The following is a 57,304-nucleotide window of genomic DNA, read 5'->3' on the forward strand; positions in this document are numbered from 1 at the left end:
GCAGGGCATACACGTTGCCCAGGCCATGATCGCCGAGGCCCAGGAGGCAGACGCCCTGGCGCCCGGCAACCCCGAAACGCTGGCGATGGTGTGCTTCGTCAGCCTCCACGGCACCGCCCTTCTGGCAGCCGGCGGGCACCTGGACGGAAATTCCGTAGAGGACGTAGTCACCGCTACGACAGATACCTTGTGGGCAGGAATGGCCGCTGGAGTCCCGGCAGCACAGCCCCAGCTCCACTAAGCCGCGAAGCCAGAAATCACTTCCCTGACGGCCGAACTCAGCTGGAAGTTGCGGCACCCCACTCCGCCGGGCTCGGCGGCCTGCGGCACGTACCCAAAGCCGAGTTCGTACACAGGGTCCGCGAACCCCAGAGACGCGCTGGCGCCGTCGTGCCCGAACGCGCGGTAACTGCCAAACGGCATCCGTGAGTGGGACTTCATGAAGACGGTGCCGAAGCAGCCGGTCTCGCCAAAGACGCGGTCAATCCCGAAGACCTGCTCAGCGGTCACAGTCCTGATGGTCTCCTCCGTCAGCAGCGGCGGCATGGCAGCTTCGCCTTCCAACCCGGTCAACGCGGCCGCATAGATCCTTGCCATGCCTTCGGCGCTGGCAACTCCGGCCACAGAGCTCATGCCGGCCGCCCGGACATCGCGGATGTTGGGCAGATCCAGGATGTCGCCCACAGCTGCGTTTGCGGCCAGGCCGAAGTGGCTGGCCGGATCCACCCAAGGCCACGAGGGATCGGCCGCCCAGCGGAACGGTGCAAAACGGCCCTCTTCCGAATCGGGCAGGCCCAGGTAGAACTGCGCAGCTGTTACTGCGCGGATGCGTTGCTCGAAAACGTCCTGCAGAGTGGAGCCCGTAATGCGACGGCACAGCTCTTCCATGAAGATGCCAATGGCCAGCGCGTGATATCCGAACGCGGCGCCGGGCTTCCACAGCGGCGGCAGTTGGGCGAGCTTGGCTGCTGCGAGCTCGGAGTTGTTGACCTCATGGAGGGTCAGGCCGCCTTCCACGCCAAGGAGCCCGGCCTGATGCGAAAGAAGCTGGGCAACCGTCACGGAAGACTTGCCCTCAGCGCCGAACTCGGGCCAATACTTGACAACTTCCGCCTCAAGATCCAACTGGCCGTCCTGAACCAACAGCGCCACGACCAGCCCGGCCATGCCTTTTGAACACGAAAAGACTCCCGTGACGGAATCTGCCCGCGCATGTGGACCGCCGCTGAGGTCCAGCACTTTGACGCCGCGATGGTAAGCAGCAACTTGCGCCGAGTATTCCGGATCCTGTTCGAGGAAACGGCCGAAGAGCTCGGCGACGGGTTCAAAACCTGGGGCGATCAGCTGTGACTGCATCCAGACAGCCTACGCGGCGGCGGGTTCAGGCCCGGGGAGTTTTCCACACCCAAGGCTCTCCGGGGAGCTCCTGTGGGCGGAAGTGCACCAAGGCCTCTTCCAGTGTTCCGGCAGGGAGCCGAATGGACTCGAGGATCAGGTCACGCACCTTCCCGGGAGGGATTCCGACGGCGGCGAGGTCGCCCAGCGTGACGGCACCGTCGCGCTTTGCCAGCCTGACGCCGTCGTGGTTCACCACCAGCGGCACGTGGGCATATTTCGGTACCGACAACCCGAGGAGCTGCGCCAAATACGCTTGCCTTGGCGTGGACCGGAGGAGGTCATCGCCTCGCACCACCTGGTCGATTCCCTGGGCTGCATCGTCAACAACCACCGCGAGGTTGTAGGCCGTGACGCCGTCATTTCTCCGCAGGACAAAGTCGTCCACAACACCCACATATTGGCCGTGCAACTGGTCCTCAACACTCCACTCCGAAACCTCGGAGAGCAGGCGGATGGATGCCGGGCGCGTCGCATGCCGGATCTCGCGCTCAGCCTTCGAAAGCTTCCGGCACGTCCCCGGATAGGCGCCCTGCGGCGCATGCGGCGCGGACGGCGCTTCCTGAATCTCCCGGCGCGTGCAAAAGCATTCGTACGTCCGGCCCTCGGCGGTGAGGCGTTCAATCGCCGCGTCGTACAGCGCGCCGCGCTCGGTTTGGCGCACGACGGCGTCGTCCCAACTCACGCCGACAGCCTGAAGATCGCGGAGCTGCTCCGCCTCAGCGCCGGACCGTATACGGTCCAAATCCTCGACGCGCAGCAGGAATTTCCGGCCGCTGGACTTCGCGAACAACCAGGCAAGAACCGCGGTGCGGAGGTTGCCAACATGCAGTTCGCCGGAAGGGCTCGGGGCGAAGCGGCCAGCTGAAGTCATGATCCAAGCCTATGCGGCTGGGCTGAAGAGACCGGCGACGGGAGCTGAGAAACCACAAGAGCCCCTCAGCTACCGCAACGATCCGGTAGCTCAGGGGCTCTTGCTGTGGCGCCCGGGTGAAGGGGCGGGTGCAGAATGACAATGCTGTGAACAAGAGTCAATCAGCGGCTGTTTCCTTGCGGGAAACCTGGACAGTGCTCCGGGTGATGTTCCGGAGTCCTGGTGCCTGCGGGTTTCGGCGGTAGCCTCGTCCTGCTTCGTTGTCACCATTTGAGCAGGAGACATACAGTTGGTGCAACGGACATCACAATCATTGGTCGATCTGACCAGTCTGGTGCGAAAACTTAGTCAGGGAGTGGTCACTTTGCAGGAACTCGACGCCACGGACCGCCGGATCCTCGCTGCTTTGGACGAGGATCCCCGCGTGCCCATCATGGTGCTGGCCCAGAAGCTGCACCTCGCTCGCGGAACAGTTCAGTCGCGCCTGGAACGAATGACGGCGTCCGGAGCCCTGCGCCCCAACAGCAGCCGCGTCCTGCCCTCGGCCTTGGGGCGTGGAGTGGCTGCAGCCGTCAGCGCCGAACTGGACCAAAGCCACCTGAACGAGGCAATTGCGGCCCTGCGGGAAATCCCCGAAGTCCTGGAATGCCACGCCCCTGCCGGCGATACCGACCTCATCATCAGGGTGGTGGCCAAGAGCCCGGACGATCTTTACCGGGTGTCCGAAGAGATTCGCCTGTGCCCGGGGATTGTGCGCACATCAACCAGCATGTTCCTCCGGGAAGTGATTCCGTACCGGACCACTGGCTTGCTCAAGGAGTAGGGCCCTAGACCGGCGGTCCGATGTTGGTCTTCAGGTTTTTCATCACCAGCGTTGATGTAAGGCGTTCGACGGCGGGAAGCGCCGCGAGTTCCTCGTCATAGAAGCGCTGGTATGCGGGAAGGTCCGCCGCGATGACCTTGAGCAGGTAATCCGGGGAGCCGAAAAGCCGCTGGGCTTCAACGATGTTGGGGCTTGACGTGACCCGCTCTTCGAACTCCGCCATGATGGTGCGCTCCACCTGCTTGAGGGTGACGAAAACAATCGCCTCGAATCCCAAACCCAGTGCGGCAGGATCGATGTCCGCGCGGTAACCACGGATGACCCCTGAGGTCTCCAAATCGCGGAGCCGGCGGTGGCATGGAGCAACAGTCAAACCCACCTTTGAAGCCAGGGCCGTAGCGGTCATTCGGCCATCTTCCTTGAGGTGACGCAAAATACTTCTGTCTATACCGTCAATCACGCAATAATCTTACCCATTGCCATGCTTTCCCGGCTAAAAATAGGAGCATTTATGGGCCGTTTTTCCCTAGAGTTTTCCTACCAACTAGCCCTGGAGAGAAAACGTGAACCCCCAGCTGTTCCTGGCCTTCATGATCGTCGCCGTGAGTTTGGCGTGCACGCCCGGCGTCGACTGGGCTTATTCCATTTCGGCCGGGCTGAAGCAGCGCAGCTTCGTCCCGGCGGTGGCTGGCCTGTGCAGCGGCTACGTCATTCACACATTGCTGATGGTGGCCGGGCTGGCGACACTCCTGGCAGGAGTTCCCGGACTTCTTGGGTGGCTGACCATTGCCGGAGCCGCCTATCTGCTGTGGCTGGGCGTGGCTACCATCCGCTCGTGGCGAGGTGCGAGCTTCAGTGCGGGAGACGGCGTCGTACAGTCCGGCAACCAGCTCCGCACGTTCCTCCAGGGCGTAGGCACCAGCGGCATCAACCCCAAAGGCCTGCTCTTTTTCGTGGCGCTGGTGCCGCAGTTCGTCAGCCCCGAGGCAGCACTGCCTGTTCCCATCCAGTCAGGCCTGCTGGGCCTTACCTTCGTGGCCCTTGCCGCGGTGGTGTACACGGCGGTGGCGTTGACCTCCAGGAAGCTTCTCGCTTCCCGGCCCGGCGCCGCCGGTGTGGTGACGCTGGTCAGCGGGATCATCATGATCGGGCTGGGGACAGTGCTGTTATCGGAGCAACTTGTACCGCTGATTCCGGGAATCCAGGCGGTCAGCTAGCCAGCAGTTCATCCAGCCGCTCGTATCCCTCGATCACGCCATAATCCATACCCGTTGCCACGGCCATGTCGCGTGCTTCAACGGACGGGTAGACCTCGTGGGCTGACATTCGCGTCCGGCCATCGATTTCCTCGAAGGTGGTGGTGCTGATGACCACCTGGTTGGGCGCACCCTCGAATTCGATGGTCTGGATGATCAATGCATCGGTTTCGACCGTGTGGAACACGCCGCGGAAGCCGTACATCCCGCTGTCATCGCCGTTTTCGTAGCGCCAACTGCCTCCAGTGGTGGCGTTGTACTCGGTAATTTTGGTTACCGTGCTGCGCGGACCCAGCCATTTGGCCAGCAGATCCGGATCAACATGGGCTTTGAACACTGCGCTGACCGGGGCATCAAATTCGCGGACTGTATCCACGAACGGAACGCCATCTGCAGCGGTAATGGTTGTTGGATTGCTCATTGCAGTTCCTCTTTCCTTGTTTGTTCCTCATGTGGGGTGCCGCCATCCGGGGTGCCGCCTGCCAGCAACTGATCCAGCTGCCGGAAGCGGGACTCGGCCATCAGCCGGTATTGGTCGATCCAGGCGGTCAGTCGCTCCAAGGCTGCCGCATCCAAATGGACCGGCCTGCGCTGGGCGTCGCGGGAGCGGGTTACCAGGCCTGCGTGTTCCAGAACCTGGATGTGCTTTGAGACGGCTTGCTTGGTAATGGCGAATGGCTCCGCGAGCTCGTTGACCGTGGCGTCTCCCCGGGACAGCCGGGCCACCATGGCCCGCCTCACCGGGTCCGCCAAGGCCATGAAGGCCCTGTCCAGAGGGTCAGGGCTCCGAGCTTCATCTTCCATTGCTGCATCAACCTCTCAAACCAACCCATTATCAACCAGATCATTGATCAACTGTTTGGTTGATTAAGAGAATACGCCTCCACGCCCAAGGTCACAAGAGTTTTTTACTCCCCGCCCAGTTGCCTGAAATCGTTCTCCCACAGGCGCCGCATTTCGGCATCCTTCCGGATGACCTCCAAGGTCTCCAGCTCGGCAGGCGGGGCCGGACGCTTGGAACGCGGAGTCAATGTGCGCCTGCCCTGGTCAAGTGCCAGCAAAGCCCGGTCAGTGAGGGCATCGTTCTTCAGCGCCAGATTGGTCTTCCTACGCCGAAGGACTTCCCTCAACGCAACCTGGGCGGACTCAAAGTCGCCCCGGGCCCGCTGCGACCTTGCACGGATCAACAACAGCGCCGCAGAGAGGTCGTCCGTGTTCAGCAACCCCTCGGTCCACAGCACCACATCGCGGTGGCGCCCCAACGAATACGCTGCCGTGCAGCGCGCCAACGCAGAAGGCAACGACGGCGGCAACGTCACCACCGCTTCCAGCGCCGCCTCGGTCATACCCATTTCCCGCAAGCAGTGGGACAACGCCAAAAACACGGATTCCTCGCTGAACAACACCGGAACCTCAATGCGTTCGGCCACTTCAACCTTGGTGACCACCTGCCCAAGGTACATAGCCGAGAACTGGCTGGCGTCGTCGTCGATCCTTGTTGTTAAACCGCGCTGCAACAGCTCCGACGCCCTCAAAAACCCGCCATGCTTGTACGCGAGTAAGCCAGCCATCACGTGACACAAGCCGGCCCAGCCCGGGTTCATACGGCCGAAGGCAAGGAGCCGGTCCGGCTCCGTGGACGTAAAAACGGCCTCGTGCATGGCCTTCGCAGTCTTGGAGGACAGCATCTTCAACCGCGGAATGTTGCCGGTAACAGTCAATCGCGCGTGGTCCCGGCCAGTGAGGACGCCGGACAGGACGTCATTCACGCCGTCGGTGAGCCCCCGCACCGGCGTGCGGACATAGCCCTCGCGAAAAGGAGTGAGGTCCCGGGTGTCATGGAAGATGGTGGGCATGCGTCCGTGGGGAGCTTGGCTCATAAAACCATGCTAACCGCCGCTGAACTGGGCCCATCCCCTGCTATCAGAGGCATTTCAGGAGTATTATGGCGGCGTCGGCAAGGTTTTGCGACACCCCTTGCCGCAGGTCGGCTCTCCATGAGAAGAGCCGGGTAACAGCGTGAAAGGGAGGACTTGATGACCACCGCTTCGCACCCCGCCGAACACCACCACATGATGGGGTTGACGCTTCGCAACACCGCCATGGGCGTTGGCATTGTTTTTCTGCTGGTGGGTGTCCTGGGCTTCATCCCGGGAATCACCACCAATTACGGCGCCATGACCTTTGCGGGACATGAATCCGGCGCCATGCTGCTTGGAGTATTCCAAGTGTCCGTGCTCCACAACATCGTTCACCTGCTGTTTGGCGTGGCCGGCTTGGCCATGGCAAGGAACGCCCGTATGGCCCGCCTGTTCCTCCTGGGCGGCGGCGCCGTATACATCGTTCTTTGGATCTATGGCCTGGTCATCAACCAGGAAACAGGCGCCAACTTTGTGCCATTCAACACCGCTGACAACTGGCTGCACCTGATCCTCGGCGTTGCCATGATCGGCCTCGGTGCATGGCTCGGCAGGGATGCCATGGACGAGCCACGGACGGCTCGAAGGAATCTGTAGCCTTCACGCCCGTCTCGTGAACAACGACGGCGACCGCCTCCTCTGAGGGGACGGCCGCCGTTTCTTGTGCCCATGCAGCGCCGGGCCTGGGCGCCTTGGGCGCCCGGTGCCGGGTTGGCCGGGTCGGTGCCGGGTTGGCCGTGAGCTAACCGAGCAGCCGGTGCTCGTAAGCGAACGACACGAGCTGAAGACGCGTCCCGACGCCCAACTTCGTGAGGACACTGCGCAGATGCGTCTTGACGGTTGCTTCGGACACGAACAGGCTTTCGGCCATAGCACTGTTGCTCAGCCCCTTGGCCGCCAACAAGAAGACATCCCGTTCCCGAACAGACAACGGCTCCAGTGCCGAAAGATCCGGACCCGCAACAGGGATTGTCCGTGCCGCGTGCTGAAACAGGTCATGCACTGATCCGGGTGCGATGACCGAGTACCCGGAGTGGACTGTCCTGATTGCCGCCAACAGAAACTCGGGCTCTGCACTTTTGAGCAAGTATCCGCTTGCTCCCGCCTGGACTGCCTCCACCACAGCTTGGTCGCGGTTGAAGGTGGTCAAGGCGATGATCTTCGGTTTTTCAACACCGTCCCGCACGGCCGCATCCCGGATTTGCCTGGTGGCAGTTACTCCATCCATGACGGGCATCCGGAGATCCATCAAGATGACCTCAGGCGGCTGTGCTGCCGCGAGCGCAACCGCCTGGCCGCCGTCGTCCGCTTCCCACGCCATCAACAAGTCCGGCTGACTTTCCACGAGCATCCTGATACCCGCCCGGAACAAGGGCTGGTCATCAACCAGCGCCACGGAAATGGGCGCTGAAGAACCAGCCAAGGTCCACCGCCCCTGCTGCCGGGGTCCGTTCTCCCAAGTCCACCAAATTCCCGGAAGGCTGGCGGCTGACCTCCACGCTCCCGGTGGTTATTCCGTAGGGAAGAAATGCGGTCACCCGGAACTGCTCGCCATCAGGTCCCACCGTTAGCCAACCACCAGCCAGATGTGCACGCTCACGCATGCCAGGTATGCCTCGCCCACCGCGCTCCCGGGCCAGCCCGGCGTCCGTTTCCCCCAATGGAACGGACGCCGGAAGCTCCGAGGAAACATGAAGTGTCAGCCCAGGGCCGCTCCAATCCAAGTGCACCCGGACGGCAGTGCCCCGGCCCCCATGTTTCAGTGCGTTGGTGAGGCACTCCTGGACAATCCTGAATACTGCGAGTTGCTGACCCGCTCCCACGTCAACGGGAGCACCGCTTTCGCTGTGCTCAATCTCCAGGCTGCCCTGCCGCATTCGTTCCATGAGCGGTTCAATATCGCTGATCCGGGGTTGAGGCGTCACCATGCCGTCCTCCCGGACGCCTTCGATGACACGTTGCGCATCAACCAACGCATGCCTGGCAGATACTGCAATATTCTCCAGGGCATTAAGAACGGGTTTCGGCTGACCGCTGCTCATATACCTCGTACCGTCCGCTTGCGCCGCGATGACGGCCAGGGAATGGGCAAGGACATCATGCAGGTCCCGGGCGATCCTGGTCCGTTCCTGTTCCACGATCAGTTCGATTTCTGTTTCCTTCAGGCTGGCTTGGGTGAGTACCTGTGCCTTGGACAACGCCCGGCGGTCTTCGTAAAGGGCCACGAGGATGCCCAGGGTGCCGCAAGCGGCAGCAACGAGCAGCAGGAGAGGGAACAGCTGCCACCAATACTCGCGCAACACAACGCTGTCCCCCAAGTACAACGGTCTGAACCAGCCAATCCCGTTCCCATAACGTGCGGAAATCATCATGTACGTCATGACGGCCATGAACAGCAGATTGGAACTTGCTGCAATGAGTCTCTGCTTCTTGTTGCCGGTCCACATAATGAAGCCCAGCGAAATGAAGGACCCCAGGTAGATGGCCCAATGGTTAGCCAACATAGCGGGGACGACGTGCACAAGCTGCCCGATCAGCAAGGCTGCCGTCAGCGCCAAGGAAAGGTACGGTTTCCACGTCGCAGTTGCGATCACTGCCGTCATCACGAGCAGAGGTATGAACCCCGGCCAGTAGAACCCGGGCCAAGGCCCCATCCGGCCCGCTTCCCCCACGCACCACAGCACACAGAAGATCGCGGCCGCCCCAGTGGCACCCCATTGGCGGGCAACTCTCAGTGTTCGTTCCATGCCAGCCAGACTATCCACGGCTGACATCGGAATCGGGCGATAAGCCTGCGGCATGGGTGATCTCCACCTCGAAGCCAGCAGATTCATCCTTGAGGGTCCCCCGATGACGCCCAGATGCCACTTAGTGACAACGGTGACGCCGCGGTTAGTCCTCAATCGAAAGCTCGACGGCGGTATGCGGCTCAGCGCGGCGCGCGGCCACCCAGCCGTGTGGTGACCTTGGCTGCGGCTGCGGCGCAGGCTTCACCGAGGCTGTTCAGGGTGTCCTGCGAAACACGGAATTTCGGCGCCGGAATGAGGACGGACGCAACGATGTCGCCGCGATGATCGTAAACGGGCGAGGCCACCCCCACTTCCTCAATGGACGTCTCCCCGAAGTTCACTGCCCAGCCGCGCTTCATGGACTCCCCCACCCGGGCAAGATAAGCCTCAATAGCGTCCTCGTCCAGACCGGGAAGGGTGATGGAACCGCTGCGCAACAACTGACGCACACGGTCCTCGTTCTCCGAGCCAAGGAACACCTGCACCGAGGAGCTCAAGGCTTCGTTGTACCTGGCACCCAGGGGAGCGAGGTGCTTGACCTGGTGACGGCTGGGGATCTGTTCCACACACATGGACTCGCTGCCGTTCCACACCATGAGCGCGCTGGTCTCCCCTGTCCGCTCAGTAAGTTCGCGCAGCACCGGGTAGGCCACGCGGCGCTCTTCGAGTTCCGCCAGGAGGGGGCCCGCCATGGCGATCATCCCCAAGCCCAAGCGGAACCTGCGCGAATCGACGTCGCGCTCTACAAGGTTTTCCTGTTCCAGCGTCGCCAGGATGCGGCTGACCGTGCTCTTGTGCAGGCCGATCCGCCCCGCGATTTCAGTGACTCCCAAAAGAGGTTCATCGGCTGTGAAGCTCCTCAACACGGCAATGGCGTTGACGATGACCGAGGTGTTTTTGCTGTCGCCGTTGCCGTTGCCGGTATCTGGAGTTTCGCTGGATTCAGTGGGAGTCATGGGTTCACTATATTTCGCCGGGACACGGGATTTCGTTGGGGAAGGGACCAGTTGGGGAAGGGACCAACGGCCGGTGGACACCACGCTGTGCCCACCGGCCGGACCACTAGGCTCCGATGATGTTGTACTCGGGACCGAACGGGAACTTGGTGATGTTCTCCGCACCGTCCTCACCCACCACCAGGATGTCGTGCTCGCGGTAACCGCCGGCTCCCGGCTGCCCGTCCAGCACGGTGATCATCGGTTCCATGGAAACCACCATGCCCGGCTCCAGCACGGTGTCGATGTCCTCGCGCAGTTCCAGGCCGGCTTCGCGTCCGTAGTAGTGGCTCAGCACACCGAAGGAGTGGCCGTATCCGAACGTGCGGTTGGCCAGCAAGCCGTGGCTGACGTAGATCTCGTTGAGCTCCGCGGCTATGTCCTTGCAGACGGCTCCGGGTTTGATGAGCTCAAGGCCGCGCTTGTGGACCTCCACGTTGATGTTCCACAGTTCCAAGGAGCGGGCATCCGGTTCGCCGTAGAACAGGGTCCGCTCCAGCGCCGTGTAGTAGCCGCTGGTCATGGGGAAACAGTTCAGGGACAGGATGTCGTGTTCCTGGATCTTCCGGGTGGTGCCCCAGTTGTGGGCGCCGTCGGTATTGATGCCCGACTGGAACCACACCCACGTGTCGCGGATTTCCGAGTCCGGGAACGTGCGGGCGATCTCGTGAACCATGGCTTCGGTGCCGATCAACGCAACCTCGTACTCGGTGATGCCTGCCGTGATGGCGTTGCGGATGGCCTCACCGCCCAAGTCGCCGATGCGGGCGCCGTGCTTGATAACCGCGATCTCCTCGTCCGACTTGATCATGCGCTGACGCATCGCCGCCTGCGCGACGTCAACCAGCGTTGCACCGGAGAAGGCTGCCTGGATCTTGTTGCGGTTGTCCAGGGGCAGCGAGTCATCTTCGACGCCGATGCGGCGCGGGTTGATGCCGCGGGTCCGCAGGACTTCCTGGATGGCGTGGATGTAGTTGTCCCGGCGCCAGTCCGTGTACACCAGATTGTCGCCGTAGCTGCGGCGCCAAGGCATACCGGCGTCGATGTTTGCCGTAATGGTCACCGTGTCATCCTTGGTGACCACCATGCCGTAGGAGCGGCCGAAGTAGGTGAAGAGGAAATCGGAGTAGTACTTGATGGAGTGGTAGCTGGTGAGGATCACGGCGTCGAGGTCCTTCTCGGCCATGATCCGGCGGAGGCCGGCGAGGCGGCGCTCGAACTCGGCGTCGGAGAAGGTCAGCGAAACTTTGTCGCCATTGTTGAGGACCTTGGTGCGCTCGAGCTTGGCCACATGGTTGACGGACTCGTTCTGGGTGATGGTCATGGTGGTTCCTTTCAATGGGTGGGTTGTACTAGTCCTGCAGCAGAGGCTTCTTGGAAGTCTCGGCGGCGAACAGGACTGCGATGAGGGAAACTACGGCGGCGGCCACGAGGTACCAGCCGGGTGCCAGCTTGCTGGCGGTCATACCGATCAGGAGGGTGGCCATGAACGGCGCGGTGCCGCCGAACAAGGCATTCGAGAGGTTGAAGCTGACGGCGAAGCCCGTGTACCGGACCTTCGTTGGGAAGAGTTCGGCGAGGAAACTGGGCAGTGTGCCGTCGTTGAGGGTGAGCATTCCGCCCAGAAGGATCTGAACCAGGACGATCACCAGGAAGTTGCGAGTGTCCAAGAGCATGAACGCCGGCACTGTCAGCAGTATGAAGAGGACCGACGCCGTGATGAGCATGCGTTTGCGGCCAAACTTGTCCGAGGCAATGCCCGTCAGGAAGATGAATCCGATGTAGCTTGCCAGGGCAATGGTGGTGGCCAGGAACGACTCCGTGGCACCGAAGCCCAACTCCTCCGACAAATACGTGGGCATGTAACTGAGGATCACGTAGAAGCCCACCGCGTTGAGCAGCACCGCACCCGTGGCGATGATGAGCTGCTTCCGGTACGTCCTGAACATGGCCAGCGCGGGAGCCTTGACGCCGTCGTCCTTCTCGGCCAGTTCCCGGAAAGCCGGGGTGTCCTCCAGCTTTGTTCGGATGTACCGGCCAATCAGGCCCATGGGCGCCGCCAGCAGGAAGGGCAGCCGCCAGCCCCACTCGTTGAGCTGCTCGGCCGTCAGGACTGAACTCAGCAGAGCGGCCAGCAGGGAGCCCAGCAGCAGTCCCGCTGCGGTACTGGCAGGCACGACGGCGGCATAGAGTCCGCGCCGGTTCGCGGTCGCATATTCCACCAGGAAGGCGGACGCCCCTGCGTACTCGCCGGCCGCGGAGAAACCTTGGACGACCCTTACGAGCAGGAGCAGAATCGGCGCCATCACGCCGATGGTGGCGTAGCCCGGTATCAGTGCGATGCAGAACGTGGCCACTGACATCAGCACGATCGAGAGGGAGAGCGCCTGCTTCCGTCCGAGGCGATCACCGATGTGGCCCCAGATGAACCCACCAAGCGGCCTCACGAAGAAGCTGATGGCGAAGACACCGAACGTTGCCAGGAGGGCTGTCTGCCGGTCTGACTCCGGAAAGAAAACTGTAGATATGACGCCGGCCAGATATCCGTAAACGGCGTAGTCGAACCACTCAACAAAGTTGCCGATGAAGCTGGCAGTGACCACTCGCCGTCGAGTGTCCTTGCTGACCGTGTGGTTGGGACTGGGGTTGTGGTTGTGGCTGGCGCCGGCAGCAGGTGCTGTGCCTTGCTCGGCTGCCACAGAGGATTCATTGCTCATGTGTCCACCAAAATCATTGGGGTTGCATTCAACGCAACGCTGTTGCACCAGAGTATGTGTGACTGACGCCACGGTCAAGGGGTGTTGTTGGAGATCCTAGAAGTCACTCATGCCGAACTGCCCCGTCGGCCCCAAATGAATCTTGTTGCAACTATCACATCAGCGTTGCATCAGATTCACCCCTCCCCCATCCAACGCTCTCTCACATCCCGAGCCCTTCAACCACCCCCTCTCTCACATCCCGAGCCCTTCAACCACCCCCTCTCTCACATCCCGAGCCCTTCAACCACCCCCTCTCTCGCCGGCTTACAGAAAGCTGGCCGCCACCAGGCATCGGCAGCCTCAATGCCACAACCCAAGTGCGCACACGGGCGAATGGGGCAGCACCCTATAGGCGCGAAAAAGGGAGGTGGGTTGGGCTCAAGCTGGAGGGATGTGAGAGAGCGTCGGGAGGGTGTGGGGTTATCCGGCAGCGCGCGTCTAAGGGAGGAACGACCGAGCGCGCCGAGGATGGACCCCACGACCAACGGGATGTGAGAGAGGGACCGGCCACAGCACCCGGGACGTGAGAGAGGGGCCGGCCTAAGCGCCCGGGACGTGAGAGAGCGTCGGGATGGGGTGGGGTTATCCGGAAGCGCGCGTCTAAGGGAGGAACGACCAAGCGCGCCGAGGATGGACCCCACGACCAAGGGGATGTGAGAGAGGGGCCGGCCTAAGCACCCGGGACGTGAGAGAGCGTCGGGATGGTGTGGGGTTATCCGGCAGCGCGCGTCTAAGGGAGGAACGACCGAGCGCGCCGAGGATGGACCCCACGACCAAGGGGATGTGAGAGAGGGACCGGCCCAAGCACCCGGGACGTGAGTGAGGGACCGGCTTAAGCACCCGGGACGTGAGAGAGGATCGGGAGGGGGCTAGAGGACCTTGCGGATGGTTTCTTCGAAGCTCACCACGTGGTGCAGGGCGAGCTGGGCGGCAAGGTCTTCGTCGCCGTCGGCAATGGCGGTGAGGAGGTCCGCGTGTTCGGAGATGTGCCCGGATACTGAGGGCATCTTCTCGAGCATGTGGCACCAGATGCGGGTGGCGAGGTTGTCGTACCGGATGAGGACGTCCTCGAGGTGAGCGTTGGCGGAGGCTTTGTAGATGAGCCTGTGGACCTGGATGTCGTAGCGCATGAGTTCCTGGGAGGAATTGTCCTGTCCCTCAAGATCACGGATGGCAGCTGCGACGGAGCGGAGTTCGGAACGCATTGCGGGGCTGGCCATGCGGGCGGCTTTGCGGGAGGCTAATGGTTCCAGGAGCTCGCGGATTTCGGAGACTTCGGCGAGTTGGGTGATGTCCACGCCGGTGGCAAAGGTGCCGCGGCGGGGGTAGGACACCACGAGGTGATCGCTTTCGAGCCGCTTGATGGCTTCGCGGACGGGCGTGCGTCCAATGCCGAGTTCCAGGGCGATCTGCCCGTCGTTGATGGGATCACCGGGCTTGATGTCCAGCATGATGAGCCTGTCGCGCAGCAGTAAATAGGCGTTCTCCGCGAGGGACGTACCCTGCGGGGCTGATTCCAGTGCTTCCAGTGCGGCGCTCATTGCTCTCTCCCCGTTGTCTCAACCACGGTCCCACGGATGAGTTTCCCAGACCTGTTGACGACTATGTGATCTCCAACATACTATGGCAATAGTTCTAATATATCAGTTGCCTAACAGTCGGCCACTAGACAAGCTTTTGAAGGAGAACACCATGGTTGAACCGCTGATCCGCCCGCTCGCACAGGCGGACCCGGAGGTCGATCAGGCGATCGCCCAGGAACTCATCCGCCAGCAGTCCACGCTGGAAATGATCGCCTCTGAGAACTTCGCTCCCACGGCCGTCATGGAGGCTCAAGGATCGGTTCTGACCAACAAGTACGCCGAGGGCTACCCGGGCAAGCGCTACTACGGCGGCTGCGAGCACGTTGATGTGATCGAACAGCTCGCCATTGACCGTCTGAAGGCCCTGTTCGGCGCAGAGTTCGCCAACGTCCAGCCGCACTCCGGCGCCCAGGCCAACGCCTCGGCCATGCACGCATTGATCACCCCGGGCGAAACCATCATGGGCCTGAACCTCGCCCACGGCGGGCACCTGACCCACGGCATGCGCATCAACTTCTCCGGCAAGCTGTACAAGGTTGTTCCCTACGGCGTCCGCGAGGACACCCACACCGTGGACATGGCCGAAGTTGAGCGCCTGGCACTGGAGAGCAAGCCGCAGCTGATCGTGGCCGGCTGGTCCGCGTACTCCCGCCAGCTGGACTTCGCAGAATTCCGCCGCATTGCAGACCTTGTGGGCGCCTACCTCATGGTGGACATGGCCCACTTCGCCGGCCTCGTAGCTGCAGGGCTCCACCCCAGCCCGGTCCCGCACGCGCACATTGTCACCAGCACAACCCACAAAACCCTCGGCGGCCCCCGCGGCGGCGTGATCCTCACCAACGACCCCGAGATCGCCAAGAAGGTCAACTCCGCAGTCTTCCCCGGCCAGCAGGGTGGTCCGCTGGAACACGTCATTGCCGCCAAGGCCGTGGCTTTCAAGATGGCAGCCGAGCCCGAGTTCCAGGAACGCCAGGTCCGCGTCCTTGAAGGCTCCAAGATCCTGGCCGAGCGTCTCCTCCAGGACGACGTAGCAGCAGCCGGCATCTCGGTGGTCAGCGGAGGAACCGACGTCCACTTGGTCCTCGCCGACCTCCGCCACTCGATCCTCAACGGCCAGCAGGCCGAGGACACCCTGCACCGGATCGGCATCACGGTCAACCGCAACGCCGTCCCGTTCGACCCCCGCCCCCCGATGGTTTCGTCCGGACTGCGGATCGGCACGCCGGCCCTCGCCGCCCGCGGCTTCAAGGCTGAGGACTTCAGCGAAGTCTCGGACATCATCGCGACGGCGTTGATCGCCGCAGCGAACAGCGGAACCAAAGCAGGCGCTGAAGCAGATGCCACCGAATGTGACGTGACCCTGGACGAGACCACCGCCGTCGAGCTCCGCCGCCGCGTAACCACGCTGGCAGAGAAGTTCCCGCTTTACCCCCACCTGTCCAACAACGGCAATGGAGCCGGAACCGCAACCGAAGCAGAACTGATTGGAGCAGCCCAGTGAGTGCAGATCACCTCCCCGAGCACCCGGACTTCCTCTGGCGCAACCCGGAACCGAAGAAAAGCTACGACGCCGTGATTGTGGGCGGCGGCGGGCACGGCCTGGCCACCGCATACTTCCTGGCGAAGAACCACGGCATGACCAACATCGCCATCCTGGAAAAGGGTTGGCTGGCCGGTGGAAACATGGCCCGCAACACCACCATCATCCGTTCCAACTACCTTTGGGACGAGAGCGCGGCCATCTACGAGCACGCCCTCAAGCTCTGGGAAATCCTCCCCGAAGAGCTGGAGTACGACTTCCTGTTCAGCCAGCGCGGCGTCATGAACCTGGCCCACACCCTGGGCGATGTCCGTGAAAGCGTTCGCCGTGTTGGCGCCAACCGGCTCAACGGCGTGGACGCTGAGTGGCTGGACCCGGAGCAGGTCAAGGAACTCTGCCCCATCCTGAACATCAGCGACAACATCCGCTACCCCGTCATGGGTGCCACGTACCAGCCGCGTGCAGGCATCGCCAAGCACGACCACGTGGCATGGGCCTTCGCCCGCAAGTGCGACGAACTGGGCGTGGACATCATCCAGAACTGTGAAGTCACCGGCTTCATCAAGGATGGCAACCGGGTCACCGGCGTCAAGACCACCCGCGGCACCATCAACACTGAGAAGGTTGGCCTCTGCGCCGCCGGCCACAGCTCGGTCCTGGCGGAGATGGCCGGCTTCCGCCTGCCGATCCAGTCCCACCCCCTCCAGGCACTGGTGTCCGAACTGCACGAACCCGTCCACCCCACAGTGGTCATGTCCAACCACGTTCACGTGTACGTCTCCCAGGCCCACAAGGGCGAACTGGTGATGGGCGCCGGTGTGGACTCCTACAACGGCTACGGCCAGCGCGGCTCCTTCCACGTGATCGAGGAGCAGATGGCCGCAGCGGTTGAGCTCTTCCCGATCTTCGCCCGGGCACACGTCCTGCGGACCTGGGGCGGCATTGTGGACACCACCTTGGACGCCTCACCGATTGTTGGCCTCTCCCCGGTGGAGAACATGTTCGTCAACTGCGGTTGGGGAACGGGCGGCTTCAAGGGCACCCCGGCGGCAGGCCTGACCTTCGCGCACACCATTGCCACGGGCGCACCGCACACGTTGAACAAGCCTTTTGCTCTGGAACGCTTCGAGACCGGCGCCTTGATCGACGAACACGGCGCCGCAGCCGTAGCCCACTAGCCAGGACAGGAAAAGACATGCTTCTCATTTCATGCCCCAACTGCGGGCCACGCGACGAAACCGAATTCCACTACGGCGGCCAAGCACACGTTGCCTACCCGGAGAGCCCCAATGACCTCACGGACCGTGAATGGGCTGAATACCTGTTCTACCGTGAGAACACCAAGGGCACCTTCGCCGAGCGCTGGGTTCACAGCACCGGCTGCCGCCAGTGGTTCAACATGCTCCGGGACACCGTGAGCTACGAGATCCACTCCATCTACGGGATGGGCCAGCCCCGGCCGGACATCAAAGTCCCCGGCCAAAGCAGCCAAACGGACAAGCCGGGCGAGTTCACCCAGACCGGTGAATTCGGCCAAACCGAGCCAGGCCTCGCACCCGGCGCCCCCACCACCGGCGTCCCGATCTCCGGCTCCACAGCACCCACCTCCTCGGAAGGAGTCTAGAAGTGACCAGCAAGAACGCACGCCTCGCCACCGGCGGACGCATCGATCGCAGCATCTCCTGGCGCTTCACCGTGGACGGCCAGGAATTCACCGGCCACCCGGGTGACACCATCGCTTCAGCGCTCCTGGCCAACGGCCACATCAACGCCGGCAACTCCCTCTACGAGGACCGTCCCCGCGGCATCATGGCCGCCGGGGTGGAAGAGTCCAACGCTCTGGTCAAGATCGCTCCCCGCTTCCGTGGGCACGTTGCCGAGTCCATGCTTCCCGCCACCGCAGTTTCCCTGGTGGACGGCATGAACATTGAGCTCCTCTCCGGCCTGGGCAAGCTTGACCCCAATGAGGACAAGGCCGAGTACGACAAGAAGTACGTCCACACAGACGTCCTGGTAGTTGGCGGTGGCGTTGCCGGCCTGGCAGCAGCCCGCGAAGCGGTCCGCACCGGCGCCCGCGTCATCCTGATCGATGACCAGCCTGAGCTTGGCGGATCCCTGCTCTCCGGTTCCACCGCTGAAGGTCTGGCAGACACCATCGAAGGCAAGCCGGCCCTGGAATGGGTTGCTGATGTTGAAGCTGAACTGGTATCCGCCAGCGAATGCACGGTGCTGAACCGCACCACGGCTTTTGGATCCTACGACTCCAACTACTTCATCGCGGCCCAGAACCGCACGGACCACTTGAGTGTTCCGGCAGCCTCGGGCGTCTCCCGCCAGCGTATTTGGCACATCCGTTCCCAGCAGGTTGTCCTGGCCCCCGGTGCGCATGAGCGTCCGCTGGTGTTCGAGAACAATGATCGCCCCGGCATCATGCTCGCCTCCGCTGCCCGCACCTACCTGAACCGTTACGCAGTGGCCGCAGGTTCGCGCGTGGTCATCAGCACCACCAACGATTCCGCTTACGCCCTTGTGGCGGATCTCAAGGCAGCGGGCGTGGCGGTTGCCGCCGTCGTCGATGCCCGTCCGCAGATCAGCGCGAAGGCAGCTGCCGCCGTCGAGTCCGGTGTACGGGTACTGATCGGCAGCGCAGTGGCCGATACCTCGGCGGATGAGAACGGCCGCCTGAACGGTGTCACCGTCCGCAGCATTAACGACGACGGCGAACTCACCTCGGGCGTCGAACAGCTGGCTGCCGATCTCCTTGCAGTTTCCGGTGGCTGGAGCCCTGTGGTGCACCTCCACAGCCAGCGCCAGGGCAAGCTGCGTTGGGATGACGGGCTCGCGGCGTTCATCCCCGCAGGTCCGGTTCGCGACCAGCAGGTTGTGGGCGCAGGCCGTGGCAGTTTCGAACTTCAGGATTGCCTGGCAGAGGGCATTTCGGCAGGGGCAGCAGCGTCCATTGCCGCTGGCTTCGAATCCGCAACCACACCGGTGGAGCTGCAGGCTCCCGTGGCCAGCGCACCGAGCCGCCAGCTGTGGCTGGTCCCCGGCCAGACCGGTGAGCCCGGCGAATGGCACCACCACTTTGTGGACTTCCAGCGTGACCAGTCCGTAGCTGATGTGCTCCGTTCCACCGGTGCAGGCATGCGGTCCGTGGAGCACGTCAAGCGGTACACCTCCATCAGCACGGCCAATGATCAGGGCAAGACCTCCGGCGTCAACGCGATCGGCGTGATCGCCGCGGCGCTGAAGTTCGGCGGAGCGGAGAACATCCCGGGCGTTGGAGAAATCGGAACCACGGCTTACCGTGCACCGTTCACCCCCGTGGCCTTCGCAGCCCTGGCCGGCCGTCAGCGCGGCGAACTGTTTGATCCCGCCCGTGTCACCTCCATCCACCCGTGGCACGTTGCCCAGGGCGCACTGTTCGAAGATGTTGGACAGTGGAAGCGTCCCTGGTACTACCCGCAGGCCGGGGAGGACATGGACACGGCAGTTCTGCGTGAATGCGCAGCAGTCCGCGATTCCGTGGGCTTCATGGACGCCACCACCCTGGGCAAGATCGAGATCCGCGGTAAGGACGCCGGCGAATTCCTGAACCGTGTGTACACCAACGCGTTCAAGAAGCTCGCCCCGGGGTCCGCCCGCTACGGTGTCATGTGCACCCTGGACGGCATGATCTTCGACGACGGCGTGACCCTGCGCCTGGACGATGACCGGTATTTCATGACCACCACCACCGGTGGCGCTGCCAAGGTTCTGGACTGGTTGGAAGAGTGGCACCAGACGGAGTGGCCGGACCTGGATGTGGTGTTTACATCCGTGACCGAGCAGTGGAGCACCATTGCCGTGGTGGGTCCGAAGTCCCGCGCAGTGATTGCCAAGGTGGCTCCCCAGTTGGCCGAAAACGGTGGCCTGGACGCTGAAGCTTTCCCGTTCATGACCTTCCGCGAGACCACGCTGGCCTCCGGAGTGCAGGCACGTGTTTGCCGTATCTCCTTCTCCGGCGAACTTGCCTACGAAATCAACGTCCCGTCCTGGTACGGGCTCAACACCTGGGAAGCAGTTGCTGCCGCGGGTGCCGAGTTCAACATCACCCCGTACGGTACCGAAACCATGCACGTGCTCCGCGCCGAAAAGGGCTACCCGATCGTGGGGCAGGACACCGATGGCACGGTCACCCCGCAGGATGCCGGAATGGACTGGATTGTTTCCAAGGCCAAGGACTTCATCGGCAAGCGCTCCTACCTTCGGCAGGACGCAAGCCGCGAGGACCGCAAGCACCTGGTGAGCGTCCTCCCCGTGGACCACTCGCTCCGTTTGCCCGAAGGCACGCAGCTTGTGGAAAAGGGCATCCCGGTCAACCCGGCCAACGGACCCGTCCCCATGGAGGGCTTCGTGACCTCCAGCTACCACAGCGCCGCACTGGGCCGTTCCTTCGCCCTGGCACTGATTCAAAACGGCCGCAACCGCATCGGCGAGACCCTGGTGGCCTCGCTGGGAGACCAATTGGTGGACGTGGTTGTTGGCGAAACCGTACTTTTTGATGCTGAAGGGACCCGCAAAGATGGCTGAAACAGCAACACCAGCAGAAACCGCACACGTCGATCGCGTCCGGGGTGCCCGCCGCAGCCCGGCCGAACACCTCGCTGAGGCTTTCACCTCCGGCTCCGTGCCGGGCACGGTGACGCTCACTGAAATCCCGTACCAGACCATGGTGGGCGTCCGGGTTCACCCCGCGTCCGACGCCGGCACCCGGGTTGCGTCCGTAACCGGCGGCTTGCCTGCCACCTGCGGTGCCGTGACGGGCAGTGCAGTAACCGGTAAGGATTCAGTCAACACCCTGTGGCTCGGCCCCACCGAGTTCATGGTGGTTGCACCCGAGGAAGCCCACGATTCACTGGGCGGCTCCCTGGTGAGCGATCTGACCACGGCACTGGGCAACGACGCGGGCCAGGTGGTGGACTTGTCCGCCAACCGCACCACGTTTGAGCTCTCCGGTAGCCACGCCCGGGCAGTGCTGGAGAAGACCTGCGCCTTGGACCTGCACCCCCGCGTCTTCAAAGCAGGAACCGCTGTCTCCACGGAGCTTGCACACATTCCGGTAATGCTGTGGAAGACGTCCGAGGAGTCCTACCGGATCTTTCCCCGGGCCTCGTTTGCCGATTTCCTGGGACGTTGGCTCCTTGACGCCATGCGGGAGTACGCCTCCCCAGAGGTCCCCTAATGGCATTGAGTGTGCTTGATCTGTTTTCTGTTGGCATTGGGCCGTCGTCTTCACACACGGTTGGCCCCATGCGCGCGGCAAAGCAGTTCACGGACGGACTTGTTTCGTCCGGCCAGCTTCCGGCTACGGTGCGCGTCCAGGCTGAGCTTTTCGGCTCCCTGGGCGCCACCGGCCGGGGCCACGGCTCAGACAAGGCCGTGGTGCTGGGGCTGCAAGGCCACTCCCCCGAAACCGTCAACACCCACACCGCCGATGACCAGGTTGCAGCGGCGGCACTGGACGCCGAACTGCGCCTTGGTGGGAACCACCGGGTGGACTTCAACTGGGACGAGGATGTTGTCCTGCACCGCCGCAAGTCGCTGCCGGCCCACCCCAACGGCATGACGTTCCGGGCCCTGGACCACACGGGCACAGTCCTGCGGGAGCGCAGCTACTATTCCATCGGGGGCGGCTTCGTGGTGGACGGGGACGTTTCCGGCGCGGACAAAGTGGTAGCCGATGACACCGTGCTTCCTTACCCTTTCACCACGGCGGATGAGCTGCTGGCCATCTGCCTCCGTGAGGGCAAGTCCATCTCGGACATCATGCTGGCCAACGAGCTCGTGTGGCGCTCCGAGGAGGAACTGCGTGAGAAGTTGCTGGGCATCTGGGCTGTCATGCAGGAGTGCGTGGACAACGGCTGCTCTGCCGAGGGAATCCTGCCCGGAGGCCTGAAGGTCAGGCGACGGGCGCCGTCGTTGTTCAAAACACTTTCCGAAACCGATGCGGACCTGAACGGCAGTACATCAGCGGACCCGCTCCTGGCCATGGAATGGGTCAACCTCTTCGCGCTGGCCGTGAACGAGGAAAACGCCGCGGGCGGCAGGATCGTCACCGCCCCAACCAATGGTGCCGCAGGGATTGTTCCCGCCGTGCTGCACTATTACACCAGGTTTGTTCCGGGAGCCAACGACGACGGCGTCGTGCGCTTCCTGCTGGCGGCGGCCGCCGTCGGAATCCTGTTCAAAATCAACGCGTCCATCTCCGGCGCTGAAGTGGGCTGCCAAGGTGAGGTGGGTTCCGCCTGCTCCATGGCGGCCGCCGGGCTCTGCGAAGTCCTGGGCGGAACGCCGGAGCAAGTGGAAAATGCCGCAGAAGTGGGCATTGAACACAATCTGGGACTGACGTGCGATCCCGTGGGCGGACTGGTGCAGATCCCCTGCATCGAACGCAACGCGATTGCCAGCGTCAAAGCCATCAACGCCGCCCGTCTTGCCCTGCATGGCGATGGCAGCCACAAAGTTTCCCTGGACAAAGCCATCAAGACCATGCGCGAGACAGGCGCCGATATGAAATCCAAGTACAAAGAGACCTCCCGTGGGGGCCTCGCCGTCAACGTAGTGGAGTGCTAGCCATGACTGCCATCCAAACCGAAACCACCGCCGTTTCCTCCCCGGAGACCACCGTGGAACACGTCCTCACCCTCGACTGCCCCGAAGGCCCCGGAATTGTGCACGCTGTGTCCGGCTTCCTGCTGGACCACGGCTGCGACATCATCGATAACAAGCAGTTCGGTGACCGCGCCGAAGGGCACTTCTTCATGCGGGTCCACTTCGCGTCAACCGGCGACGAATCAACCGTTGAAACGCTGCGGGAGGCCTTTGCGCCCGTTGGCGAGAAGTACGGCATGAACTGGCAACTGGAGCGCCAGGGCTACAAGCGGCGCGTGCTGATCATGGTTTCCAAGTTTGGGCACTGCCTGAACGATCTCCTGTTCCGCGCACGGATTGGCGAGCTGCCCATTGATGTTGTGGGTGTGGTGTCCAATCACACCGACCACCAGGGTTTGGCGGAGTGGCACGGGATTCCGTTCTTCCACATCCCGGTCACTGCAGCCACCAAGCCGGCAGCCGAGGGGCGTTTGCTGGAGATCATTGACGAGCTGGACGTGGAACTCATTGTGCTGGCGCGTTACATGCAGGTACTCAGTGACGATCTGGCCCGCAAGCTGGACGGCCGCGCCATCAACATCCACCACTCGTTCCTGCCAAGTTTCAAGGGTGCCAAGCCCTACCACCAGGCCTATGCGCGTGGTGTAAAAACTGTGGGTGCCACCGCCCACTACGTCAACGGCGAGTTGGATGAAGGTCCCATCATCGCCCAGCAGGTAGTGGAAGTGGACCACACGTTCGGGCCGGACGATCTCGTAGCCGCCGGCCGGGACACCGAATGCAAGGCCCTCAGCAACGCCGTTCGCTGGCACTGCGAGGGGCGGATCATCCTGAATGGGAACAGGACGATCGTGTTGAAGTAGGGCTCTGCAAGCAACCATTTCGGTGGTTCCCTGGCGCTTACGCTGTTGCGAACGGCACTGTGCGCAGGGAACCACCGAATTGGCGTTTAAGGACTAGCCGTTCACGGCGTTGATCCACACACCGATGATCCACGTACTGGCGGCGGCACACGCAAGACCGAACTCCACCAGGATGCCTATTCCGGTCGCTTTCAAAGCAGCGCCGCTTGAGCGGACAGCCACCCGGAAGTCACGGGTCCGCTGCACTTCGCTCAAAAGAAGCCCCACGGCGAAACCTACGAAGAGTCCCACCACAGGAATCACGAACATACCCACAACGCCCAGCACCACGCCGATCAGTACCGATCTGTTGGGTATGCCGTGTTGCTTCATTTTCCGCCCGGTGAGCACGGCACTTGCTGCCATGCCGGCCACCACAAACAGCATGCCGACGGCGAAGATCACCCAGCCGAGCGGACCGCCACCTCCCCAGATCGCCCAGGCCAGCAGGCTCGCGCCGATGAGGATACTGCCTGGAAGCACGGGAATGATGGTCCCGGCCACGCCTACCGCAATGGCCAGGCCGCACAGGATGGTCACAATAAGTTCGGCGTTCATGGCCTCAAGTCTATGGGCCGCCCGGTTGGCCGGCTGAGCACCCGGACAGGCTTAACCACAAACGACGGCGACGCTCCCTGGCAGGGGGCGTCGCCGTCGTCGGTCTTGCGTAAGTAGCCGCTACTCGGTAACGGCGGCAGCAACGGCCGCGGTGACGGCCGGTGCCACGCGGGCATCCAGCGGGCTCGGCACGATGTAGTCAGCGGAGAGGTCTTCTGCGGCCAGCTCGGCGATCGCGTTGGCGGCAGCAATCTTCATGGCGGGCGTGATGCGGCGGGCCTTGGCGTCCAGTGCACCACGGAAGATGCCGGGGAAGGCCAGCACGTTGTTGATCTGGTTGGGGAAATCGCTGCGACCAGTGGCAACAACTGCCGCGTACTTCTGGGCAACCTCGGGGAGAACTTCAGGGTCCGGGTTGGACAAGGCGAACACGATCGACTGATCGTTCATGAGCTTCAGGTGCTCTTCGTCCAGCTTGGAGGAGGAGACGCCCACAAAAACGTCGGCGCCGGTCAGTCCTTCAGCCGGGCCGCCGCTGATGCCGCGGGGGTTGGTGCGCTGGGCCATGCGGGCCTTGACGCTGCCCGGATCTGCCACGAGATCGGCACGGTCAGCGTTGACCACGCCCTTGGAGTCGAGCAGGATGACGTCCTTGATGCCAACTGCGAGCAGGATCTCAGCAATGGCGATGCCTGCGGCGCCTGCGCCGGAAACAACAACCTTGAGGCCGGCGAGCTCGCGCTGGGTCACCTTGGCGGCGTTGGTCAGGGCTGCAAGGACCACGACGGCGGTGCCGTGCTGGTCGTCGTGCATGACCGGGCAGTCGAGGGCCTCGATGAGGCGCTCTTCGAGTTCGAAGCAGCGCGGAGCCGAGATGTCTTCGAGGTTCACGGCGCCGAAGCTGGGGCGGAGACGGACCAGGGTCTCAATGATTTCGTCCACGTTGGTGGTGTTGAGGACCAGCGGGATGGAGTCAAGGTCCCCGAAGGACTTGAACAGCGCGGACTTACCTTCCATGACGGGCAAGGATGCGCTGGGGCCAATGTTGCCAAGGCCCAGAACAGCAGTGCCATCGCTGACCACAACAACCAGGCGCTCGGCCCAGGTGTGAGTGCGCGCAAGCTCAGGGTTGGCGTGGATTGCGCGGCTGACCTGCGCAACTCCGGGGGTGTACGCGATGGAGAGGTCGCGCTTGTTGTTCAACGGAACGGTGCTGGAGATGGTCAGCTTGCCGCCCTCGTGGGCTGCGAAGATCTCTTCTTCGCTCAGTACCAGGGTTTCGTTATCAGTTGCAATTGTCTCAATGGACACGTCTTTGTCTCCTCAGGCTAGCCGTGGACCCACGGCACGATGTTGGGCAGGAACAGAACTGCTGGTGCGGGCCAAGGGTGACTGGTCCGGCATTGCTTCTGCAGGTAGGGGGCTGCTAGCCGCTTCGGTAGTTACAGCCTAAGGAAACAGCGAAGGGACAAGATTCAATACCAAGAGAGACGATTCGAGAGTAAAACGTTCAACCCGCGGATATTGTGACCCACGTCATGCCAAAAACCGTGTTCTGAGGGCTTACCGGTCTAGACCGGCAGGCGGTTTGTTACTCCCCGGTGAGGAGCGTGCAGGCTTTCTTTAGATCCTTCTCCGCCTCAAACAGGGACAAACGACGGCAACGGACCGCCTGCACCAAGCCGCTCACCAGGTGCAGCAGAACCCTGGCCCGCACGGTGTCCCTTCCCTGGTCCCGGCTCAAGGAGCCCACTACTTCCTCGGACAGGACATCGATCTCGCGCAGCAACTGCGCCGTGTCATCATCCTTGCCCGCAGGCCGGATCAAACAGTGCTCAATACCGGGCTGCATGACGCAGGTGGAAAATCTCCATCATCAACCCCGCCAAGGCGTGGCTGCCTTCCCGCAGCCGGACGCCGTCGCGCAGTTCCCGCAACTGTTGGCGATAAACAGCCAGCATCAGATGCGCCGTGGAGGGAAAGTAGCGGTAAAGCGTACCGAGCGGAATATCGGCCCGGGCTGCGACGTCGGAAAGGCTCAAAGTATCGAACTGGCGCTGGGCAAAGCCTTCGGCAGTTTTCAGGATGCGGGCATAGCGCAACTGCTGCCGCGGTGTGGTGGGCGCGGCAGCCATACGGGGCAGGCCCGTGGTCAGGTCAAGGGAGTAAGGTTCCAGTGAGTTTGATGCGGGCATTTCCGGCGATCTCTTGGCAGGCTGACAAGGAAACGGCCCGCTGGGTCAAGACCGCAGCTGGCCGATCGCATCAATGATACGGGAGCAAAATGACCGTTTCCTGAGAGCCCTTTTGGCCAGCCTCAAGCCACGCCTTTCCCGCGTATCGGCCCCGCACACATACACTTCATCCAGGTTTGGAAGCCATACAGGAGGAACACGCATGGGGACATTACGACGTCGGATTGCAGCGGCGCTGCTGACCGCCGGGGCGGTGGCCATGGCACTTGGCCCCCTGCCGGCGTCGGCCGCGCCCAGCAACGGGCCGGACCCCATAGTCAACGGTGAAGCGTTTGTGGGGAAGAAGCTCACCGCTGACATTGGCCCGTACACGTTCTACGGTTGCGGGGGCGGCAAAGGCCCCGACTTTACGGTCTACTGGACGCGGGATGGCTTCCTGGTGGCCGGGGAAACAACACGCAGCTACACGCTGGAGCAGGATGACACTGGCGCCCGCATGGCCGCCCACGTTACCGCCAGCACCACGGCATGCGGCGGAGAATCCCTGCACAGTAACGAAACCAAGCCCGTGGGGGCCGTGAACCGGGCCACAGGTTTCACCGGACGCACCTTCGAGCTCCTGACCCGCGCCAGTGACGGCTCTCTGGTCCTTTACGGGCGGAACGGCAGCGGCTGGGATCCTGCCCGGACAGTGGGTTACGGCTTCAACATCTTCAATACCGCGTTCTCCCCCGGCGACTTCGACGGTGACGGCAAAAGCGACATGATAGTCCGCGACTCCGTTGGCGGGCTCTACCTCTTTGGGGGCGACGGCGCAGGCGGATGGAAGCCGGCCAGGTCCATTGGCAACGGCTGGAACGTGTTCGACTCCATCATCGGCCCGGGCGACTTCAACGGCGACGGCCACAACGACGTCCTTGCCCGGGAGCCCGGTGGCGCCCTCTATCTCTACCCCGGCAATGGGGCCGGAGGCTGGTTGGCGAGAACCGCCGTCGGGACCGGCTGGAATGTCATGGACGCGCTGGTGACCCCGGGCGACTTCAATGGTGACGGAAATGTGGACATCCTGGCGCGCGACCGGAGCGGCTACCTGTACTTTTACGGGGGCAACGGCGCGGGCGGCTGGGCGCGATCCTGGATGATCGGCGTCGGGTGGAACGCGCTCAGGTTTGTTGGCGGCGCCGGTGACTTCAATGGCGACGGTTTCCCCGATGTTTACGGGGTGGACCAGCAGGGCCGTTTGCTGAGCTACTACAGCGATGGCCGGACCGGGTGGAAGGGCTCGGAGGCGGTTGGCGCCGGCTTCGGATGGTTCACAGCAATCTTCTAGGAAGATCCCAGCCGCGGTACCATTAACCGCATAAAGTCTGGGGAGGACACAATGTTAGCTTCATCACGCCCTACGTCCGGCGTGCGCCGGGCAATCGCTGGAATCGGGGCTGCGATCTTCGCAGCAGTAGTACTGGCCCCCGCACCGGCCATGGCCACCATGGACCCTGAACCTCCGGTCATTACCGGAGCTCCATACGTTGGCTCCACGCTGACCGTTACGTGGGACCCCATGGCCTACAAAGGGTGCGGCGCGGCTGCCGGACCGGATACCCGCATCTATTGGACCCGCGACGGTGAAGTGGCAACCGACCACCCCACCTGGCCCGACTACGTCCTCACTGAAGAAGACCGCGGCAAAACCATCGCCGCGCACCTGGTTGCCAGCTACCCCTGCGAAGGCCTGGAAGTCGCCAGCGAGGAAACTGCCCCCATTTCCGCCTCCAACCGGCCCAATGGCTTCACAGGCCGTGGCGCGTTCGAACTATTGGCCCGCCGTTCCGACGGCGCCCTGCTGATGTACCCGCGGGTGAACAACACGTGGGAACCGGCCCGGACCGTCGGCGCGGGCTGGAACATCTTCCCCACAGTCCTCTCCCCCGGCGACTTTGACGGCGACGGAGTCAACGACGTCCTGGGCAGGGACACAGCCGGCGGGCTCTACCTGTACAGCGGCGATGGTTCCGGCGGCTGGAACGGTCCCCGCAAGGTAGGAACCGGATGGAACATCTTCACATCATTGGTGGCTCCCGGGGACTTCAACAGCGACGGCACCAACGACGTCCTGGCCCGCGACGCCAACGGAATTCTCTACCTCTACCCCGGCGACGGTGAAGGCGGATGGCTTCCCCGGACCGTGGCCGGCCAAGGCTGGAACGCCTTGAACTCGATCATCACCCCCGGCGATTTCGACGGGGACACCAACGTTGATGTCCTCGCCCGCGATTCCGCCGGGTACTTGAAGCTCTACAGCGGAAACGGTTCAGGCGGCTGGAACGGCATGACCGTAGTTGGCCAGGGGTGGAACGGCATGAGCAAAATCGGCAGCGCCGGCGACATCAACGCCGACGGCAGCCTCGACGTCTTCGCCGTGGACGGCTCCGGCCAGCTGCGCGCCTACTACGGCAACGGAAATGCCGGCTGGTCCGGCGCTGCCGTAGTTGGCTGGGGCTGGGGCGGGTTCACGGACCTGTTCTAACATCCAGCCACCTACGGCGTCGCAATATTCGGACCGCTATATGCCAGCGGGCCAGCAGGCGGTAGTGTCATCCCAATTGATCTCTTCGGCCAACTCTGTGCCGCCTTATTATTGGGGGAATCCTTGGGCTTCAGCTCTGCCCTTCGCGCGCCTGCGCGCCGCCGCAAACGCCTTCTGGTTGGCGCCATCGCAATGACCTTGGTCCTGGCTCCGGCCACAGCTACGGCTGCCAGCGCGACCACGCCTGCTGGCATAAGCATCAGTTCACCATCTTCAGCCATACCCAGCGGCGCCAAGCCACAGGCCATGGTGCCCCTGCGCACTGTGTGGCTTAACTTAGTTGAGATCCAAGGAGATCCCACCGTGGGTGGCCGCCTCAGGATGGTGCTTTACAGCCCTCCGGAAGTTTCTCCCGCCGGCGGTCAGCCCACCTACGTTTACCAGTGGACGCGGGACAACGTAGCGATTCCTGGCGCCAACCAATCCGAGTACCGTCCCGGCGCAGCAGACATGGGCCATTCCATATCCGGGTCACTGACGGTCACCTTCGATGCAACGTCCACAGCGACTCAGCCTGCTCATAACCCCATGAAAATAGGTGCAAAGGCCCGGTCCTGGGGGTTCAATGGGGATGGAACGGCTGATGTATTCGCCCGCAACTCGTATGGTCAGCTGCTGTTATATCCAACAGACGGACGCGGACATTGGTACGCGCCGCAGGTCATCGGCACAGGGTGGCACATCTACAACCTCCTGCTCTCCCCTGGTGACTTTGACGGAGACGGCAATGTGGATGTCATGGCCAGAGACGGACAGGGACGACTGTTTCTCTACTCGGGCAACGGCGCCGGCGGTTGGGTTGTGGCCAAGCAGGTAGGCCAAGGTTGGCAGGGCTTCATCGACATCACCGGGGCCGGTGACTTCAATGGAGATGGCACCAACGACATCATCGCCCGCGACTCTGCCCACAATCTCTTCTTGTACCCCGGCGATGGGCGCGGCGGCTGGCTGCAGCCAACGCTCATTGGCTACGGATGGGGAAATGCCGACCTGCTGACCACTGTGGGGTACTTTACGGGCAGCGAATCCCTATCCCTGATGTACAGGAATCAATACGGCGGCCTGATGATCAGCGAAGGTCCCCGCAACGGACAACTCCAGGGCGTATTGACGACGGGTTATGGCTGGAAGGTCATGTCCAGGCTCGGTGGGCTGGGGGATTTCAACGGTGACGGCGACCCTGACCTTTACGGGATTGATCACTCCGGTGCCATGGTCATGTACTACGGCAATGCCTCGGCCTACCAGATAAATGCCATGTTTAACGGCTACTGGAAGGGCCAGGCCACCGTCGGCAGCGGCTGGAACGTCATGAATGCCGTGTTCTAGACCTAAGCCACGCTCTTGATCTTCACCACGAAGACGGCGCCCAAGAGCCCAATGACTGCGGCGGCTACGTACAGCGAGACGTAGCCGCCCCAGTAAAGGACAAATGGAGATGCGATCAAAGGGGCGATCACCTGCGGCAGTGAGTTGGCAATGTTGATAACGCCCAAGTCCCGTCCGCGGTCCAACCCCGTGGGAAGAACTTGCGTGATGAGAGCGAAGTCCACTGCAAGGTACGCTCCGAAGCCGATCCCCAGCACAACCGCACCTGCCAGTCCGCCAATCCATGTGGGTGCGAACGCGAGGATCAGCGATGCGAGTGCAATGATCACTGATGAGGCAATGACCAGAGGTTTACGCTTGCCCATTTTGTCGCTCAGCCTTCCGCCGAGCACGCTGGTGATGATGACCGAGACCGCGTAAAGCCCGGTGAGAATGAGGACGCCAAACGATGGCTCGATTCCCTCGGTTTCCTTGAGACGTACGGCATCGCTGAGGAAGAACAGCAGATACAGCGTGACCATGTGATTGCCGGTGCTTACCAGCAAACGAGTCAGCCACGCCCAGGCGAAATCGGGGTAGCGCTTGGGAGACACCCAGAAGCCTCTGACAAATTTCGCCATCTTGAAGGGTGGTCGTTCGGCTGGCGGCAGCTGCTGGTCGTCATTCTTGAAGAGGTAAACCACGACGCCGGCCAGCAGCGCCGCAGCGCATAGCCAATAACCGGCGGCAAAGTTTCCAACGACCACCGCAGCGATGACCGCGCCGATGAGGATTCCCACCGTCTGCCCCATGGCGGCCAGTCCCCCTACGGTTCCGCGCTGTGGAACGGGAACGCGGTCAGGCACGGCGGCCGTAATTGCTGCATACATCGCGTTTGCTCCGGCCTGCACAAGGCACCAAAGCAACGTCATGGCCGCAACATTGGGTGCACCGGCCAGAGCCACGAGTGCCACGGCACCAAGAATGGCACCCATAAGAACCCATGGGACGCGGCGGCCAAAACGGGACGTAGTACGGTCGCTGAAAGCCCCAAAGAGAGGGTTTGCCACCATGGATACGGCCGCGCCGCAGCCAGTGACCAAAGCCAGGATTGCTTCCTTCTGGCCTTCATCAAAGTGAGCCGCTTGGAGGCCCAAGAGTACTTGGAGTGGACCGAAGAACGCTGCGTTGATACCGAGGTTAACCAGAACTACCCCAGTGACCCAGATCGGCCGGACACGAGTAACCGGCTCTGCCAGTGCTGTGGTGGTTCCACCACGGACCACCGTTGGATCCGGCACCGGGCCAGGTAGATCGGACAAGCTCATAGCAGGTTCCCCCTCTTGGAATGTTTGGATTCAGCCTAGCGCGGCGGAACCACACTGAACCGCCGTCGGCGTCTTTATCCACATAGGCCGAAATATCTCCTGCCCTGGCTCTGAAGCAAGCGCTAGTGTGGCCTCAAACCGAAAGAGGAGAAGCCCTGTGAGTGAGCAAGTAAATACCGCCGATCTCTACGACGAGCGCGGCGAGGAACTGGAATCCATAGCTGTCCAGTTTCAGAATTTGGGTGGCAACACGCATTTCAGTGGGCCCGTACGCACTGTTCGGTGCTTCGAGGACAACGCCTTGGTGAAGAGCATCCTCAATACACCCGGCGACGGCGCCGTTCTTGTGATTGACGGACAGGGGTCGCTAAGGACGGCCCTCATGGGAGACATGATTGCAGAAAGCGCCGTGGCAAACGGCTGGGCCGGCGTGATCATCAACGGCGCCATTCGGGACCGCGAGGCCATTGCCCGCCTCCCCTTGGGAGTTAAGGCATTAGGGAGCAACCCGAAGAAGAGCGCCAAGGCAGGTGTGGGGGAAGTGGATGTTCAGCTGGTCCTTGATCACGTCCGGGTCAAGCCAGGCGTGATGATTTTCTGCGACCCGGATGGCATCTTGATCGAGCGCTGATCCTCGCTGGACTGCCGACTCAGAGGAAGTGCGGAAGAAATATTCTGCCCTCGGGAATCAACCGGACTGTAAGATAGTTACTGAAAGCAACTATCCTGCTTAGTCCACTTTTCTGCCACCTCTGGAGAAGATATGTCCAAAACTGCGCCTGTAAGGGCTGCCGGAGAGGTCCTGACGCATCGTCAGACACTCACCGTCATGGTGGGGCTCATGCTCGGCATGTTCCTGTCATCGCTGGATCAAACCATCGTGTCCACCTCCATCTACACCATCGCCAACGACCTCGATGGCCTGTCCCTCCAGGCGTGGGCCACCACTGCCTACCTCATCACCTCCACCGTGAGCACCCCGCTCTACGGCAAGCTCAGCGATATCTTTGGTCGCCGCCCGCTCTATCTGGTGGCAATCGTGATCTTCCTGATCGGTTCCCTCTACGCGGGATCGGTCCACTCCATGACCGAGCTCGCCATTGCGCGCGGCATCCAGGGCCTCGGTGCAGGCGGCTTGTTGGCTTTGGCGCTGACCATTATTGGCGACATCGTGGCTCTGAAGGACAGGGCCAAGTACCAGGGCTACTTCATGTCAGTCTTCGGTATTTCTTCTGTGCTCGGTCCGGTGATTGGCGGCGCCTTCGCGGGCTCGGCCAACATCCTGGGCTTCGAAGGCTGGCGGTGGGTCTTCTTCATCAACCTTCCCATTGGCCTCGCCGCCCTTGTGGTGGTCTTCATGTACCTGCACCTGCCGGCCCGGCATGTGAAGCAGAAAATTGATTACTGGGGTGCCGCTGCCATCACGTTGGCCATTGTGCCGCTGCTGTTGGTAGCAGAACAGGGCCGCATCTGGGGTTGGACCTCGGGCGCGTCCTGGCTCTGCTACGGACTTGGCGTCATCGGAATCGTGGCCTTCCTCCTGGCCGAGAAGCGAGCCGGGGACTACGCACTGATTCCCCTGCGGCTTTTCAAGAACATGACGTTTGGATTGTCGTCGCTTCTGAACTTCATCATCGGCATCGGCATGTTCGGCGCCATCGCCATGCTGCCCATGTACCTGCAGCTGGTGAAGGGGCTTACTCCCACCGAGGCCGGCCTGATGATGATCACCTTTACCGTGGGCATCCTCTTCGGCTCCATCTCCGCTGGCCGGACCATCTCCTCCTCCGGGGTATACCGGATCTTCCCCATCATGGGTACTGCGGTGCTGGCTGCCGCAGCCACCGTCATGGGCCTGGTCCTCGGGGTCGATACCGGACTATGGGTGCCTGGGCTGATTGCTGTGTTCTTCGGCGTCGGACTGGGTTTCTGCATGCAGCCGCTGACACTTGCCATGCAGGTCTCTGTTCCGCCCAAGGATATGGGTGTGGGTACTTCAACCGCTGCGTTCTTCCGTTCCATGGGTGGAGCAGTGGGAACGGCCGTCTTCATCTCCATGCTGTTCAGCACGGCGGCTGACAAGATTGCCGAGGGCATGAAGACTGCCGCCGCCAACCCGGATTACCAGGCTGTCATGAAGGACCCGGCTGTCGCTTCCGATCCCGCGAACGCCAAACTCTTCGACTTCTTCAAGAACGGCGCCAATAACGAGTCCCTGAATGACACCAGCTGGCTTCACACGGCCAACAGCACACTGACCAGGCCCATCACCGAAGGCTTCGCCCAAGCCATTGACGTAGTCATGCTCACGGCGGCCGGGCTCATGCTCCTTGCTTTCCTGATCAGCTTTGCCTTGCCCAACAAGAAGCTCACGGACCCCAAGGCAGCAGCCAAGGATTCAGTTCCGGCGCACTAAGTCAGTACCAGGCCCTCCGTCACTCACCAGGCACAGGCACCAGGAACTAGACACCAGGCACCCGGTGCATGCAGTACCAGTAACGGCAGGCCGTCTTCGGACCGCCTGCCGTTCTGTTTGGCCTGGTTAGTGCTGCTGATTTGTTTCCGGCCGATTCGCTTCGGGGCGAGGATGTCTAGGACGAAGCCCCAATGAGCTCCGCGGCCCTCTCCAGATCACCGCGAAGATCACGGTCTTCCATGTCGGATGGCAGCGTCAACCCTGCCTGCATCATTGCCCGCAGCCTGGGGCTGGTGAACTCCTCGGGCTGCCTCCCCTGAAGGCGAAGGGCTCGTGAAGCGCAAACAAGTTCCACAGCAGCAACAATGGCGAGTGCGTCCGCCGTCGACTCCAACTGAGCGGTGGCTACGCTTGCGAAGCTGGCATCCTCCTCAGCCCCGAGCGATAACACCACGGTTTGCAGGCTCACGGGCTGCGCGTTGGCACGGATCCTGCCGACGGCAGCAGCAGCCACATACTCAAGCATCATTACCCCGGACTGACCGGAACCATCCTGCGCCAAGAAGGGGTGCAGGCGTGTGTATTTCGGATCGCAGAGAAGATCGATCCTCCTCAGGTGGGTGGCACATGCCGCCCCGATGGCCAGCTGCAACGAATCCACACGGCGAGCTAGGTTGGTCATTTGGAAGAGCCCATGGTGTGCAACGTCATTCGTGCGGTCGGAGGGTGCGCCGTGGATGAGCGGATTCTCATTGCCCGCTGTGACAAGGCGGCTCAGCAGAGCGTGCAGACGTGCCAGTTCCTCAGCTTGTGAGCCAAAAATCTGTGGCAAGGTACGTAGGCAATAGGGATCCTGAATGCGCGCGGGCTCGCCGGTGCCCTGAACCATGGAGTGGAACATCGTTGCGGCCGAGGCAACCTCCGGAGTATCGGCAGCGGCCGCAACAGCTGGACTCAGTGCCTCGGAGTTGCCGGACATCGCAACAAAGGACAGAGCGGCCGTTGACGCTGCACTGTCCAAGAGCGTCGACAGTTTTTGATGTGCCAGGATCGCCTGACCAATTGTCAGTGCACTGGAGCTGATGAAGGGAAGGGCATCGGCCGTGGCCCACCCCGCCAGGCGAACGGGAACTTCGCCGCCGCCCAATGGCTGACGTTCGCCCAGCATGGTAAGTGCCGTACCGGCAAGCGCCTGCAGGTCCGCAGTTCCAATGCCACCGAATTCCCTTATCTCAGGAACTACGTTGCTGTTGATAAGTTCCACCAACGCTTGGGCAATGGCTGGATTGATTCCAGATCCCCCGGCCGCCAGTTGGCTGAGCCTGACAACCAACATTGCCCGCACGGTCCTGCGATCAAGGGGCTTGCCCGCATCCACTGCGTGGCTACGCAAAAGCTTCAGCCCGTGGGTGTCTCCGCCATCAGCTTCCGTCAGGGAAACCGTGCGGTTTGCGCCGACCCCCGTAGACCGCCCATAGACCGGACGTCGCAGCGCCGTGGCCTCCGCAGACTTCCGCGATTCGTCCATTCGAACCACTGCTTCAGGATCCAACGTGACATGTTCGCCATCAGCTACTGCGACGACGTCCGCCAGGTCCAGCTTCAAGCCATCGATAATGACCAACTTAGCGGTCCTTTCCAGTCCGATTCCGAGGCTAGTCCGTTTCCGGTGCCGTGCAGTAAAAGCAGTCTTCCGGACAAGACAACTTGTTTTGTTCTCCGCCACTACTGCCCCGATCCGAATTTTCATCCCGATCCAGAGCCTGCGTCGCGGTATCAGTGTGGGCCATTGCCGTGAGTTCTGCGGTCATCGTTCACCAGGGGTCAACCGAAACCCGTCCTCAGCATGAAAGAGCTTCCGAATCCCCGTCCTTGAAAGGATCCAGAGAATTGTTCCATCCGCGGTTCTATCATCCACAGTCCCCCGGAACGGGTTGTGGCCGCCTTTGGTCATGGTCACCCGCGTTCCGATAGCGACTGATGCCCACGTTTCCGGGCTTTCCCTGTCCATGGTGCAGATCCTCGCTTTCTCAGGGGCTTGCTGATCTTGTTGTTCGGACTGATGCCGTGGTTGTCCCGGGAGGGCCAGGAAAGCCAACACTGCCTGGCCCTCCCGGGAACTGCATGAAGATGCAACTAGCGCGTGCTGGCAGCCTCGTTCATGGGGATGCGGACGCCGCGTTCGTTGGCGACCTCGACGGCGCGGTCGTAGCCGGCGTCGACGTGGCGGATGACGCCCATGCCGGGATCGTTGGTCAGGAGCCGTTCGAGCTTCTCCGCGGCGAGGTCGGTGCCGTCGGCGACGGAAACCTGTCCGGCGTGCAGTGACCGGCCGATACCGACACCGCCGCCGTGGTGGATGGAGACCCAGGTGGCACCGGAGGAGGTATTGATCAGGGCGTTGAGCAACGGCCAGTCAGCAATCGCATCCGAACCATCAGCCATGGACTCGGTCTCCCGGTACGGGGACGCCACCGAGCCCGAGTCCAGGTGGTCACGGCCGATCACGATCGGGGCCTTGACCTTGCCCTCCTTCACCAGCTGGTTGAACAACAGGCCGGCCTTGGCGCGTTCGCCATACCCAAGCCAGCAAATACGTGCCGGCAGGCCCTCGAACTCCACTCGGTCCGCCGCGGCGTCGAGCCACTTGTGCAGGTGCTTGTTCTCCGGGAAGAGCTCCTTGATCGCTTTGTCGGTGACGGCGATGTCTTCCGGATCCCCGGACAGGGCAACCCAACGGAACGGGCCCAGGCCCTCGCAGAACAACGGACGGATATACGCCGGAACGAAACCCGGGAACTCAAACGCCCGGTCATAGCCGCCCTTACGTGCCTCATCACGGATGGAGTTACCGTAATCGAACACCTCAGCCCCGGCGTCCTGGAACTCCACCATCGCCTGGACCTGGCGGGCCATGGACGCCTGGGCCTTCTTCGTGAACCCTTCCGGATCAGCCTCAGCCTCGCTGTGCCACTCAGCCACGCTGATGCCCTCGGGCAGGTAAGACAACGGATCGTGCGCGGACGTCTGATCGGTGACCACATCAAAAGTGATCTCCCCGGCCTTGTGACGGGCCAGCAGTTCCGGGAACACCTCGGCGGCGTTGCCCACAAACCCCACCGACCAGCCACGACGCTCATCCTTCGCGGCCTGGACCTTCTTGATCGCGGCGTCCAGATCCGTTTCCACCTCGTCCAGGTACCGCTTCCCGGCCCGGCGGCGCAGACGGGTCTCGTCCACGTCAACAATCAAACACGCACCATCGTTCAAGGTCACAGCCAACGGCTGGGCCCCGCCCATGCCACCACACCCACCCGTCAACGTCAGGGTCCCGGCCAGAGGGCCCTCAGTGGAGCCCTCCGCTGCTGGGGCCGGGTGACGTGCGGTGTTCTGCCTGACAGCGGCGAGTTTGTTCCCGACCGCGGCAAAAGTCTCGTACGTGCCCTGCAGGATCCCCTGGGTACCGATGTAGATCCAGGACCCGGCCGTCATCTGGCCGTACATCATCAAACCCTCAGCCTCGAGCCTGCGGAACTCAGGCCACGTCGCCCAATCCCCCACCAGATTCGAGTTCGCCAGCAACACCCGGGGAGCCCACTCATGAGTGCGGAACACACCCACCGGCTTGCCCGACTGCACCAAGAGCGTTTCGTCCTTCTCCATGGTTTCCAGAGTCCGGGTAATCGCATCAAACGCAGCCCAACTACGCACAGCACGGCCCGTGCCACCATAAACCACCAGATCATCCGGACGCTCAGCAACCTCCGGATCCAGGTTGTTCATCAACATGCGCAACGGCGCTTCGGTCTGCCACGACTTGGCAGTGAGCTCGGTACCCCGGGCGGCCTTAACCGGACGGGCACCAGAAGTGAAATCGGCAGTCATTCTTTACTCCTCTAAAGCAGCCAGCAACACGAACCAGGAGGGATTAGCCCAGGTTCTTGGTCTGGAGCCATTCCTTGGCGATTTCGCCGATGTCCTCGAACTTGGCCACACGGCCGTTCATCTTGATGAGATCTTCGGTAGTCAAAGCGGCGGAGACCTTGTCCAGGGTTTCTTTGACAGAGTCGGTTGCCTTCTTCTCGTTGATGACCGGGACAATGTTCTCGGAGAGGAACAGGTTCTTGTTGTCCTCAAGTGCCACGAGGTTGTTCTCCGCCAGAGCAGGATCGGTGCTGAACAGATCGGCTACCTGTACCTGGCCTGAAAGAAGGGCGTTCAGCGTCAGCGGCCCACCGGCGTCGAGCGCTGAGAATTCCTTGAATTCAAGGTTGTAGACGGACTTCAGTCCGGCAACGCCGTTGAGGCGGGTCTTCCACTCCGGCGGGCCGCCCAGAACGAGTTCCTTGGCAACGGGCTGGAGATCTTCGATGGTCTTGAGCTTGTACTGATCGGCGATTTCCTTCTTGACAGTGAGGACGTCCTTGTCTTCGGCTTCAGAAGGAGTCAATGCCGTCAGCCCGGACGGGATCTTGGTGGTCAGCTCTTTGGCAACATCCTCGGAGGAAACAGCCTTGGTAGCGGAATCGAGGTACTGCAGTAGTGCGCCGCCGTATTCCGGCATGAGGTCAATGGAGCCGTCCTTGAGTGCCGGAATGGTGACCTCCCGGCTGCCGATGCTCGGCTTCTCGGTGACCTCCACACCCTTGGCCTTCAAGGCTTCTGCGTAAATCTTGGCGATCAGCTGGCTCTCCGGGAAGTCCGCGGAGCCGACGATGATGCTGTCGCCTGAGCCGCCGGCTGCGGCTGTGTTGGATGAGCTCATGGGGTCCCCGCCGCCACAGGCGCTCAGGGTGATGGCAGCAACGGCCGCCAGGGTAATTCCGGTGAGGTATTTCTTCATGTCAACTCTCCTGGGATGGTGCTGCAGGGCATGCAGCGGCCAGATGGGGGTGGGGTGGAGGTGAATCCTGCGCGCCGAATCACCGGCGCCGGTGTTGTTTAGACCGTGACGGGGGTCTTCACGGGTTCGGCCACTACGGCCGACTTGATGGTGCGCCGGGTCAGTCCGGGTGAGACCACGCGGCGGGTGATGAAAGCGAGAAGCTGGTCGAAGAACAATGCCAGCAGTGCCACCAGGACGGCGCCGGCAACCATTTGGCCGTAGTCGTTCTGGGCCTTTCCGTCAATCAGGAGGCGGCCCAAACCGCCAAGCGAAATGTATGCGGCGATGGTCGCGGTGGAGATGATCTGCAACAGGGCGCTGCGAACACCGGACAAAACCAGCGGAAGGGAGCAGGGCAGCTGGACGTCCGTGAGGATCTTCATGGTTCGGAAGCCCATGCCTTTAGCGGCGTCGACGGCGGCAGCATCCACTGCGCGAACGCCGGCGTAGGTGTTGGTCAGGATGGGCGGAACCGCCAGAAGTACCAGCACGATGAGGCTCGGGAGAACATAGCCCATGCGGGACGGGAAAGCGGGAGATATGAGCAGGACCAGCAGGATCAGCAAGCCCACGCTGGGCAGTGCCCGCAGGGCGTTGGCAAGTCCGGCAATCATAAACACGCCCTTGCCTGTTACGCCGATGTAGATTCCCAGGGGCACCGCAATGATGGCTGCAACGGCCAAGGCAATCAGCGAATAGAGGAGGTGCTCAGCGATCAGGGTTGGAATGCCGTCTGCGCCGCTCCAGTGTGCGGGGTCGAACAAGTAGTTCACGATGCCACCACCTTGGGGGTCCACGGTGTCAGCCACCGGTTGATGAGGATGATCAGCCCGTCAAGGATCATGGCCAGGACCACGCAAAGCACAATTCCCGCGATGATGGGGGTGTAGAAACGGAGCTGGAAGCCCTGCGTGAAAAGTGATCCCAGCTGCGGTATCCCCAGCAGGGCGGCCACTGATACGAGGCTGACGTTGGAGACGGCGGCGACGCGCAAGCCTGCGCAAATCACCGGGACACCCACGGGGAGCTCAACTTTCAGGAGGCTCTGGTAGCCGCGGTAACCCATGGCTTTGGCGGCTTGGACGGTGTCCTCAGGAACAGAATCAAGGGCGTCCGCCACCACACGGACCAACAAGGCCACGGTGTAGATGGTTAGTGCGGCCACAATGTTCAGCGGGTCCAGGATTTTGGTGCCCAGGACCAACGGAAGGAGCACGAAGAGCGCAAGGGACGGGACAGTGTAGAGCAGACCGGCGACGCCCACCAGGAGAGGGTAGATCCGCCGGCTGCGGTGCGCCCACCAGCCAAGGGGCAGCGCGATGAGCAGCCCCAGGATCAGCGGGGTGACGGCCAGCAGGACATGCCAGCCGAGCAGGAACACGATGTTGTCGAACTGGCGGCCCAGCCACTCGAAGTTCATCAGATCGTCTCCAAGTGCGGCTCGGCCTCGATGGCCTTCACCACGTCTGTTGCGGACACGGTACCGATCAGTTCGCCGTGTTCGTTGACAACTACGCCCCGGCGGCTGGGCGAGGAGAGGGCAGCGTCGAGCAATTGGCGCATGGTTCCTGATGCCGCGGCCGGGATACCGCTGAGGTTAAGGTTTTCGCGCTTCACCTCACCGTTGAGAAGCTCCGGTTGAGCCCATCCGAGAGGCTTCCTGCCGCCGTCGACCACCAAAACCCAAGCACCCAGCGCCTTGGCGCGGGCTTCGTCCGCGGAAGCACCCAGCTGAACTGCAGCTTCTTCGCCGATAGCCACGGCGCCGGCTGTCTTGGTAAAACCGAGCGAACGGTAGCCGCGGTCGCGGCCCACAAAATCGGCAACGAACTCGTCCGCAGGAGCTGTCAGCAGCTCGGAAGGTGACGCCATCTGTGCAAGCTTGCCGCCCACACGCATCACGGCAACCTGGTCCCCCAGCTTGAGGGCTTCGTCAATATCGTGCGTGACCATGATGATGGTTTTGCCGATCTCCCGCTGCAGGCGAAGAAACTCCTCCTGAAGCTGCGAGCGCACTACGGGGTCCACGGCGCTGAAGGGCTCGTCCATCAGCATGAACGCCGGGTCTGATGCCAGGGCACGGGCAACACCTACGCGCTGCTGCTGTCCGCCGGAGAGCTGCCAGGGGTAACGCTTGGCGAAGCTCGCGGGCAATCCAACGCGTTCCATCAGTTCCAAGGCTTTGGTCCGTGCTTTTTGTCGGCTTTCTCCGAGCAGGAGCGGCATGGTGGAGACGTTGTCCACGATGGTCTTATGCGGGAAGAGCCCTGCGTGCTGGATGACGTAGCCGATCCTGCGGCGGAGCAACGCTGCGTCCATGCCGGAGGTGGGCTGATCATCGAGGTAGATGGTGCCGCTGGTGGGTTCGATGAGGCGGTTGATCATCCTCAGTGAAGTGGTCTTGCCGCAGCCGGAAGGACCAACAAGGATGGTGAGCTTTCCGGTGGGGGCCTCCAGGTTGAGGCCGTCCACTGCCACCGTGCCGTCAGGGTAGGCCTTGGTGACATTTTCAAACTTGATCATTTTGCTTCCATGCTTTCCTGGGGTAACTCATGGTTTTCGGTGTTCAGGCTGAGGATGTTGTCAGCTTCCTCCACCAGTTGCTGGCCTATCTTGAGGGCCTTCAGTTCGTCCACGCGGTAGCTGGGAACCACAATGCTCAGCGAAGCCACTGTCCGTCCTCCCATGACCACCGGCGCGGCGATTGCCGTGACGTCGTCCTCCACACCGCTGCGCACCACGGCAAAGCCACGCTCGGGCTGTTCACCCTTAAGGACCTGGCCGGATGCTGTGCCTTCGAGGGGGATGCTCCGCCCCACCCAGCTTGAGTGTCTGATCGAGTGGGTTCCCTCGACGATTGCTATATAGATTCCCGTGTCCCCAACTCCGGGAATGCTGAGATAGCAGGATTCGCGCGTTGTTGCCACGAGGCGCTTCATGGCGGGCGTGCACAATGAGACGAGTGATTCCTTGCCGAGTGCGAGTGCACCAAGCTGGATGATGCTGGCCCCTGGACGGAAGTTGCCGCCGTCATCCCGTGAAACAAAACCGCTTCCTTCAAGGGTGCGGAGGAGGCGGAGGGCTGTGCTGGGCGAGAGGTCAGCAAACCTCGCCGCGTCGCTCAGCGCAATGGCTCCTTCCGAACAAACTGCCCCCAAGAGCGCAAGCGCCCTCTCTACTGTCCGGGTGGAGGAGTCAGCCATCACACACCTTCGCTTTCCGTGGTCCACATCACTTCGTTCTTGCCATTCAGTAAAAACCAAGTTTCATTAAATGGCAATAGTCTTCAGCAATGTTGCGCCGAGTTCGGTTCATGAGACGCAATGATGCCCCCGCCCAGCGTCGAGCATGTTTCCGCTGTGTAAACAGTGGCATCAACCCTTGTCATGTGGTGGCATCTGGTTTTTACTTGGTGGCAGTCTTTCAATCGGAGGAAAACGTGGAATCCGTCAATCAACTCCTAGCCTCAATCCAGGATGTGGGCCGCGATGCGGTTCGCGGAGGCTACTCCAGGGCCGTCTATACAACGCCCGAACATGACCTGAGGCAGTGGTTCATCGAGCAAGCCGCCCAGCGGGGCCTCGAGGTGGAAACAGACCGGAACGGGATTATTTGGGCGTGGTGGGGCAAGCCCCAAAAGGGAGCCCTAGTTACCGGAAGCCACCTCGACTCCGTGCCCGGCGGAGGTGCATTCGACGGTCCGCTCGGCGTCGCTTCCGCGTTGGCCGCTGTGGACATCCTCAAGGCCCGCGGAGTCCAGCCCGCACGTTCCCTCGCCGTCACCGTGTTCCCGGAGGAAGAAGGTTCGCGCTTTGGCGTGGCCTGCTTGGGCTCCCGGCTCCTCACCGGCGCGATCGATGTCCACAAGGCCCTGAACCTGCGGGACATCAATGGCGATTCGTTTGCGGACGTCGCAAGCGCCAATGGCCTGGATCCCCGCTATATAGGTCCGGATCCGGAAGCCATGGCGCGGATCGGCGAGTTCGTGGAACTTCACGTCGAACAAGGCAAGGGCTTGGGACAGGACGGCCCTGCCGTTGCCGTGGGAAGTTCAATCCTGGGTCACGGGCGTTGGAAGATCAGCATCAGCGGCCAAGGCAACCATGCCGGCACAACCCTGATGACTGACCGTGCCGACCCCATGGTGGCTGCCGCACAGATCATCGTGGCTGTTCGCGACACCGCCGCCACACAGCCCGACGCCCGGGCGACAGTGGGCCGGTTGACGCCCGTGCCCGGCGGAACCAACGTGATCGCCTCGCGCGTTGATCTTTGGTTGGATGCCCGCCACCCGGATGACGCAGTGACCGCTCACCTCATCGAACGAATTTACGGGACCGCCCAGGATATAGCGGCTGCAGAGGGGTGCAGTGTGACCCTCACGGAGGAGTCGTACAGCGACACAGTCCACTTTGATACCGACCTCAGCCGTCGCATCACCGGCCTCTTGCCCGGGGCACCCGTGCTGGCCACAGGCGCGGGGCACGACGCCGGAGTCCTGGCCGGGTACGTGCCCTCTGCAATGGTTTTTGTCCGTAATCCCAGCGGCATCTCACACTCGCCCGAAGAATACGTTGCCGACGAGGACGCCTCCGCGGGCGCCATCGCTTTGGCCGATGTTGTGGAAGGACTCCTATGAGCGCGTTCTGGTGCGAGAGTGCCCTCATCGCCGGCGGCGGCGGCGCTGCCAGGGACAATGACGACGGCGGTGCGGTGCTTCCGGAGGTGGCTACAGGCGTGCGGGTGGAGACCACCGACGGCCGTATCTCCTCCATTGCAAGCGATGCACAGCCCCAACCCGGCGACACACTCTTGATGGGGGTCGCCTTTCCGGCAGCAGCCAACGCACATTCGCACGCTTTCCACAGAATTCTTCGCGGCAGGACACATGACGGGCGCGGTGATTTCTGGGTATGGCGGGAGCAAATGTACCGGAGCGCGTCCGAGCTGACCCCGGAGAAGTATCAGAAGCTTGCCACTGCGGTGTTCGCTGAGATGGTGGCGTCAGGCTTCAGCAGCGTGGCCGAGTTCCACTACGTCCATCACCAACTGGACGGAGCACCTTATGCGGAGCCTCACGCCATGGAGTTGGCCCTTGCGCGGGCCGCAATGTCCGCAGGGATCCGTCTGACGCTTTTGGACACGTTGTATCTGACGGGCGGGATCGGCACCTCACTCAGCCCTGAGCAGGCACGGTTCGGGGACACAGACGTCAAGGCGTGGCTGGATCGGCTGGCCTCCCTGCGGGCAGCTATAGCACGGGAGTTTCCATCGGAGAGGGTGGGCGTGGGCGCCGCCCTGCACTCCGTCCGTGCAGTGCCTGAAGAAGCCCTGAAGGTGGTCGCGGAGCAGCTGCCCCAAGACATTCCCCTGCACATCCACCTCAGCGAACAACCTGCCGAGAACCAAGCATGCGTGGAAGCCTACGGCACCACTCCTGCGGGACTTTTGGCTCGTCATGGTCTGGTGTCGTCCCGGCTCTCGGCTGTTCATTCCACGCATCTGAGCCAAGATGACATTTCCTTGCTGGGCGGAGCGGCCAGCACAGTGGTGATGTGCCCCAGCACCGAAGCCGACCTCGCTGACGGGATTGGTCCGGCCCGTGAACTGTTCGACGCCGGAGCCGCCATCGCTTTGGGGACTGACCAGCATGCGGTGATAGATCCCTGGATTGAGATGCGGAGTTTGGAACACGGGGAGCGGCTGGGCAGCGGGCAGCGCGGCAGGTTCTCACCCCGGGAACTGCTGGTGGCCGCCACGGAAGGAGCATCCCGCTCCATGGCAACCCCTATTGCCGCTTCTGCCTTGCAGGTGGGCGCAGTCTGCGACCTCATGGTCATTGATCCCGGTTCTACGCGCACTGTGGGATCACAGCCACTTCAGCTTGCTTTCAGCGCTACGGCAAGCGACGTCATTCACGTAATTATTGCTGGTGAACTCATGGCCACTCATGGTGTGCACTCACGCCTGGGTTCCCCTGCAACCTTGTTGACTGAAGCGTTGAAGGAGTTCTCCTAAGGCCACCCTTGCAGGCCGGAAGCAGACGACGGCGGCACTTGGCTTTGGTGCCACCCTGGGCACCTGGAATGCACATATTGTGTTCAAAAAGATGACTCAAGCGCTTATTCAACTGCCCCTCGGGGCGTCCGGGAGGCACTCAGCCAACTCCCAGACGCTCAGGAGCGGGTCCATGCGTTAACTACCTGAATGCATGTAGCGTCCGTCACTTGACTGGAACTTGGCCGATATGACGTGCCACACTGTGTAGCGCGAGTGCACCGGCGTCCCCGTCGGACAGCCGACGACGTCCCCCGCATATCGCTTCCACCCCCCATTCCCTAAGGGAGAACCATGTCCAGTTCCAGCACCGAAGGCGCGCCCCCAGTTTCACGGAAGGTGATCGGCCTGGCCGTCGCCGGCGCGGTGGGTGGATTCCTCTTCGGCTTCGATTCCTCCGTAGTCAACGGCGCCGTGGATGCGATGGCTGACGAGTTCGTCATGAGCGAGGCCGTCACAGGCTTCGCGGTTGCCGTTGCGCTGCTGGGCTGTGCCGCAGGCGCCTACTTCGCCGGCAAGATAGCCGACCGCTACGGACGCATCCCGGCCATGAAGATCGGCGCGCTGCTTTTCCTGGTGAGCGCCATTGGAACGGGACTGGCCTTCAGCGTCTGGGACCTTATCTTCTGGCGGCTGGTGGGTGGCCTGGGCATCGGACTGGCCTCCGTTATTGCCCCGGCCTACATTTCCGAAATCTCCCCCAGGCATGTCCGTGGGCGCCTGGCATCGCTGCAGCAGCTCGCCATCACCACGGGCATCTTCGCAGCCCTTCTTTCCGATGCTGTGCTCGCCAATTCGGCCGGCGGCGCAGACGGCACGCTTTGGCTGGGCATTGAGGCCTGGCGCTGGATGTTCATCGCGTGCGCCCTGCCTGCGGCGGTTTATGGTTGGATCGCCTTCCGCCTGCCCGAGTCCCCGCACTTCCTGGTGCTCAACGGCAAGGAAGATCAGGCCCGCACCATCTTCAACAGGATCATCCCGGGCGACGACATCGAGCGGCACATCCGCGAGATCCGCGAATCCATCCAGGAAGAGAAGCTCTCCACCAGGAAGGGCTCGCTCCGCGGCAACAGGTTCGGCCTCCTGCCAGTGGTTTGGATCGGCATCATCCTCTCCGTCCTGCAGCAATTTGTTGGCATCAACGTGATCTTCTATTACTCCACCACGCTGTGGAAAGCGGTGGGTTTCCAGGAAAAGGACTCACTGACAATCTCCGTTGCCACTTCCGTCACCAACATCCTGGTGACCCTTGTTGCAATCGCATTGGTGGACCGGATCGGCCGCCGGCCCATCCTGCTTACCGGCTCCATCGGCATGGCCGTTTCCCTCGGCGTCATGGCAATGGCCTTCTCCTCCGCCGTTGGCACGGGCTCGGAAATCAGCCTCCCGGGTGCGTGGGGACCGGTAGCCCTCGTGGCAGCCAACGTCTTCGTGATCAGCTTCGGCGCCTCGTGGGGTCCCCTCGTTTGGGTGCTGTTGGGCGAGATCTTCCCGTCCCGCATCCGCGCACGTGCCCTCGGACTGGCCGCGGCCGCACAGTGGATCGCGAACTTCGCCATCACCCTCAGTTTCCCCATCATGGCGGCAGGTTCACTGCCACTGACGTACGCCATGTACGCGGCGTTCGCGGCGGCGTCGTTCTTCTTTGTGATGTTCAAGGTCCCGGAAACCAACGGCATGTCCTTGGAACAGGCTGAAACGCTGTTCGTTCCCAAGGGTGCGCCGGTATCGCCCTTGCCGGTGGCCTCGGACGAAGCGAAGTAGCGCACAAGATAAGCCCGGCGGATGTGATCAGTTCAATTCCGCCGGGCTTATTCGTGTTTTCAGGGAGTTATACCAAGTGCGGTTCGTGGGATTTGAGGTAGGCACGTCCCCCGAAAGCCACCAGGATGGCGATGATCATGGCCACCGCACCGGCGAAGAACGGTACCTGCGGGCCGAAGTGCTCACCCAGCTGGGCCGCGGCGAACGGTGCCAACGCGCCACCCATCCAGCGCACAAAGTTGTAACCGGCGGACGCAACGGGGCGGGGCGAATCAGAAACGCCCATGGCCAGTTCCGTGTAAACCGTGTTGTTGATGCCCAGCAGGGCACCGGCCACAATGACAAGCACGACGACGGCAGTCACCGAGTGCCCGGCTGCCAGTCCCAATCCAACGAGGTCCAGCATGAGTACGGCCAGGGTGCCGGTGAGGACTTTGACGGCGCCAAACCGCTTCTGGAGAACTGGCGCCACGAAGACCGAGAATACGGCTACGGCAACACCCCAGCCGAAGAACACTGCCCCTATACCGTAGGCGTCCATGCCCAGGATGAAGGGGGTGAAGGCAAGGATGGTGAAGAAGCCGTAGTTGTAGAACAAAGCGCTGGCTGCAGTAGTGCGGAGACCTTTATGCCCCAGCGCCAGCAACGGGTCCCTGAGGCGGGATTTTTTGGCCGGAGCGGATGTTTTCGGCAGCAGTGCCAGCAGTGCAATGAAGGCTGCGGCCATGAGAACCGCGGTGCCAAAGAACGGAGCCCGCCACTGCCAGCCGCCCAGGAGGGCACCCAGCAATGGACCAAGCGAGATACCCAGGCCCAGGGCTGCTTCATAGAGAATGATGGCGGTGCCGGTTCCACCGCTGGCCACGCCGACGATTACTGCCAAAGCAGTCGCCACAAACAACGCGTTACCAAGGCCCCAACCTGCCCGGAAACCCACCAGCTGCTCAACGCTGCCGGACAGGCCGGACAAGGACGCGAACACCACAATGATCGCCAATCCGATCAGCAGCGTTTTCTTTCCACCGATCCTTGAGGACACGAATCCACTGATCAGCATGGCCACTGCGGTGACCAGGAAATAGCTGGTGAAAAGCAGGGAGACTTCACTCGTGGAAGCCTCAAGATTCTTTGCAATGGCGGGGAGGATCGGGTCTACGAGGCCGATGCCCATGAAGGCGAATACGGCTGCGAGCGCAGTGGCCCATACTGCTTTGGGTTGCTTGAGGAAGGAAGCTTTTTCAGCTTCCAGGGTGTTTTCAATCGTTGTTTCGGCGCTTGCTGAAGCGTCAGCCAACTGGCGTGACATTCACTTGCTCCTTGTCGGTGCTTTTTTGTTTAGTTCTGGAACGAGCTGCTGATCCTGGTGATTACGGGCAGTGCCGCCGCGAGATGCTCGATTTCGGTGCTGCTGAGTTGCTGGAGCAGCTCGGCCACCATGGCGTTTCGCCGCTGGTTGGCGGACTCGACGGCGGCGGTACCCGCCTGGGTGATGACTACTTGAACGGCCCTCGAGTCGTCGGGATCGGGCTGGCGTGTGATCAGGCCCGCCCGTTCGAGCTTGATGATCTGCTCCGTGGCGCTGGGGACTTTGATGCCCAGGTTCTTGGCGATATCTCCCACCCGCAGGCCCCCGTTGGAAATCATGGAGAGCAGGCTAAGCTGCGCAGCGGTGAGTTCTCCCTCGGGGTCGAGGCGGCGGGACATATAGACGCCGAGCCGCAGCGACTCGCGGAATTCCTGGGCGAGGTCCAGCAGCCGGGGATCAAAGGTGTTCATATTTAGGTAGCCTAATAGTTAGGGTACCTAAATGTCAATGCTGAACGCACCAAAACGGATGCGCTAGAGGGTGAGCTTCATGCCCTCGTGGCTGGCCGCGAAGCCCAGCCGCTCATAAAAACGATGAGCGGCAATCCTGGACTTATCCGTGGTGAGCTGCACCAGGGAGCAGCCGTTCTCTCTGGCCTGATCAACCGCCCATTGAATCATCAACGCCCCGACCCCCCGCCCCCGCAGCGCGCCCGACACCCTGACCGCCTCGATCTGCGCACGCCATGATCCCTTGCGCGACAGGCCCGGGAGGTAGCTGAGCTGGAACGTGGCAACCACATCCCCATCCAACTCGCCCACCACCAAAAGGTGCGCGGGGTCGGCGTCGATCGCTTCAAAAGCCTGCTCATAGGGCGCTAAATCGTCGGCATTCTCACGAGTGGCACCCAATTGGTCATCTGCGAGCAACGCGAGGATGCGCGGCAAATCGCCCTTGCGGGCGCGGCGAAGAGTGAAAGTTCCATGCTCGACGGCGGCAGTCAACAGGACGGGTTCGGCACTGGAATCTGTGGTCACCACCCCAGCATGCCACCCTGGCCGATATTCCTTGGAACTCAGTATTGCTAAGTACCGGTACCTAGTTCTACTATGTAGTGGTAGCTAGTAATACTGAGTAGTGAGGGAGGTGTCCGATGGGCAAGCAAATGACGGAGATGCTCAAAGGCACATTGGAGGGCATTGTCCTTGCCCTTCTCACCGGAAAGGCAGCGTACGGATACGAGATCACCACGCTGCTCCGGGAGCAGGGATTCACCGAGATCGCTGAAGGCACCGTGTACGCGCTGCTGGTCAGGATCGAGCAAAAGGGACTGGTGGATGTTGAGAAGCGTCCATCCGAAAAAGGGCCGCCCCGCAAGGTGTACACGCTCAACACACAGGGCGAAAAAGAACTGAACGAATTCTGGAACACCTGGAGCTTCTTGTCCGGACGGATTGAAGAGCTCCGCAAGGAAGGAAAATAACATGGCCGCAAAATGGATCGAACTGGTCACCGGATCACTCGAGCAGAAGAAGCAGTACAAGCAGGCAAAGGCCCGGCTCGATGCCCTGCCTGAGCCGTACCTCACCGTAGCAACCGCTTTCAACCGGTACCTGATGTACTACGGCGGCGTCACCGAGGGCGACACCATGGTCCAGATGCTCACGGACTTCGCAGACCTTTGGGAACGCGCCGCACTGGACGGCACTCCCGTCAGCGAGATTGTGGGCGAAGATCCGGTGGAGTTCGCCGAATCCTTCGCCCAGGCCTACGGCGGAAAGCGCTGGATCGACAAAGAACGCGAGCGCCTCAACAAGGCAATCAATAAAGCGAAGGAGGCGGAATCATGACCGCTGCAGCAATCCGGGTGGAGGGCATTGAGAAGTCCTACAAGGACCTCCACGTACTCCGGGGCGTAAACTTCGAGGTTGCCCCCGGCAGTATCTTTGCCCTGCTGGGCTCCAACGGGGCAGGCAAGACCACCATGGTGAAGATCCTCTCCACCCTGCTCAAAGCCGACGCCGGCTCGGCCGTCGTCGAAGGTTTTGATGTGGCCACCGAGTCGCTGCAGGTGAGGCAGTCCATCAGCCTCACCGGGCAGTTCGCAGCAGTGGACGAGGTTCTTACCGGCAAAGAGAACCTGGTTTTGGTGGCGAAGTTGAGGCACTTAAAGAACCCGGGCGCCATAGCTGATGAGTTGCTGGCGCAGTTCAGCCTCACGGAGGCCGGTGGCCGCAAGGTGGCGGGCTATTCGGGAGGCATGCGCAGGCGATTGGACATAGCAATGAGTCTGATCGGCAGCCCGCAGGTGATCTTCCTGGACGAGCCCACCACGGGCCTGGATCCCGAAGCCCGCCTTGAGGTATGGCAGATCGTCAAAGACCTTGCCAAGAGAGGGACCACGGTGCTGCTCACCACGCAGTACCTTGATGAAGCTGAACAACTCGCGGACAGGATCGCCATCCTTCACGAGGGCCGCATCATCGCCAATGGAACCCTTGCCGAGCTCAAGCAACTGCTCCCGCCGGCCAAGATCGAATACGTCGAGAAGCAGCCAAGCCTGGAGGACATCTTCCTGGCGTTGGTGGGCACCGGCAGCAACAAGCCTGCTGCAGGCAGCGAGTCAGTAAAGGACAGGTCATGAGCACCCACTTCTTCGCAGATACCTCGGTCCTGCTGGGCCGTTCAATGCGGCACATTTTCCGCAGCGTTGACACCATCATCACCACCGCCATCACCCCGATCGCGCTGATGCTGCTGTTCGTGTACGTCTTCGGCGGCGCCATCAGGACCAACACCGAGAACTACGTGAACTACCTGCTCCCGGGCATCATGCTGATTGCCATTGCATCCGGGATCGCCTACACCGCAGTCCGGCTCTTCACAGACATGCAGAGCGGCATCTTTGAGCGGTTCCAGTCCATGCCGATTGCACGGTCAGCCGTTCTCTGGGCGCACGTGCTGACCTCGCTGGTGGCCAATGGGCTTTCACTGGTGATCATCGTAGTGGTGGCACTTCTCATGGGATTCCGCAGCCCGGCCAACGTCCTTGACTGGCTGGCAGTGGCGGGCATCCTGGCCCTGTTCACCTTGGCGCTGACCTGGATTGCGATCATCGCCGGCCTCTCGGCGAAGTCCGTTGATGGCGCGGGCGGGTTCTCCTATCCGTTGATCTTCCTGCCATTCATCAGCTCAGCATTCGTCCCCACCGAAACCATGCCGGGCCCGGTCCGGTGGTTCGCGGAAAACCAGCCCGTAACGTCCATTGTGAACACCATCCAGGATCTGCTCGCCCAGCGCCCGGTGGGCGGCGACATCTGGGTTGCGTTGGCCTGGTGCGCAGGAATCCTTGTGGTCTCCTACGCCTTTGCCACTGCTGCCTATAAGCGCAACATCGCCTGAATCCTCGGGCTATCACTAGGGCTAAAGCTCCTCTTTTCCGCAAGAGGGGCTTTCGCCATGCAGACCGATTCGCCATTGCTCGGACATTAGCTATAACTTTATCGAACAGATTTGTAACGGCCGTCACTATTATGGCGGTTCCTTCGAAGGGTTCTAGAACTAATGTCCGACCAGACAACACCGGAGCTGCTCCGCGCCTCCAGCAGGGACAGCGAGCCCCACCTGTCACGCTCGCTCAGCAACCGCCACATCCAACTCCTGGCTATTGGCGGTGCTATTGGAACCGGCCTCTTCATGGGCTCCGGCAAAACCATCTCCGTTGCCGGTCCATCCGTGATCTTCGTGTACATGATCATCGGCTTCATGCTCTTCTTCGTCATGCGAGCCATGGGCCAGCTGCTGTTGTCCAACCTGAACTACAAGTCCTTCAGCGACTTCGCCGGGGATCTTCTGGGGCCCTGGGCGGGCTTCTTCACCGGCTGGACGTACTGGTTCTGCTGGGTAGTGACGGGCGTGGCAGACGTCATTGCAATCGCAGGCTACGCGGACGAACTCTGGCCGGGAATCCAGCTCTGGATCCCGGGGCTGGCCACCATCATCATCCTGCTCCTGCTGAACCTTCCCACGGTGAAGGCCTTCGGTGAGACCGAGTTCTGGTTCGCGCTGATCAAGATCATTGCAATCGTGGCCCTGATTGTTGTGGGCCTGGTGATGATCTTCACCGGCTTCCAGTCCAACGCAGGAACGGCCAGCTTCACCAACCTGTGGAGCCATGGCGGATTCTTCCCCAAGGAATTCATGGGGTTTGTGGCCGGTTTCCAGATCGCCGTCTTCGCGTTTGTGGGCATCGAACTGGTGGGCACTGCCGCCGCCGAAACCAAGAACCCGGAGCACAACCTCCCCCGCGCCATCAACGCAATTCCCCTGCGCGTTATGCTCTTCTACGTAGGCGCCCTCATCATCCTCATGTCCGTCACGCCGTGGACCGAGTTCAAAGCCGGCCAGAGCCCGTTCATTGCCATGTTCTCCCTGGCAGGACTGGGAATGGCGGCCACCGTGGTCAACCTCGTGGTCCTGACCTCAGCTATGTCCTCCGCCAACTCGGGCATCTACTCAACGTCCCGCATGGTTTACGGCTTGGCCAACGACGGCGACGCACCCAAGCTCTTCGGCCGTCTTTCCAGCCGCAAAGTACCTCAAAATGCACTGTTCCTGTCCTGCGTTCTGTTGCTGGCCGGCGTCGCACTCCTGTACGCAGGCAAGGACGTGGGCGTGGCGTTCGACATGGTGACCACGGTGTCCGCAGTCTGCTTCATGTTCGTCTGGTCCATCATCCTGGCCAGTTACCTCGTGTACCGCAAACGCCGCCCCGAACAGCACGCAGCCTCACCGTTCAAGATGCCCGGCGGCATCCCCATGGTGTGGGTGGTGTTCGCGTTCTTCGCATTCCTGGTGTGGGCGCTGACCACCCAGCCGGATACGCTCACGGCCCTGCTGGTGACGCCCATCTGGTTCGCCATCCTCGGCGTGGCCTATGGAATCGTCCGCAGAACGCCCCTGCACCAGGCCCGAGTGGCTGAATGGAAGGCCATGGCTGAAGGAGAAACCGCGGCTACACGCTAAGTTACAAACCCTGAGAAACCACGACGTCGGCACCCTGGCTTGGGTGCCGACGTCGCTGGTTTAACTCACCTCAGGCCCCGCGTTAGGCGCTCCGCCGGCGACTGGCCACCAGCGCCAAGCAACCAGCAATCAGAAGCACTGCAGCGCCGGCAAGCCCCACCATGACGCCGGTGGCTCCGGTGTCCGGGAGTTCGTCCGTGGCAGGGAGGGGCGTCACAGCAGGAGCGGGAGCAGCCCCGGTGGGCGGAATTTCACTGGGCGGAATTTCACTGGGTGGAGTTGCAGTCGGTTGAATAACTGAAGGGACGGGCGGCACAACTGCCACCTGCTCTACTACAACCTCCCCCGAGTCAGTCCCAGTGGGCCCTTCCCCTCCCGGCACCGTTGCCGAGGCAACCACCACGTTGATGTAGGACTCAGTGACGTTGGCTTGTGCAATTACCCGGCTGACCGTCTCCCCCGGGGCCAGAGTGGCTACCGGCTCAATGGCCCCCAGTGCGGGGTCGTCGAATCGGACATCCGTCAGCACCGTGTTGCCGGTGTTGGTCACGCTGAGTTGCCAGTAAACCATTTCATTCGGGCTGATATTCACGGCCTCGCTCCATGGACCTTCCTGGTGCGTGGAGACCAGCTTGTCCACCTTCAGCCCAGGCACGGCACCGAAGTAGTAGGAATCGTCAGAGGCACTCAGGTCCGGACCACCAAGCGGGTTTGCGGCCGCTGCCTGCACAGTGTTCTTGTACTGTCCCTCAACAGCCTTGCCCTGAGCCGACAACTCAACAGAGGCACCGGGCGCCAACGAGGGAATCTTCCCGGAGAACACCTCACGGCCGGCGCTGTCCTTATCAACCACCAGCACATCCTTGAGAGCTACATCGCCAGTGTTCGTCACGGTGTAGGACCACTTCACGTCACTGCCGGGAAGCACCTGCGGTCCCGGAGCGGCCTTAACATCCTCTCCATTGGTTTTCTTTTCGATAGCCAACGCAGAAGTACCCGCTATATTCACAGCAGCCTCGTTAGTGGCAAACTGCACCGACTGCCCGTTATACGTTCCTGTGGCGACGAGTACGTTGCTCGCCTTCTCTCCGAAGCCTGGATTTCCCAACACCTTGGTGGGAACCAGCAGGGTGAAATCTTCGCCGGTGGCCAGGACGTCAATCACCACCCGGAAGGCCGTGGCGTTGGCCGGATCAGTGGTCCAAACACCCGAGGTGGCATCCGTGGCGTCAGTGGAATACTCAATCTTTGCCCCCTCCGGGGCGCCGGTTACGGCTCCGGACAGGACGACGTCGAAATCGTCATTTGTTGCCACAGCCGGCAAACGGTCAAAGAAGTTGGCCCCGGTAATGGGGTTGGGCAGGACGTTACTGACGTAAATCTGCCAGAACGCCGAGTCGTCAACGGTGGTGGCCAAGGACCAGGGACCTGTTTCCGAGGAACCGGACAGTTTATCGAGCAGCAAGCCCCCGGCGGTGTTGATGGATATCCGGCCGGTTGCTTTGGCGATGCTTGTCCGCGCAGCATCAAAATTGTGGATGTCTTCACCGAAGAAGGGCGCGTAGCCGATCATCGGCACTGTTTGCTCAGCTGTGCCGCCGTGTGCCCGCTCGATGAAACGCTGATCTCCTGTTGAGGCATACGATTCCACCTGGATGGATGAGGCAGAGGGGTTGTAGGCCTTGGCAAGGACCGTAACAGGGATGAGGTACTGCCACCCTGTGTTTTCAACCTTGCGATGAGAAGCTTCCCTCGGGTCCCTCATGGGGCTGATGTGATCGAACGTGAAGGTTACAACCTGCACCTCACATCCCGCGGCATCAGTGACCCGCGAGGTGGAATCGACCGTCACGCCGTTCCCGATTGCCGGGATGGGCTCCACTCCCACCACAACGTCCGTCACGGGAGTGATGGTCTTGCTGGGATCGTAGAGGACTCCGCACGGCAGCACTACGGACATCACTGCATCCTGGTAGGTTTCGGAGGGATTTTGGTTGACGATGCCAGCCTTGATGGTGCCGGCATCACCCACGCTCAGGACCGTTGGAGCCGAGACGTTGGTGGTCAGGTACACCGAATCCACCGGGCTGAAGACGTCAGAGGCCTGACCCGTCAGCCCGCCCGCTTTCAAAGTGGCAGTGTTGTTCACCGGCCCTGGTGCAATACCCGCAGGGCTGTCCGGAGCAACCACGCCGTCGGTGACGTCACGGAAGACCGGCACGCTTCCCACAGTGACCCGCACTTCCGAACCAACCGGCACGGACTCAGCGCCGGGTGCAACAGAGATTCGCCACCCTGTCAGGGTGGAGCCCGGCGGCACGTTGAGGGTGTTGTTCCCGCCGAACAACTCCCAACTGTTTGAACCTGTGTTCTGTACGGTCAGCGACAAGTTGGTGCTGGTAGTGGGCTTGGCGGGCGTGAAGCTCTGCCACGCATCGGAGAAATCGGTCTGGTACTCCAGCGTGTAGGGAAGGTCCTCCGTAGCCAACACAGGACTGAAAACCGCGTTGATGGCGGTGACATCGTTATGGTGGAACCACTCTTCAGACGGGCCGCCGCTTGTACCGCTATCGGTAATAACGAGGTCCTCGGCCCGTGGGCTGTCCCTGGGCCCGAGGTAGGAGGCATTGACGTAGGTGCTCCTGGCGATCATTCCTGCCGAGGTTCGGCCTCCCGAATATTTCTCGATCGCCGTTGTTACCCCACCACCGGGACTGAAGACAGGCCCTTGCGAAGCAGCGGGCTTGCCGGCCCTGACCACACCGTTGGCGTCCGTGGTCTCCAGGGTCACGGTATTGACCGGGGGCCTCTGGCCGTCTTCCCAACCAGCAACATCCCGGGGATACCGGACGGTGAGCCAGATGCCGGTGTTGCTCCGGTCCAAGCAGTATCCGGTGTGGTCGTACCGCTCGTTGTGGGTCCAGGTGGCTTGGGGCCACGCGCTCGTGTCCCAGGAGCCCAGACCGGTGGAAGCGGAAGCGAACTCTGCACCGGCGGGAAAGACATCAGTGAGTTTCTGTGCGTAAGCGGAAAAACTCAGGTAGCTTTCCTCCGAGCACACGTTGAACCGGTAGGTCACCTCACGGCGGGTGGATCCAGTGATGGTGGTGGCCATTTTCTGCGCCCGATAGTCATGGGGGCCGGTGACTTTTGACGTGACCGGCCCGGACGTTACCTGGCCGCTGGGTCCGCCCGTACCGGTCATCACCGTGTTCAACGGAAAACCCTCATACTTTTTCTCGTTGTCCACCTGCGAGACCGTGTACACCACGCTGAGGAGGTCCTCGGTAGTCTCGTTGAGGATCATGCTCAGCACGCGGGTAGCCGGATCATAACTATGGCTCAATACCGGCGACGAAGTACCGGTGGGGAGCCCCGCGAATGTAGTGCCCTCCGGGAGCGTTGTGGTCATTGCTACGCCACTTGCCGGATGGGACGCATCAACACCGGTGAAATCAACAGTGGCGGTGTAGTTGTAGTTCTGGCTCAGCGGCACCGTTTCCGGGGCAGAGAGGGAAATGGTGAAGTCTCCGGCGGCCGCCATTGCCGGAGAGACTCCCAGCATCAGCGATCCCGCACCCACCACCACGGCCAGGGCCGCCGCCGGAGTCCGCATCACAGCGCGTTGCCGTGACGGGGGTATCCGAGGTATGACCGTGGAGTCCTTCCTCGGACCCGGCGTCTTTTCACGCCGGCCGAAACGGCCCCATGACAGTGATACGGACATTCAGTGCTCCCTTGCTAGTCCCGGGCCACCGTCCCGGCGGCATGCAACGCGGCGCGAGGGGCGGGGTAAACCGGCATTTCAATAAGTGAGCGTTCGCTCTCTCTTATTGCTAGTGGGGGAGGTCCCGGAATCGTGACGAAGAGTTTTGGGGTCGCAGCCGTATGTGGATAACCCTGGAGCGGGATGCGGAAAAGCGTCAGGCGAAGTACACGCCGATGCGGTTGCCGTCGATTTCTTCAATGCGAATATCGATGTCGTAGACATCGTGCAGCATCCCGGCGCGCATGATGTCCGAGGGCGTGCCCTGATGAATGAGCCGGCCGTTTTTCATGGCCAGGATGGTGTCCGAATAGCAGGATGCAAAGTTGATGTCGTGGACCACCAGCACGATCGTCTTCCCGAGCTCGTCGGCCAGTCGCCGCAACAGCCGCATCATCTCCACGGAGTGTTTCATGTCCAGATTGTTCAGGGGCTCGTCGAGCAACAGGTATTCGGTGTCCTGCGCCAGGACCATCGCAATATAGGCCCGTTGCCGCTGTCCCCCGGAGAGCTCATCCACGAACTTGTCCGCCATGGATGTCAGGTCCAGCTGCCGGATGGCTTCCTCAACGTGCTCGAGGTCCTCCACCGTGGGACGTCCGCCGCTGTGCGGGAAGCGT

Annotated in this window: 51 protein-coding genes and 1 pseudogene (2 of these 52 cut by a window edge); 24 read left to right on the top strand and 28 right to left on the bottom strand. The window is 61.9% G+C overall.

Annotated features, from left to right (window positions below):
- Window positions 1–241, top strand: partial view of a TetR/AcrR family transcriptional regulator gene (locus tag ABI796_RS18330; RefSeq protein ID WP_141286036.1) — the 3' end only. It extends 377 nt beyond the left edge of the window; only the last 241 of its 618 coding nucleotides appear in the window; the start codon falls outside the window, past its left edge; its stop codon occupies window positions 239–241.
- Here ABI796_RS18330 and ABI796_RS18335 read toward each other — a convergent pair.
- Both ABI796_RS18335 and gluQRS read right to left on the bottom strand, forming a co-directional pair.
- On the bottom strand, window positions 238–1,356 hold the full coding sequence (locus ABI796_RS18335; protein WP_141286038.1) for a serine hydrolase domain-containing protein: 1,119 nt from the start codon (window positions 1,354–1,356) through the stop codon (window positions 238–240). The two genes, ABI796_RS18330 and ABI796_RS18335, sit on opposite strands and share 4 nt — an antisense overlap.
- A 25-nt stretch (window positions 1,357–1,381) precedes the next feature.
- Complete coding sequence (gluQRS, locus tag ABI796_RS18340) at window positions 1,382–2,269, bottom strand: tRNA glutamyl-Q(34) synthetase GluQRS (protein WP_141286040.1); 888 nt, start codon at window positions 2,267–2,269, stop codon at window positions 1,382–1,384.
- 364 nt (window positions 2,270–2,633) lie between these two features.
- On the opposite strand from gluQRS, the gene ABI796_RS18345 reads away from it, so the two are divergent.
- Entirely contained in the window at window positions 2,634–3,092 is a 459-nt protein-coding gene (locus ABI796_RS18345) for an Lrp/AsnC family transcriptional regulator (protein ID WP_174754614.1), read from the top strand.
- 4 nt (window positions 3,093–3,096) lie between these two features.
- Here the strand turns inward: ABI796_RS18345 and ABI796_RS18350 are convergent, their stop codons facing one another.
- Window positions 3,097–3,552, bottom strand: coding sequence for an Lrp/AsnC family transcriptional regulator (locus ABI796_RS18350; RefSeq protein WP_141286044.1), 456 nt, complete (start codon window positions 3,550–3,552; stop codon window positions 3,097–3,099).
- Between the two features lie 103 nt (window positions 3,553–3,655).
- On the opposite strand from ABI796_RS18350, the gene ABI796_RS18355 reads away from it, so the two are divergent.
- The gene (locus ABI796_RS18355; protein WP_141286046.1) at window positions 3,656–4,309 is read left to right on the top strand and encodes a LysE family translocator; all 654 of its coding nucleotides are present in this window, start codon (window positions 3,656–3,658) and stop codon (window positions 4,307–4,309) included.
- On the opposite strand, the gene ABI796_RS18360 is transcribed toward ABI796_RS18355, so the two are convergent.
- The 3 genes from ABI796_RS18360 to ABI796_RS18370 all read right to left on the bottom strand — a co-directional run bounded on the left by ABI796_RS18360 (window position 4,302) and on the right by ABI796_RS18370 (window position 6,228).
- The gene (locus ABI796_RS18360) at window positions 4,302–4,769 is read right to left on the bottom strand and encodes an SRPBCC family protein (RefSeq protein WP_141286048.1); all 468 of its coding nucleotides are present in this window, start codon (window positions 4,767–4,769) and stop codon (window positions 4,302–4,304) included. The genes ABI796_RS18355 and ABI796_RS18360 overlap by 8 nt on opposite strands.
- On the bottom strand, window positions 4,766–5,152 hold the full coding sequence (locus ABI796_RS18365; protein ID WP_141286050.1) for a helix-turn-helix transcriptional regulator: 387 nt from the start codon (window positions 5,150–5,152) through the stop codon (window positions 4,766–4,768). Before ABI796_RS18365 ends, ABI796_RS18360 begins: the two co-directional genes overlap by 4 nt.
- Window positions 5,153–5,256: 104 nt before the next feature.
- Window positions 5,257–6,228 (bottom strand): hypothetical protein, encoded by a 972-nt coding sequence (locus ABI796_RS18370; RefSeq protein ID WP_141286052.1) that lies wholly within the window; start codon window positions 6,226–6,228, stop codon window positions 5,257–5,259.
- Window positions 6,229–6,384: 156 nt separating this feature from the next.
- On the opposite strand from ABI796_RS18370, the gene ABI796_RS18375 reads away from it, so the two are divergent.
- The gene (locus ABI796_RS18375; RefSeq protein WP_141286054.1) at window positions 6,385–6,864 is read left to right on the top strand and encodes a DUF4383 domain-containing protein; all 480 of its coding nucleotides are present in this window, start codon (window positions 6,385–6,387) and stop codon (window positions 6,862–6,864) included.
- Window positions 6,865–7,009: 145 nt separating this feature from the next.
- On the opposite strand, the gene ABI796_RS18380 is transcribed toward ABI796_RS18375, so the two are convergent.
- The 6 genes from ABI796_RS18380 to ABI796_RS18405 all read right to left on the bottom strand — a co-directional run bounded on the left by ABI796_RS18380 (window position 7,010) and on the right by ABI796_RS18405 (window position 14,351).
- Entirely contained in the window at window positions 7,010–7,618 is a 609-nt protein-coding gene (locus ABI796_RS18380) for a response regulator (protein WP_373093009.1), read from the bottom strand.
- A gap of 31 nt (window positions 7,619–7,649) precedes the next feature.
- Window positions 7,650–9,014, bottom strand: a complete 1,365-nt coding sequence (locus tag ABI796_RS18385; protein WP_246095887.1) for a sensor histidine kinase — start codon at window positions 9,012–9,014, stop codon at window positions 7,650–7,652.
- A gap of 182 nt (window positions 9,015–9,196) precedes the next feature.
- Window positions 9,197–10,012, bottom strand: a complete 816-nt coding sequence (locus ABI796_RS18390) for an IclR family transcriptional regulator (protein WP_141286056.1) — start codon at window positions 10,010–10,012, stop codon at window positions 9,197–9,199.
- 106 nt (window positions 10,013–10,118) lie between these two features.
- The gene (locus ABI796_RS18395) at window positions 10,119–11,375 is read right to left on the bottom strand and encodes an aminopeptidase P family protein (RefSeq protein ID WP_141286058.1); all 1,257 of its coding nucleotides are present in this window, start codon (window positions 11,373–11,375) and stop codon (window positions 10,119–10,121) included.
- Window positions 11,376–11,403: 28 nt separating this feature from the next.
- Window positions 11,404–12,768, bottom strand: a complete 1,365-nt coding sequence (locus ABI796_RS18400; RefSeq protein ID WP_141286060.1) for an MFS transporter — start codon at window positions 12,766–12,768, stop codon at window positions 11,404–11,406.
- A 911-nt stretch (window positions 12,769–13,679) separates the two neighbouring features.
- Entirely contained in the window at window positions 13,680–14,351 is a 672-nt protein-coding gene (locus ABI796_RS18405; RefSeq protein WP_017198745.1) for a GntR family transcriptional regulator, read from the bottom strand.
- Window positions 14,352–14,502: 151 nt separating this feature from the next.
- On the opposite strand from ABI796_RS18405, the gene glyA reads away from it, so the two are divergent.
- The 7 genes from glyA to purU are packed head-to-tail and all read left to right on the top strand — an operon-like array spanning window position 14,503 to window position 23,450.
- The gene (gene glyA / locus ABI796_RS18410) at window positions 14,503–15,894 is read left to right on the top strand and encodes a serine hydroxymethyltransferase (RefSeq protein WP_141286491.1); all 1,392 of its coding nucleotides are present in this window, start codon (window positions 14,503–14,505) and stop codon (window positions 15,892–15,894) included.
- Entirely contained in the window at window positions 15,891–17,111 is a 1,221-nt protein-coding gene (locus ABI796_RS18415; RefSeq protein ID WP_141286493.1) for a sarcosine oxidase subunit beta family protein, read from the top strand. Before glyA ends, ABI796_RS18415 begins: the two co-directional genes overlap by 4 nt.
- A gap of 17 nt (window positions 17,112–17,128) precedes the next feature.
- Entirely contained in the window at window positions 17,129–17,557 is a 429-nt protein-coding gene (locus tag ABI796_RS18420) for a sarcosine oxidase subunit delta (RefSeq protein ID WP_141286495.1), read from the top strand.
- 2 nt (window positions 17,558–17,559) lie between these two features.
- Window positions 17,560–20,505, top strand: a complete 2,946-nt coding sequence (locus ABI796_RS18425) for a sarcosine oxidase subunit alpha family protein (protein WP_141286497.1) — start codon at window positions 17,560–17,562, stop codon at window positions 20,503–20,505.
- Window positions 20,498–21,157, top strand: a complete 660-nt coding sequence (locus ABI796_RS18430; protein ID WP_141286499.1) for a sarcosine oxidase subunit gamma — start codon at window positions 20,498–20,500, stop codon at window positions 21,155–21,157. The genes ABI796_RS18425 and ABI796_RS18430 overlap by 8 nt, the downstream gene beginning before the upstream one ends.
- Window positions 21,157–22,548: an L-serine ammonia-lyase gene (locus tag ABI796_RS18435; RefSeq protein ID WP_141286501.1), complete on the top strand. Its 1,392-nt coding sequence runs from the start codon at window positions 21,157–21,159 to the stop codon at window positions 22,546–22,548. Before ABI796_RS18430 ends, ABI796_RS18435 begins: the two co-directional genes overlap by 1 nt.
- Before the next feature lie 2 nt (window positions 22,549–22,550).
- A complete protein-coding gene (gene purU, locus ABI796_RS18440) occupies window positions 22,551–23,450 on the top strand; it encodes a formyltetrahydrofolate deformylase (protein ID WP_141286503.1) in 900 nt (299 codons plus the stop codon).
- Between the two features lie 93 nt (window positions 23,451–23,543).
- Here the strand turns inward: purU and ABI796_RS18445 are convergent, their stop codons facing one another.
- From ABI796_RS18445 to ABI796_RS18455, 3 genes and pseudogenes are all read right to left on the bottom strand, one after another.
- Complete coding sequence (locus tag ABI796_RS18445) at window positions 23,544–24,047, bottom strand: DUF456 domain-containing protein (protein WP_141286505.1); 504 nt, start codon at window positions 24,045–24,047, stop codon at window positions 23,544–23,546.
- A gap of 120 nt (window positions 24,048–24,167) precedes the next feature.
- Window positions 24,168–25,358, bottom strand: coding sequence for an NADP-dependent malic enzyme (locus ABI796_RS18450; protein WP_141286507.1), 1,191 nt, complete (start codon window positions 25,356–25,358; stop codon window positions 24,168–24,170).
- Window positions 25,359–25,638: 280 nt separating this feature from the next.
- A pseudogene (locus ABI796_RS18455) lies at window positions 25,639–26,242 on the bottom strand (TetR/AcrR family transcriptional regulator).
- Between the two features lie 202 nt (window positions 26,243–26,444).
- Between ABI796_RS18455 and ABI796_RS18460 the strand changes: the two are divergent.
- The 3 genes from ABI796_RS18460 to ABI796_RS18470 all read left to right on the top strand — a co-directional run bounded on the left by ABI796_RS18460 (window position 26,445) and on the right by ABI796_RS18470 (window position 30,158).
- A complete protein-coding gene (locus ABI796_RS18460; protein WP_141286509.1) occupies window positions 26,445–27,572 on the top strand; it encodes a VCBS repeat-containing protein in 1,128 nt (375 codons plus the stop codon).
- A 51-nt stretch (window positions 27,573–27,623) separates the two neighbouring features.
- Window positions 27,624–28,769, top strand: a complete 1,146-nt coding sequence (locus ABI796_RS18465; RefSeq protein WP_141286511.1) for an FG-GAP-like repeat-containing protein — start codon at window positions 27,624–27,626, stop codon at window positions 28,767–28,769.
- A 123-nt stretch (window positions 28,770–28,892) separates the two neighbouring features.
- Entirely contained in the window at window positions 28,893–30,158 is a 1,266-nt protein-coding gene (locus tag ABI796_RS18470; protein ID WP_246095905.1) for an FG-GAP repeat domain-containing protein, read from the top strand.
- Between the two features lie 2 nt (window positions 30,159–30,160).
- Here ABI796_RS18470 and ABI796_RS18475 read toward each other — a convergent pair whose 3' ends face one another.
- Window positions 30,161–31,465: an MFS transporter gene (locus ABI796_RS18475; protein WP_141286513.1), complete on the bottom strand. Its 1,305-nt coding sequence runs from the start codon at window positions 31,463–31,465 to the stop codon at window positions 30,161–30,163.
- Between the two features lie 157 nt (window positions 31,466–31,622).
- Here ABI796_RS18475 and rraA point away from each other — a divergent pair, with 157 nt between their 5' ends.
- Both rraA and ABI796_RS18485 read left to right on the top strand, forming a co-directional pair.
- Window positions 31,623–32,096: a ribonuclease E activity regulator RraA gene (gene rraA / locus ABI796_RS18480; RefSeq protein ID WP_141286515.1), complete on the top strand. Its 474-nt coding sequence runs from the start codon at window positions 31,623–31,625 to the stop codon at window positions 32,094–32,096.
- Between the two features lie 132 nt (window positions 32,097–32,228).
- Complete coding sequence (locus ABI796_RS18485) at window positions 32,229–33,881, top strand: MDR family MFS transporter (RefSeq protein ID WP_141286517.1); 1,653 nt, start codon at window positions 32,229–32,231, stop codon at window positions 33,879–33,881.
- 175 nt (window positions 33,882–34,056) lie between these two features.
- Here ABI796_RS18485 and ABI796_RS18490 read toward each other — a convergent pair whose 3' ends face one another.
- The 7 genes from ABI796_RS18490 to ABI796_RS18520 form a co-directional block, all read right to left on the bottom strand.
- Window positions 34,057–35,505, bottom strand: a complete 1,449-nt coding sequence (locus tag ABI796_RS18490; protein WP_141286519.1) for an aromatic amino acid lyase — start codon at window positions 35,503–35,505, stop codon at window positions 34,057–34,059.
- 512 nt (window positions 35,506–36,017) lie between these two features.
- On the bottom strand, window positions 36,018–37,766 hold the full coding sequence (locus tag ABI796_RS18495; protein WP_344761832.1) for a urocanate hydratase: 1,749 nt from the start codon (window positions 37,764–37,766) through the stop codon (window positions 36,018–36,020).
- Between the two features lie 43 nt (window positions 37,767–37,809).
- A complete protein-coding gene (locus ABI796_RS18500) occupies window positions 37,810–38,724 on the bottom strand; it encodes an ABC transporter substrate-binding protein (protein ID WP_141283846.1) in 915 nt (304 codons plus the stop codon).
- A 98-nt stretch (window positions 38,725–38,822) separates the two neighbouring features.
- The gene (locus ABI796_RS18505) at window positions 38,823–39,575 is read right to left on the bottom strand and encodes an ABC transporter permease (protein ID WP_246095805.1); all 753 of its coding nucleotides are present in this window, start codon (window positions 39,573–39,575) and stop codon (window positions 38,823–38,825) included.
- Window positions 39,536–40,186, bottom strand: a complete 651-nt coding sequence (locus ABI796_RS18510) for an ABC transporter permease (RefSeq protein WP_014923069.1) — start codon at window positions 40,184–40,186, stop codon at window positions 39,536–39,538. Before ABI796_RS18510 ends, ABI796_RS18505 begins: the two co-directional genes overlap by 40 nt.
- On the bottom strand, window positions 40,186–41,289 hold the full coding sequence (locus tag ABI796_RS18515) for an ATP-binding cassette domain-containing protein (RefSeq protein ID WP_141283845.1): 1,104 nt from the start codon (window positions 41,287–41,289) through the stop codon (window positions 40,186–40,188). The genes ABI796_RS18510 and ABI796_RS18515 overlap by 1 nt, the downstream gene beginning before the upstream one ends.
- Window positions 41,286–41,969, bottom strand: a complete 684-nt coding sequence (locus ABI796_RS18520; RefSeq protein ID WP_141283844.1) for an IclR family transcriptional regulator — start codon at window positions 41,967–41,969, stop codon at window positions 41,286–41,288. Before ABI796_RS18520 ends, ABI796_RS18515 begins: the two co-directional genes overlap by 4 nt.
- Window positions 41,970–42,205: 236 nt before the next feature.
- Here ABI796_RS18520 and ABI796_RS18525 point away from each other — a divergent pair, with 236 nt between their 5' ends.
- From ABI796_RS18525 to ABI796_RS18535, 3 genes are all read left to right on the top strand, one after another.
- The gene (locus ABI796_RS18525; RefSeq protein WP_141283843.1) at window positions 42,206–43,405 is read left to right on the top strand and encodes an allantoate amidohydrolase; all 1,200 of its coding nucleotides are present in this window, start codon (window positions 42,206–42,208) and stop codon (window positions 43,403–43,405) included.
- On the top strand, window positions 43,402–44,784 hold the full coding sequence (locus ABI796_RS18530; protein WP_141283842.1) for a formimidoylglutamate deiminase: 1,383 nt from the start codon (window positions 43,402–43,404) through the stop codon (window positions 44,782–44,784). The genes ABI796_RS18525 and ABI796_RS18530 overlap by 4 nt, the downstream gene beginning before the upstream one ends.
- A 333-nt stretch (window positions 44,785–45,117) precedes the next feature.
- Window positions 45,118–46,587 carry a sugar porter family MFS transporter gene (locus ABI796_RS18535; RefSeq protein ID WP_141283841.1) on the top strand — a complete coding sequence of 490 codons (1,470 nt, stop codon included), beginning with the start codon at window positions 45,118–45,120 and terminating at the stop codon, window positions 46,585–46,587.
- A gap of 67 nt (window positions 46,588–46,654) precedes the next feature.
- On the opposite strand, the gene ABI796_RS18540 is transcribed toward ABI796_RS18535, so the two are convergent.
- The 3 genes from ABI796_RS18540 to ABI796_RS18550 all read right to left on the bottom strand — a co-directional run bounded on the left by ABI796_RS18540 (window position 46,655) and on the right by ABI796_RS18550 (window position 48,933).
- Window positions 46,655–47,893, bottom strand: a complete 1,239-nt coding sequence (locus tag ABI796_RS18540; protein WP_141283840.1) for an MFS transporter — start codon at window positions 47,891–47,893, stop codon at window positions 46,655–46,657.
- Between the two features lie 29 nt (window positions 47,894–47,922).
- Window positions 47,923–48,363, bottom strand: a complete 441-nt coding sequence (locus tag ABI796_RS18545; RefSeq protein ID WP_141283839.1) for a MarR family winged helix-turn-helix transcriptional regulator — start codon at window positions 48,361–48,363, stop codon at window positions 47,923–47,925.
- Window positions 48,364–48,426: 63 nt separating this feature from the next.
- Entirely contained in the window at window positions 48,427–48,933 is a 507-nt protein-coding gene (locus ABI796_RS18550; RefSeq protein WP_141283838.1) for a GNAT family N-acetyltransferase, read from the bottom strand.
- Between the two features lie 113 nt (window positions 48,934–49,046).
- Here ABI796_RS18550 and ABI796_RS18555 point away from each other — a divergent pair, with 113 nt between their 5' ends.
- From ABI796_RS18555 to cycA, 5 genes are all read left to right on the top strand, one after another.
- A complete protein-coding gene (locus ABI796_RS18555; protein WP_141283837.1) occupies window positions 49,047–49,376 on the top strand; it encodes a PadR family transcriptional regulator in 330 nt (109 codons plus the stop codon).
- 1 nt (window position 49,377) lies between these two features.
- Entirely contained in the window at window positions 49,378–49,743 is a 366-nt protein-coding gene (locus ABI796_RS18560; RefSeq protein WP_141283836.1) for a DUF1048 domain-containing protein, read from the top strand.
- Window positions 49,740–50,537, top strand: a complete 798-nt coding sequence (locus tag ABI796_RS18565; protein WP_141283835.1) for an ABC transporter ATP-binding protein — start codon at window positions 49,740–49,742, stop codon at window positions 50,535–50,537. The genes ABI796_RS18560 and ABI796_RS18565 overlap by 4 nt, the downstream gene beginning before the upstream one ends.
- Window positions 50,534–51,295, top strand: a complete 762-nt coding sequence (locus tag ABI796_RS18570; RefSeq protein ID WP_141283834.1) for an ABC transporter permease — start codon at window positions 50,534–50,536, stop codon at window positions 51,293–51,295. The genes ABI796_RS18565 and ABI796_RS18570 overlap by 4 nt, the downstream gene beginning before the upstream one ends.
- Before the next feature lie 162 nt (window positions 51,296–51,457).
- Window positions 51,458–52,918: a D-serine/D-alanine/glycine transporter gene (gene cycA / locus ABI796_RS18575; RefSeq protein WP_141283833.1), complete on the top strand. Its 1,461-nt coding sequence runs from the start codon at window positions 51,458–51,460 to the stop codon at window positions 52,916–52,918.
- Between the two features lie 82 nt (window positions 52,919–53,000).
- On the opposite strand, the gene ABI796_RS18580 is transcribed toward cycA, so the two are convergent.
- Window positions 53,001–56,645: an LPXTG cell wall anchor domain-containing protein gene (locus tag ABI796_RS18580; RefSeq protein WP_141283832.1), complete on the bottom strand. Its 3,645-nt coding sequence runs from the start codon at window positions 56,643–56,645 to the stop codon at window positions 53,001–53,003.
- Between the two features lie 196 nt (window positions 56,646–56,841).
- Window positions 56,842–57,304 carry the 3' portion of an ABC transporter ATP-binding protein gene (locus ABI796_RS18585; RefSeq protein ID WP_141283831.1) on the bottom strand. The gene runs 296 nt beyond the window's last position, so only the last 463 of its 759 coding nucleotides appear in the window; its start codon lies beyond the right edge, outside the window — the gene reads right to left on this strand; it ends in the stop codon at window positions 56,842–56,844.

Origin of the sequence: Paenarthrobacter aurescens (assembly GCF_041549525.1) — a bacterium.
Taxonomy (GTDB): Bacteria; Actinomycetota; Actinomycetes; order Actinomycetales; family Micrococcaceae; genus Arthrobacter; species Arthrobacter aurescens.

What these genes read in the sequence shown, in the direction of transcription:
- ABI796_RS18335 (WP_141286038.1), bottom strand. Translation starts at nt 1,356, where the DNA reads ATGCAGTCACAGCTGATCGCCCCAGGTTTTGAACCCGTCGCCGAGCTC.
- gluQRS (WP_141286040.1), bottom strand. Translation starts at nt 2,269, where the DNA reads ATGACTTCAGCTGGCCGCTTCGCCCCGAGCCCTTCCGGCGAACTGCAT.
- ABI796_RS18360 (WP_141286048.1), bottom strand. Translation starts at nt 4,769, where the DNA reads ATGAGCAATCCAACAACCATTACCGCTGCAGATGGCGTTCCGTTCGTG.
- ABI796_RS18365 (WP_141286050.1), bottom strand. Translation starts at nt 5,152, where the DNA reads ATGGAAGATGAAGCTCGGAGCCCTGACCCTCTGGACAGGGCCTTCATG.
- ABI796_RS18370 (WP_141286052.1), bottom strand. Translation starts at nt 6,228, where the DNA reads ATGAGCCAAGCTCCCCACGGACGCATGCCCACCATCTTCCATGACACC.
- ABI796_RS18375 (WP_141286054.1), top strand. Translation starts at nt 6,385, where the DNA reads ATGACCACCGCTTCGCACCCCGCCGAACACCACCACATGATGGGGTTG.
- ABI796_RS18380 (WP_373093009.1), bottom strand. Translation starts at nt 7,618, where the DNA reads ATGCTCGTGGAAAGTCAGCCGGACTTGTTGATGGCGTGGGAAGCGGAC.
- ABI796_RS18385 (WP_246095887.1), bottom strand. Translation starts at nt 9,014, where the DNA reads ATGGAACGAACACTGAGAGTTGCCCGCCAATGGGGTGCCACTGGGGCG.
- ABI796_RS18390 (WP_141286056.1), bottom strand. Translation starts at nt 10,012, where the DNA reads ATGACTCCCACTGAATCCAGCGAAACTCCAGATACCGGCAACGGCAAC.
- ABI796_RS18395 (WP_141286058.1), bottom strand. Translation starts at nt 11,375, where the DNA reads ATGACCATCACCCAGAACGAGTCCGTCAACCATGTGGCCAAGCTCGAG.
- ABI796_RS18400 (WP_141286060.1), bottom strand. Translation starts at nt 12,768, where the DNA reads ATGAGCAATGAATCCTCTGTGGCAGCCGAGCAAGGCACAGCACCTGCT.
- ABI796_RS18405 (WP_017198745.1), bottom strand. Translation starts at nt 14,351, where the DNA reads ATGAGCGCCGCACTGGAAGCACTGGAATCAGCCCCGCAGGGTACGTCC.
- glyA (WP_141286491.1), top strand. Translation starts at nt 14,503, where the DNA reads ATGGTTGAACCGCTGATCCGCCCGCTCGCACAGGCGGACCCGGAGGTC.
- ABI796_RS18420 (WP_141286495.1), top strand. Translation starts at nt 17,129, where the DNA reads ATGCTTCTCATTTCATGCCCCAACTGCGGGCCACGCGACGAAACCGAA.
- ABI796_RS18430 (WP_141286499.1), top strand. Translation starts at nt 20,498, where the DNA reads ATGGCTGAAACAGCAACACCAGCAGAAACCGCACACGTCGATCGCGTC.
- ABI796_RS18435 (WP_141286501.1), top strand. Translation starts at nt 21,157, where the DNA reads ATGGCATTGAGTGTGCTTGATCTGTTTTCTGTTGGCATTGGGCCGTCG.
- purU (WP_141286503.1), top strand. Translation starts at nt 22,551, where the DNA reads ATGACTGCCATCCAAACCGAAACCACCGCCGTTTCCTCCCCGGAGACC.
- ABI796_RS18445 (WP_141286505.1), bottom strand. Translation starts at nt 24,047, where the DNA reads ATGAACGCCGAACTTATTGTGACCATCCTGTGCGGCCTGGCCATTGCG.
- ABI796_RS18460 (WP_141286509.1), top strand. Translation starts at nt 26,445, where the DNA reads ATGGGGACATTACGACGTCGGATTGCAGCGGCGCTGCTGACCGCCGGG.
- ABI796_RS18465 (WP_141286511.1), top strand. Translation starts at nt 27,624, where the DNA reads ATGTTAGCTTCATCACGCCCTACGTCCGGCGTGCGCCGGGCAATCGCT.
- ABI796_RS18475 (WP_141286513.1), bottom strand. Translation starts at nt 31,465, where the DNA reads ATGAGCTTGTCCGATCTACCTGGCCCGGTGCCGGATCCAACGGTGGTC.
- ABI796_RS18485 (WP_141286517.1), top strand. Translation starts at nt 32,229, where the DNA reads ATGTCCAAAACTGCGCCTGTAAGGGCTGCCGGAGAGGTCCTGACGCAT.
- ABI796_RS18495 (WP_344761832.1), bottom strand. Translation starts at nt 37,766, where the DNA reads ATGACTGCCGATTTCACTTCTGGTGCCCGTCCGGTTAAGGCCGCCCGG.
- ABI796_RS18500 (WP_141283846.1), bottom strand. Translation starts at nt 38,724, where the DNA reads ATGAAGAAATACCTCACCGGAATTACCCTGGCGGCCGTTGCTGCCATC.
- ABI796_RS18510 (WP_014923069.1), bottom strand. Translation starts at nt 40,186, where the DNA reads ATGAACTTCGAGTGGCTGGGCCGCCAGTTCGACAACATCGTGTTCCTG.
- ABI796_RS18515 (WP_141283845.1), bottom strand. Translation starts at nt 41,289, where the DNA reads ATGATCAAGTTTGAAAATGTCACCAAGGCCTACCCTGACGGCACGGTG.
- ABI796_RS18520 (WP_141283844.1), bottom strand. Translation starts at nt 41,969, where the DNA reads ATGGCTGACTCCTCCACCCGGACAGTAGAGAGGGCGCTTGCGCTCTTG.
- ABI796_RS18530 (WP_141283842.1), top strand. Translation starts at nt 43,402, where the DNA reads ATGAGCGCGTTCTGGTGCGAGAGTGCCCTCATCGCCGGCGGCGGCGGC.
- ABI796_RS18535 (WP_141283841.1), top strand. Translation starts at nt 45,118, where the DNA reads ATGTCCAGTTCCAGCACCGAAGGCGCGCCCCCAGTTTCACGGAAGGTG.
- ABI796_RS18540 (WP_141283840.1), bottom strand. Translation starts at nt 47,893, where the DNA reads ATGTCACGCCAGTTGGCTGACGCTTCAGCAAGCGCCGAAACAACGATT.
- ABI796_RS18545 (WP_141283839.1), bottom strand. Translation starts at nt 48,363, where the DNA reads ATGAACACCTTTGATCCCCGGCTGCTGGACCTCGCCCAGGAATTCCGC.
- ABI796_RS18555 (WP_141283837.1), top strand. Translation starts at nt 49,047, where the DNA reads ATGGGCAAGCAAATGACGGAGATGCTCAAAGGCACATTGGAGGGCATT.
- ABI796_RS18560 (WP_141283836.1), top strand. Translation starts at nt 49,378, where the DNA reads ATGGCCGCAAAATGGATCGAACTGGTCACCGGATCACTCGAGCAGAAG.
- ABI796_RS18565 (WP_141283835.1), top strand. Translation starts at nt 49,740, where the DNA reads ATGACCGCTGCAGCAATCCGGGTGGAGGGCATTGAGAAGTCCTACAAG.
- ABI796_RS18570 (WP_141283834.1), top strand. Translation starts at nt 50,534, where the DNA reads ATGAGCACCCACTTCTTCGCAGATACCTCGGTCCTGCTGGGCCGTTCA.
- cycA (WP_141283833.1), top strand. Translation starts at nt 51,458, where the DNA reads ATGTCCGACCAGACAACACCGGAGCTGCTCCGCGCCTCCAGCAGGGAC.
- ABI796_RS18580 (WP_141283832.1), bottom strand. Translation starts at nt 56,645, where the DNA reads ATGTCCGTATCACTGTCATGGGGCCGTTTCGGCCGGCGTGAAAAGACG.